We start from the raw sequence: 57,671 nt of genomic DNA, 5'->3' as shown, positions 1-57,671 counted from the left end.
CTCGAACGTGAACATGGCGACCCCGCGCTATTGCAGACCGCAGTCGAGGTGCGCGAGCGGGGGCGCGCCATGATCCGGTCCGCGATTGCACGCCATCTACCAGCAGATTTGTCAGAGCGTCAAGATCAAAGGCTCGAAGACTTCAGTCACCTTCTGATGGCATTTCTGGATGGGATCTTTATTGCACAACAGGTCGATGTCAGTCCCGATCGTTTCAGGCGCCTTTTCGAACTGATCGCCGAGGCAATGCGGTCGCTGTTTGCGGCGGACTTGTTCCCGGACAAGAGCCAGGACAACTAGTTCTTGTCTCGTGCTGCTCCGCAGGCCTGCAGCGCTCCGAGGCGGCGAGTCACACTTGGTGTGCGCCACGCAGTCGTCATCGATATGCGTCGGCGGCACCGGCATGAAACCTGATTTTCGCTGATGCCGACGCGCAACGCGCGCAGCCAAGGGAATTGAGGCATTGGTTGCGTCGGGAAATTTTCGTGGGTTTCGTTGCGCGTTGCCTGTTCGGTGGGATCACACGGCGCGATAATTCGGCGGTGAGTCATCGCACTGTGGAGTATCGCCGCGACCGGGTGGAACCAACCCCGGAGGCGCTGGCTGGCTGGGGTTACAACCGCAACAACGACCTAGCCGCTGGGGAATGTCTGTACTGCCATCATGAAATGACCTGGCAGGTCGAGACGTCGGCGGTATCCATGGGCAGCAGCGAGGATGCTCCGGACGGGGTATCGGTGGAAATGACGTGTGCCTGTGCGACCCAGCATCGCGCCACCCCTGAAGGCAAGGTCGGATGCGGCCGTTACTGGGCGGTGCGTGTATTGGCAGAAGGCAACGAGCCGCCAATCGTCCCGGAGACCGATCCGACACGGATGCATCTGGCCAACCAGGTCGCAAGCAACACCCCACTAGTGCAGGAAGGGAAAGTGCGTGCCGCAGCTGAGAAGTGGGTCGGCGCCGTGACTGCCCTTCTCGGCCTCTTCGGTCTCAGCGGAATCGCCTTTGGGAAAGACGTTTTCACGGGCCTGGGTCCCTGCGCTCGGGTAGTTCTCGCTGTCGCACTAGCGTTAGCGGTGTTGCTATCGGCCCTGTCGGTGCTGTTAATCTACAAGGCCGCGTACGGTTGGCCGCGCTCGGTGGATATTTCGACAGGCCTTAGTCTGTCGAAATGGAACCTTAAGCGCCGCATGGCTGCTGCGTCGGCGGCGGCCAACCTGCGGGCGGGTGTCTACTTGGTGTTGGTGTCGCTGCTGGCGCTCAGTGTCGGTGCCGGAGCGGTGTTCTCGTCAGGTTTCCACTCGCGCGCGGCGTTGGTTGAAGTGACCCGAGTCGATGACTCTCAGATCTGCGGTGAACTGCTGAGCAATACCGACAACGGCGCGTTGCGGATTCGTCGCGCCGACGGTTCACTCGAAGTGGTGAAACCCGACGCGTTGGCCAAGATCGCCGTAGTTGCGAAATGCGGTAAGCCATAGTGCTTCCCGAATGCCCTGTGGCCGAACACCGAGAACGCTCCGACGTGTTCTATTGCTGTTGTCCGACCGATCCTGCGGTACCGCAGCCGGGTGTGCACGCACTGGTGATTGGAGTCAGCGAGTATGAGGGGGACCGGTTCAAATTGTTGCGAGGCGCCGCGCCGGCGGCGACCCACTTCGCGCGCTTCCTCTTGCACGACTTTCATCATCCAGAAGAAGTCCCCCTTCAGACGGTGAGGCTGCACCTGGCCCCACCTGCCAACATGACCGAAGCTGACCAGGCGGAATACCTCCTGACCGACGGGCGACCCTATCAGCCGGCGAGCTACCAGGCCGTGGAGCGCGCCCTGGCGGCATGGGCCGCGGATTGCGACGCACACCCAGGCAACATTGCCGTCCTATTCGTCACGGGACATGGCCTGGCGACATCGTCACAGGCCCGCTGGGCTTTCCTGCCTGAAGCTGGCGCCGCTGGAAACATCTACTCCTTCGGAATCAACGTGACAGCCCTCAAACAGCGGATGGAACCAAGACGGGCCCGCACGCAGCTGTTCATCTGGGACATTTGCGCCGATTCGGATGGCAAACCCGATTACGATGGCACCGGCGGCATATCCATTCCCCCCGTGACACACGAGCCGGAACATCCAGGCTCGGTCGATCAGGTCGCCATCATGTCCCGCCTGGGTACTGAAACCTACGCGCTCAACGCCGAGAAGGGCACAGTGCTCACCTCCGCGCTCGTCGGATTCAGTGCCGAAGACTTCAGGACCCGGCTGATGTGCACCGCAGTGGCTGTAGACAAGCACAGCAATATCGCCGTTACCCCGAAGCAGGTGGAGAAACTCCTGCCGGCCGCAGTGGATTCCAAAGTGAGGGGCCACCCGAGCTACATGGAGCACATCGTTGATTCCCGTTCCGCCGATGTCGGGCTAAACCGACCCGATCCGCCACCCTTGTTCAAAGTGACGCTGTCGTGGAACGGGCAGCCCGCAAGCGAGGCACTCTCAATTAAAGTCACCAGGGGCCGAGATGAGACTTTCCCCACCTACAAACTCGTTTGGACGGCAGACCAACCGGAGGTACAGACGTTGGTCGAGCTGAGCGCCGGACATTACCAATTCTCGGCGAAGCCCTGCGCGGGGGATGGCAACAGTTACGGCGTCACCGTCGACAGCGATATGAGTATCGACGCCTGGAATGGCGGTGAACTGTGACAGTGGAATCGGTGCTCACCTTTGCGTGGAGAACGAAAGACCCAGTAGTCCAGTGTGTTCCAGCGCATGTCGGCGCCGAGAACGTCAGCGTCGTCGCCGCCCCTGGAGACAGGGTCCGACTGCCTGCGGGGCCTTGCATCCTCCGGATCGACGTGCCTGGTTATGTCCCTCACATCGTCGCCGTGACTGTTGCAGAAACCGGCGAACGACACATTCAACTCAGCCCCGACGCGCTCCAGCGCTGCAGCGAACCAGATCAGGATGACGAACCTCCCCGCGGGTTGTCGATTAACGCGGAACCGTGGATCCAACCCGTTTTCCCGCCCCCGCGATCGCATGGAATGGTGGTGAGGGGAGGCCGTGACGAGATCAAGCTCGCGGCCCGCGGCGGCAGCAGCGCCTCGTGGAGTGTGGAGCTTATCGGGCCTCGCACACCGCGCCGCCTGCTCGTTGTTCCTCCCATGCCCGCCGGCGACCACTATCGACTGTTGTGGTATCGACCTGGGGAACTGGTGCCGCGACCGCGAATTGAGCCCACCGACGGTGGCGGACAGCTACTGATGGGCTACCTGTTGAATGGCCAGTACGCGCTGGCGGCCGCAGCAGCCCGCACGCTGGAACGCGTGCGGGGTGACGCAGACCCGATGACGTGGGTGGCGCCTTCCTACACTCAACTGTTGATCGGATACGCCTACGCACTCGGCCGTGACTGTGCCCGGCTGACCTCGTGGTGCAGGCGTACCGCCGCTGCCACGGAGCTAGGTTCTGACGGTTTAGTGCTCGCGGCCGAAGCCGCATGGCAGCGCGAAGAACCCACTCTGACAAGGGAACTCCTCGCGTCTGCCGCAGACCTACCGCCGCCCACCATCACCTTGGGTGGCGAGTTAGCCCTTGACCGCGCCACCTCCCTATCCCTTGAACTGGGCCGACCGGCCGTCTCCGATCGCCACGAGGCTCGCGCCCAAACGAACGTCGCCCATTCTTCCCACGAAGCGATGATGCCGCCTAATCTCGCTCCGGCATACGACGCTCATGCAGTCGGGGGCCAGCCACTCCATGTTCAGCCGAAGCTCGATGACGCTGTCCAGGCACTCAGCAACCGCTGGACGACAGCGCTGATGCGTGCTGACGGCCGTTCCCTGAGCTTGTCGATCGCCACGAGTCAGTTGATGAGCCCAGATCTGGGGCAGGCCCCGAGGGTGGCTCGGTTGCGCTGGCTGCTGCGGTATTTCATATCGCGCATCCGGTACACAGCGGTACGGACCCGTCCTGTTCTATTTGCTTTCTCGAAGGAGATGATGATGTCTGCTTATTCTGAAGAAGTTGCGATGACAGGCGCCGGGAAAATGTCCGGCGAATCGCGGTCCAAAGACCGTTCCCCGCTTTGGGTTGCAGCGGCGGCATTTTGGGCGCTAGTACTCGTGCTGGGATTCGCCTGGGCTACTGACAGGGCCGGTTGGCAAGTCGGGCCCGTCGTGTGGCTTGCTGAGGGGGCGGTGTTGGCGCTTGTCCTCGTCGCGATCGGCGCCTTTGCCGGCGCGCTCGTTTACCGAGACAGGCTGGCTGCGGCAGAGGTTCGCGCTCTCGACGCAGAGTACGAAGCCCGGCGTTTCCACATGGAGGCGATGAAAGGCCGAGCGCTCGCGGCCGTCCTCGAAGCTGACGGACGAGTCCTCGACGAGTTGGGCGATTCGACAGCCGAAGTACGGGCTGCCTATCTGCGGCATATGACCGTCGCCCGTGAACTCTTCGACTAGGTCCTAGTTCTCAAGCTGCGGACGGTGCTCCTAGCCCCGTCATTTCATGGCCGGAGTGTTGTGGTCTGGCGGGTCTCGGACTGCGGGGGAGTGCGCAGTGCGCACCTTGGCTCGGGTCTGCACCACGCAGCGATGAGCAGCAAATCTGCAACCAGTGCGCGCTCGACCTCAAACTGCTGTGCGTCCACGTCCCTTGCCATCGTGGCTGCGAGGAAAACGCGCATGATGCCGGGTCGGGCCCTTTCTCCGATGATTCACGGCGCTGTCGGTGGTGGTAGTCGACAGGCCTGCAGCGACAACACCCGGCACACTTCGATCGCGGTGGAAGTCCTGGTGGCGGGCCTTACGAAAGGCGAGAGCTGTTAAAGGCTCACCCCTACACGTCGAGCCCTACCCGGTGCTGGCATTGGGCTCCACGCGCTTTCGGTCTGGATCGCGCTGGGCGGGTGCATGTTCGGGATGCCGACACCAGGCGCACTGACCGGGAGTGCAACCGCTATTGCAATGTTATTGAATGCTCGATAAAGTAATTTTTATGACAATGGACCTCGTCGTCGGAGGACTCGGCGCACCTTCCCCCAGGCTGGCCGAGTATCCGCTCTTCCTCCTCGGCGAGGGTCATGTCATCGTGAGTCCACCGTGGCGCACCCCTCCCACCCGGGCGTCACGGTGGACTCTGGCCTGCAACGGCTGCCAGCTCTGATGAACGGCGCTCGTGCGTTGATCGACACCCTCGTCAGTCATGGCGTGGATGTTGTGTTCGCCAATCCCGGCACATCGGAAATGCACTTTGTCGCAGCCCTGGACGCAGTACCCGAGATGCGGGCAGTACTGACCCTGTTCGAAGGCGTGGCGACAGGAGCTGCAGATGGTTATGCGCGTCTGTCGGGACGACCGGCCGCCGTACTTCTACATCTAGGACCGGGCCTGGGGAATGGGCTGGCCAATCTTCACAACGCCCGCCGGGCCGGGACCCCGATGGTCGTTGTGGTGGGTGATCATGCGACCTACCACAAGCGGTTCGACGCTCCCCTCGAATCCGACATCGAATCGGTCGCCAGGACCGTCTCCGGTTGGGTCAGACGCACCACCCACCCTGAGACTCTTGCCGACGACGCGGTAGAGGCCATCAGGGCTGCGGTTGGCCCGCCGGCCCAGATCGCCACGCTGGTTCTTCCCGCAGACGTGTCGTGGAGTGAAGGTGCATCGCTTTCCCGGCGCGACTTGGCGGTAGCGAGCCCTCTCGACGTCGAACCTGTTCAGAATGAGCAAATTTCATCTGTGGCCACGGCATTGCAGTCACCCGAGCGCACCGTCCTGCTAATCGGTGGCGACGCGACGGCGGGACCGGCACTGCTGGCTGCGGGGCGCATCGCTGAGGCAACCGATACCGTACTGCTTAGCGAAACCTTCCCCGCTCGACTCGAACGTGGAGCGGGAGTCGCGCGAGTGGAAAAACTGTCCTACCTTGTGGAGGCCGCCACCGCACAACTCGCGGACGCCAAGCACCTTATTCTGGCTGGCGCGCGCGAACCGGTGGCGTTCTTCGCCTATCCCGGACGCCCGAGTAGTTTCGTCCCTGCTGGCTGCCAAGTGCACACGCTCCCCACGACGAGTGTCGCTGAATCCTTGATAGCTCTTGAGGATCTCGTGTGCGGCTCGGACGCTGCAGCTCCACTGACCGCAGCGAATCGCCCGCAGGTCGCCGCAGGGCCTCTCACGGCTAGCGGGATCTCGCAGACGCTTGGTGCGCTGCTCCCACGGCAGGCGGTGATCGTTGACGAGGCGAACACCTCGGGCATCGAATTGCCCGCCGCCACAGCGGGTTCACCGCCGCATGACGTGCTGGCACTGACTGGCGGTGCAATCGGCTACGGGCTGCCGGCTGCGACGGGTGCGGCAATCGCCGCGCCGGGGCGTCCCATCTTGTGTTTGGAAGCCGACGGGTCGGCGATGTACACCATCAGTGCGCTATGGACACACGCGCGAGAAAACCTCAACATCACGACCGTCATATACAACAACCGCGCCTATGACATCTTGCGCATGGAACTGGCTCGCGTAGGTGCTCAATTACCCGACAAGGCTGCGAGTCCCAAGGCGCGTGCACTGCTTGACATTGACAACCCCGCGCTGAATTTCGCCAAGATCGCCACTGGAATGGGTGTGCCCGCAAGGCAAGTCACGACCGCCGAGGAGTTCAACGACGCCCTCGATTTTGCTCTTGCGCAACCGGGACCGCTCCTGATCGACGCAGTCATCCCCCCGATCATTCTTTGAATGTCCCCCGACTCGGCTGGAACCGACGTACTGATGTAGCAGTGCGAAAACAAGAACATTCAGCACACTCGGAAGAGGTCTGGCACACATGAGCAACAATTCATCTGGCACCCGCGAGAGCGTTGGGTTGTGCGACATCGTGGCCGCTGCACCGGCGTTGCTCCGTGACACGCCGAGCATCGTGAAGGGCGCGCTTGCTGGGCGTAAGGCGCAGCCTTCTGCGAAAACATCGATCGGCCAGGTCTTTCAAGAGCGCGCCGCTCGCCACGCCGACCGTGTGTTTCTCAAATTTGAAGGTACCGAGATCACCTATCGACAAGCAAACGAGTGGGCGAACAGATACGCCGAGGCATTGCTGGCCCGCGGCGTGGGACACGGCGACGTCGTGGGACTCATGCTGAGAAACTCACCGAACGCGATTCTGGTGATGCTCGGTGTCGTCAAATGCGGAGCCGTGGCGGGAATGCTCAATCATAACCAGCGCGGTGGCGTGCTCGCGCACAGTATGGGGTTGCTTCACGCGAAGGCCACCATCGCCGAATCTGACCTGATCGCTGCCATCGAAGGCAGTGGCGCTCCGGTCCAAGACCTCATCAGTATCGAAGACTTGGAGGCCCAAGCGGCCCAAGCTTCGACGAGCAATCCGGAGTCTGTTGTCGGGGTACGTGCCAAAGACAGCGCAATTTACGTCTTCACTTCCGGCACCACCGGGATGCCGAAAGCCAGCATCATGACGCACTATCGGTGGTTGCGGGCGCTGTCCAGCTTCGGGGGACTCGGACTGCGATTGACCCACCGAGACACGCTATACAGTTGTCTTCCGCTGTATCACAACAATGCGCTGACTGTGGCAATGTCCTCAGTTCTGGCAGGGGGCGCCACACTCGCACTGGGCAGGTCATTCTCAGCGTCGCGGTTCTGGGATGAGGTCATCACCACCGACGCAACGGCATTCGTCTACATCGGCGACATCTGCGGGTATCTGCTCAGCCAACCACCCAAGCCAACCGACCGGTCACATAGAGTCCGAGTGATCGCGGGCAACGGCCTTAGGCCGGCCATCTGGGACGAATTCACCCAACGATTCGGCATCTCACGGGTCTGTGAGTTTTACGCTGCCAGCGAAGGAAACACCGTGTTCCTCAATTTGTTCAATGTGGACAAGACTACTGGCGTCTGCCCCACTCCGGTCGCATTCGTGCGCTACGACACCGACACTGGCGAACCGGTGAGAGCGCCAGATGGCAGACTGCGCAAAGTGCGCCGCGGAGAACCCGGCCTCCTGTTGAGCGAAGTCAGCGTCACGCGACCCTTCGACGGCTATACCGACCCTGCAGCCAACGAAAAGAAGCTGGTGCGCAACGCCTTCCGTCAAGGTGATATTTGGTTCAACACTGGTGACGTTATGCGCCCCCAAGGTCTGGGACACGCTGCATTCACGGACCGACTTGGCGATACATTCCGCTGGAAAGGCGAGAACGTGGCCACTACCGAGGTGGAGGCCGCCGTGTCCGCTGACAAGTCGATCCAGGCATGCACCGCCTTCGGAGTGGAAGTTCCCGGCACCAGCGGGCGCGCAGGAATGGTGGCAGTGCAACTGTGTGACGGCTCGCAACTCGATGGAAGAGCATTGGCCCGCATCGTGTACGACAAGTTGCCCGGCTATGCACTTCCGTTGTTCGTTCGTGTAGTCGACTCGCTGGAGTACACCTCAACATTCAAGAGTCGCAAGGGCGAACTACGCTCGGATAGTTATCGCCAGTGTTCCGACGATCCGCTGTACGTGTTGGCGGGCAGTGAGGAAGGCTACGTTCCGTTCTACCCGGGCTATCCCGACGACGTTCGAATCGGGTCTAAACCCTCAGTTTGAGCCAGTCTTTTTGGACGAATGCCGATTCATGCGGTGGGTTCCCTGGCGCCTTCGGTGACATGCGCTGAGGTTGGCGTGGTGAGTGCTTGTGCTGTGGCGTTGCCCATAGGAACGCACAGGCTCGCCGGATATCAACCGTGGATCTCTTTGCAGCTCTCAAGCAACGAAGTAAGTCCTCAGCATGAACGCGCGTTTCGTTGGATTCATCGGCAGATCTGTGTGCCTCACCCTTGGACTAGAATGAAGGGTTGATGTGTGGGATCAGTTGGGCAGCAGAAGATTTGCAGGTCGCCACCCCGTCCTGGAACAAGTCCTGTCACGTTGCCGAGGTCTTCTGCCTTTTCGAGCCCGGGACGGGCAGCGTTCCACTGGCCGATTCCGTCGTCCCGTTCGGTGGTGTCGAAGCAAACAAGAAGCTCAAGCTGGTCGTCGCAATCGTCGCAACGCATCGCAAACGGATCCATGGCGTGCCAGTTGGGCCATCCACCGGCCTTGGTGCCCGGGGCGACTGACAGATCGAACTGATACGACAGGCCGGCGCCATTCCAACCGAGAGTATCGAACTCGCTGATGCGGTCCCGCAGCTGCGGCGGGAGATCTTGCCGATACTCACGCACCTCCTCAGGGTGCAGGACGCACGGTGTGGGAACTAGTTCCGTCTGGAAGACAAGCGGATTACGAGGCGAAGCCGCGCCCGACAAGTCGACTGAGTTCCGCCAGAACAACCTCACGGCGGGTGCGTACGCGTCATTCTGCCCCGGAAGGTCCTTGTGGACCACCGGGCACCAAAGCACTTGCAATAAGTCTGTCCCCGCAGGAAAACTGACTGCCGGCGCATCGGCAGAGAAGAGCTGCAACACAGGCACGAGTGGGTTGGGCGTCACATGCCGGCACTGGTCATCTGGCATCGACCCTCCATCCGACAGATCCCAAAAGTACCAAGGAATCTCACACGTCGGCCACGGCTCATCCTGCGGCCACAGAAATGGGCCGCCAATCGAACTCTGATTGGCGAGGGGAGTCGCGCGCCGCGGGTGAAGGCGGGAGGTTGTACGACCAAGGTCGACCAGTTCGGGGACAAGAGTGGTGACGTCGACTGGTCTCCGGGGAGTAATAGGTTGACCTGTCACATGGAGATGATGTCATGGCAGGATCTTCGGCGACTGCGAAACCGTCCGAGTATCTCACTGGCACAGCATGATAAGTCGCCCACGCTGACGCGCCCCGAACCCGAACATTCGACGAGACTGCCGCTTGCGTCCGCGATCGCGCAGTCGCGGAGAGGACGACCGCGCCGCGACTGCGACGTCCACGGTGTCGTCGCCAATGGCGGCAGTGGAGAACCAGGTTACGTGTCTGTGTGCGATCTATCTCCGCGTGGCGAGATCATCAAGACACGGATGTCGCCTAGAGCATCAACGGCGGCCCCGAGCACATGCACAACGTCGAGCAGATCCGGGCGCAAAGAGCTGGCGTTGATGGCGCGAAAAGTGGCATCGGCGCTGCCGTCCACGACCACGGCTACTCCTCGTAGGGATGAAGCGGCCGGACGGAACGTACCCGGTGGGGCAGTCGAAATCTCCGTTGGATGCCAGGTGTGCGTGGACACTGGCCCCGGGTGGTTAGGGACATACGAACTACGACCCAACCCCGATCATCGACAAACCGAGCCCGGACTATCCGCAGTCAATCATCTGGCGCGACGACAAGCCCACGATCCTCACGCCAGGCTATCGCGAAGCATCGGCGCGGCGAGCGGATCAAATTCTGTGCCGTCCCAACGTGGGCAGCTTCGCGGACGGGCAGGCGGATTGGCCGTCAACCAGAGCGCCGAGAAATCGCCATCATGGCTACCGAGTAGTGATGGCAGCTGAAAACCCAATGCATCAATGTTGCATCTGGTACAACTAACGTGTGGCAAAGGATGTGACCGATTGAGCAGAGATGCGCCGGGTTCGGCGCACCTGGTGCTCGCAGGCAACGTCGTTCCTTTGGATCCGACTGCGGCGGTGTTCGAGGCGATGTTGGAAGGCTGGCGTCGGCAGCAGTCGGCTCGGTGGATCCAGTCGTCGACCATTGCTCCTAGGTTGCGATTGATCCGGCGTTTCGAGGAGTACGCCGGCCTGTATCCATGGCAGTGGACTCCAGCTGACGGCGAGGCGTTTATTGACTACCTGCGGTCGACCACAGTGCGTGCCCTATCGACTGCTCGGGCATACGAAGTCGAGATCGAACTCTTCATCGACTACCTGCGGGATTCGCGCTACGGCTGGATAGCTATTTGCGAGAAGCGTTTCGGTGAAGTTCCCCAGGTGGTGTTTCACGAAGGCAACAGTGTCGCGCACAAACAGGAGTATGAAGGGAATCCGAAACGGCGGCCACTGAGCTATGACGAAGTCCAGGCCTTGTTCGACGCGGCAGATGCACGCCCCGCCGAGATTGCCTCGCGCGGAGTCAAAGGCAGTCTGGAAGCGGCGCGTGACGCCGCTGTCATAAAGACCGTCTATGCCTTTGGTCTTCGGCGGACGGAGACGTCCATGCTTGATCTAACTGACCTGCGCTCAAATCGAAAGGCTAAGGAGTACAGAAACTATGGCCTACTCACTGTGCGTTATGGCAAATCGCCGAAGGGGGGAGTGCCGAAGCGGCGATCAGTGCTGCTGGTCCCGCAGATGGACTGGGTGGTGGACACCCTCCATGACTGGGTGACTGAGTTGCGGCCCCAGTTCGCCCCGGCCAATCACCCGGCATTGTGGGTTACCGAACGTCGTGGACGGCTCTCACCGCGCTCGATCAATGAAGCCTTCGTTGAGGCGCGCGAGGCCGCTGGCCTCGACGTGCATCTGGATCCGCACTGCCTCCGACATTCCTATGTCACACACCTCATCGAGTTCGGTTACCCGGCAAGGTTTGTCCAAGAGCAAGTTGGCCACAGTTTCAGCGCGACAACGGAGATCTACACCGGGGTTTCCAATGAATTCCGCAATAAGATCCTTGGAGCCGCGCTGCGAGGCCGCCTCGGAGACGACTGGGATGTCGAACAATGAGAAAAAAAATGGGCTTCAGCTGGCGGCTTCGCGACCTGATGGCCGATCGCCAGATGTTTCACACCACAGATCTGTTGCCACACTTGGCGGAACGCGGAATCGCTCTCTCACGAGAGCAGGTATTCCGCTTGGTCACCCAGCCGCCGCAGCGGCTGAGCATGGATACCCTCGTCGCGCTGTGTGACATCCTCGACTGCACACCCAACGACTTGATCAAGCCCCAGGTTGTCAACAAACAGGTCCCGAAGGCGGTCGGCGAGAAGGGGATCAAGCAGTCTCCGATCAAGCCACGCCGCTCAGTGATCCAAAGGCCCAACCCATGACTCCTAGTAAAAAGGCCGAACGGGAGGCGATTACGGCAGAGTTGGTGGCCTTTCTCCGTCGCGAGGTCGATGCACAGCTTACCAACGAGGCCGCGACCGAGATTCTGAAGAATGCCAATGTGCTCACCCCGGCGCCGCTCCGCAAGCTCGCCGTCCATCTCTACGCACACCCAGATGCCCTGCGCAACCCGTCGAGCCACTGCCCTGTAGCCCTGCTCCGGCTGACCCGCGTGCTAGTCGAGGCCGGCTATGACTCGTCAGTCTCTATCCTCGGCTGCGCTATTTGTGGCCGCACCGCTGATCGGCTCGACCGGAACACAGACCAAGGCCGGGTGTGTGGCAGGTGCGTTAGCGAGTTCGACCGGCGGCCCTGTGCTCGGTGCGGGACCGTCGCGAATCTCGTTGTGCGTCGCCAAGAGGGATCGATTTGCCGACAGTGCTATCGCGACGACCCGGCCAGTCAACAAGCATGCGCGGAGTGCGGCCGCACGCACCTGGTCCATGGGCGAACGAAGGATGGACGCCCGCTGTGCCAGCGCTGTGCACCCAAGCCTCTCCACACCTGTTCATCCTGTGGAGCGCAAGCGCCGGCGGTGAAGCACACCCCCGATGGACCGATTTGCCGCAGCTGTTACACAACACCACCGGCGCTGTGCGGAGTCTGTGGAGAAGTTCGGCCAATCAAGGCTCGGGCCAACGGTACGCGTCCTGATACCTGCAAGTCCTGCTACCGCAACATCGGGGAATGCACCCAGTGTGGCCGCACAGCTAACGGCGGAAAGTTCCGCGGCGGACCCTTTCTTTGCGCCAGCTGCTGGCCCCGCACAGTTGCACAATGCGCGATCTGCGACAACGACAAGGAGGTCCATGCCAATTGGCCGCTCGGCCCAGTCTGCAACTCTTGCTACGACTACCGTACGAACCATCCCGAGCGATGCTCCGGTTGCGATGCTAGGCGGGTTCTCGTCGGACGCAGCGCTGAAGGCCTGGGATTATGTGGCCCATGCTCGGGTCTGGCCACCGATTATCTTTGCCGACGATGCGGACAGCCTGGCGACAATTACGCCAACGACGTGTGCCGGGGCTGCGTGGCCCGCGAACGCGTCAACGATCTGCTCACTGACACCACTACTGCAGAGATTCCGGCGCAGTTGCAGCCACTCGCCGATATGCTTGTGGCAGCGTCCCCTTGGGGGGTTATGCAATGGCTGTCCAAGAGCGTGTCCGCCGAGATCCTTCGCATCCTGGTCAGGCAGAAGCTGCCCATCACCCACGATGTTCTGGACCGCTTTCCGCAGCATCTCGGTCTTCGAGGGCTCCGCGAGATCTTGGTAACAGCCACTGTTTTGCCTGAGCGCAGAGAGACGGTTATGCAGCTGCAGCTATGGGCCGACGCCATGATCGGCGAGCTGCCACAACCCCGCCAAAACATCATCCGACCGTTTGCCGAATGGTCCGTCATTCGTGATGCCCGCAGCCGCGCGGAGCGCGGCCGATATACCCCGGGGGCGGCCGCGCTCGACCGCGCTCAGATCCGAGCCGCCATCCGATTCCTCAACTGGCTCGACTACGAGAACATCACCCTGTTGGAGGTGTCGCAGATACACCTAGATATGTGGCTTGACATCAGACCGTCGAGTCGATGGGCGCTAGGTGTAACTCCCAGACAGGTTGTGAACGGCGTGGTGAGCGGAAGTAGGTGAGGACCTCCGGTATCGGTGTGGTTACCAAATACGCACATCCGATTACCGAGAGGTCCTCATGGTCCACGCTAATGCTTCGTTGACTCCTCGTGGGCGGTTGCGGCTTGCGCAGGCGGTTGTTGATCAGGGCTGGAGTTTGCGGCGCGCGGCTGAGCGGTTCCAATGTTCGGTGGCCACAGCCAAGAAATGGGCCGACCGTTATCGCGACGGTGGCGAAGCAGCGATGGTAGACCGGCCCAGCCGGCCGCATCGCAGTCCGTTGCGGTTGCCGAAACGACGTGAGCGGCGCATCGTCAACCTGCGCTTCACCCGGCGCTGGGGCCCACATCGCATCGCCGCTTACCTGCACCTGCCACGCTCGACCGTTGAGGCGGTGCTGCGCCGCTACCGGATGCCATTGCTGCGGCACCTGGACCAAAACACCGGGTTACCGGTACGCCGGCCCAAACCCCGCCGCTATGAGCACCCGGCTCCCGGCGACTTGGTCCATGTCGACGTCAAGAAACTGGGCCGCATCCCCGACGGGGGCGGCCATCGCAAGCTGGGTCGCCAAGCCGGCCGGCGCAACCGCTGCGGCATGGGATACACGTTCTTGCACCACGCCGTTGATGACCACTCCCGGCTGGCCTACTCCGAGGACCTCACCGACGAACGCAAAGAAACCGCCGCGGGATTCTGGAAACGCGCCAACGCGTTCTTCGCCGACCACGGCATCACCGTCAAACGAGTGTTGACCGACAATGGATCCTGTTACCGGTCAAAGAATTTCGCTGAAGCGCTCGGCCCCGACATCACCCACAAGAGGACCCGGCCCTACCGGCCACAGACCAACGGCAAAGTCGAGCGATTCAACCGCACCCTGACCACCGAATGGGCCTATGCGCAGACCTACCGCTCTGAGGCCGAACGCGCCGGAACCTACCAGCACTGGCTGCATCACTACAATCACCACCGACCCCACACCGGCATCGGCGGAATGACACCAATCGAGCGCCTACGCGTTCACAACCTACCCGTGAAGAACAGCTAGGCGCATTTCTCCGATGGACTAGTAAGCGAAAACTCACTGTGCCCCTTGATATTACGAAACCAGGCAGTGGGCGTCCCTCGCAGCTACTCGACGAAGATGAGCACAGCAGTCAACTCCGGAGATGTCTAAACGACGATTCGTTACCGTTAGCAGTTCGGATCGTAGGAGCGTTGACCCGCCTCTATGGGGTTCAGTTAGTGCGGATCCTCGAATTGACGGTTGACAAGTTCGACCGTGGCGACACGGGCGCATACATAAAATTCAACGAGCATCCGGTTCTTCTGCCTCCGCGCCTTGCGCACCTCATAGACGAACAGATCGGATCTCGCTCAGTGTCGATCCATCAACTCCCGGATCGAGAGCCCCGTTACTTGTTCCCGGGCAGGCCTCCGAGCCGTCCAATGAACTGCGGCGCGTTTAGTCGGACGTTAAAGAAATACGGCTTGCCCAACATCGCCGCGCGCAACACGGCCCTATTTGAAGCCGCCTTCGAACTGCCCCCAACGATAATGTGTGACCTATTTGGCATCCATCCAACCACGGCGTACGGCTGGGCCCAGTACGCCCAGTCGAGCTGGGCCGATTACGTCGCCGCATCTACCCCCGTGGAGGGAGTGGAGCGGGTGACCTTCGAATAGCGCACTTTCCTAATACGTACATTCCGCCAGTTGTCGCCACGAACACGGCGGTCTTCGTCGAGGTGAAGACCCGTACCGGCGACGGCTTCGGTGGGCTGGCCGAGGCGGTGACGGCGCAGAAGGTGCGCCGCATCCGGCGGTTGGCGGCGCTGTGGCTGGCCGAACAGGAGGTTCGCTTCGCCGCGCTGCGCATCGACGTGGTCAGGGTGCGCCTCGGCCGTCGCCGAGAACCCGAGCTGACGCACCTCAAGGGGGTGGGCTGAAATGGGTTTGGGTAGAGCCTATTCGGTGGCCGTGCGCGGCGTGGACGGCGTCATCGTGGAGATCGAGGCGGACATCACCTCGGGGCTGCCCAGCGTCAACCTGGTGGGGCTGCCCGACACCGCCCTGCAGGAGTCGCGGGATCGGGTGCGCGCGGCCATCACCAATTGCGGCAATGAGTGGCCGATGTCGCGCCTGACGCTGGCGTTGTCCCCGGCCACGTTGCGCAAGGTCGGTTCGGTGTATGACCTGGCGCTGGCGGCGGCGGTGCTCTCGGCGCACACCAAGACGGCGTGGGCGCGGCTGGAGAAGTCCGTACTGCTGGGCGAGCTCGCCCTCGACGGCCGGGTCCGGCCGATTCACGGTGTGTTGCCGGCGGTGCTGGCCGCCAAGCAGGAGGGCTGGCCCACGGTGGTGGTGCCGGTGGACAACCTGGCCGAGGCCAGCCTGATCGACGGGATCGAGGTGTGCGGTGCGGGGACCCTGCGGCAGCTGCAGGCCTGGCTCGACGGCAAGGGGGATCTGCAGGCCCGGGTCGCCGCGACGGGGCGGGCACCGGAGCCGATGGCAGACCTGGCTGACGTGGTCGGACAGGCTCAGGCTCGGTATGCCGTCGAGGTGGCCGCCGCGGGTGCGCATCACCTGATGCTCACTGGCCCGCCAGGTATAGGGAAAACGATGTTGGCGCAACGGCTTCCGGGGCTGTTGCCGCCGTTGTCGCCGGCTGAGTCGCTTGAGGTGACGGCGGTCCATTCCGTGGCGGGATTGTTGGCGGGGGATACACCGTTGATCACCCGACCGCCGTTTGTGGCCCCGCACCACACCTCGAGCGTGGCCGCACTGGTCGGTGGCGGAAGCGGATTCGCGCGCCCCGGCGCGGTCAGCCGGGCACATCGGGGTGTGTTGTTTCTCGACGAATTTCCCGAAATGGGATCAAGTGCCCTCGAAGCGCTGCGAACTCCATTGGAGGACGGCGAGATCCGGTTGGCTCGCCGCGACGGTGTGGCGTGCTATCCGGCCCGGTTCCAATTGGTCCTGGCGGCCAATCCCTGCCCGTGCGCGCCGCCGAATTCGGCCGACTGCGTCTGTTCGGCCCAAGCCAAGCTCCGGTACCGGGGGAAGTTGTCGGGGCCGCTGGTGGATCGTGTCGACTTGCGGGTGGAGCTGTACCCGGTCAGCGCGGGGGCGTTCATGCCGCAGACGGGCGAGTCCAGCGCAGAGGTCCGCGAGCGGGTCGCCGCAGCGCGCCTCGCCGCCCAGGAACGGTGGAAACCGTATGGGATCGGCACCAACGCCGAGGTCAGCGGCCCGCTGCTGCGGCGCGAGTTCCGGTTGCCCAAAGCCGCGATGGAGCCGTTGCGGTCGGTACTCGACCGTGGCGTGATCAGCATGCGCGGTGCCGACCGGTGTTTGAGAGTCGCATGGACCTTGGCGGATCTGGGCGGACGGACCATCCCCGCCCATGAAGACGTTGCCGCCGCATTGAGCTTCCGGCAGGCCGGGGGAGTGTCATGACCGACGAAATGCGGCGCGCATGGGCGTATCTGTCGCGGGTGGCCGAACCGCCGTGCCCGCAGTTGACGGCCTTGGTCACGCAAGTCGGCCCGATCGAGGCGGCCGGCCGGGTCAAGGCTGGTCAGGTCGAGGCCGAGGTGTTGTGCCGAGTCGAGGCACGTCGGGAATTCGATTGTGCGGCAAATGACCTGGATGCCCTCGACAGAATGGGCGGGCGTTTGATCACACCTGATGACGACGAGTGGCCGCTGCTGCGCTTCGCGGCCTTTCGCGGGGATGAGGTGCAGAAGCGTCGGAATGGTCACCCTCCGTTGGTGCTGTGGGCGGTCGGGCCCGCACGCCTCGACGAGGCGGCCGAGCGGGCCGCGGCGATCGTCGGTACCCGTGCGGCCACCGCCTACGGCGAGCACGTCACCGCCGAGTTGGCCGCCGGTCTGGCCGAACGGGATGTCACGGTGGTGTCCGGCGGGGCCTATGGCGTCGATGGGGCAGCCCACCGCGCAGCGTTGGGGTGTGAGGGGGTGACGGTCGCGATCGTGGCCGGTGGCATCGACAACCCGTACCCGGCCGGGCACAGCGCGCTGTTCCACCGGATCCGCCAGGACTGCCTGTTGGTCAGCGAGTACCCGCCCGGGATGGCGCCGGGTCGGTTGCGGTTCCTCACCCGGAACCGGTTGGTGGCCGCCCTTTCCGGGGCGACGGTGGTGGTGGAGGCCGGGTTGCGCAGCGGCGCCGCCAACACCGCGTCGTGGGCCAAGGCGCTGGGCCGCTCGGTGTGTGCCGTCCCGGGTCCGGTGACCTCGGCTGCATCGGCGGGCTGCCATGCGCTGCTGCGCAATGATGCTGTCCTGGTGGACCGGGCCGAGCAGATCGTCGAACTCGTCGGTCGCATGGGCGAACTGGCACCCGAACCGCAACATCCGGCAACGCCTCTCGATGGACTCGCTCCGGCCGAGAAACAGGTCTATGACGCATTGCCGGCCCGCGGTGCCCACACCGTGGACGAGATCGCGATGCTCGCCGCGCTGCCTCCGCACCAGGTGCTGGGGCCGTTGACGATGTTGGAGCTGGCCGGGCTGGTCGAAAGCGTCGACGGATGCTGGCGGATCACGCGTCGGCGCCGACGGGGCGCCGTCAAAGGCTGATCTGGACGAGCAATGCTGTTGAGACGGAGAGCCGTCCAAACGCGTCACCAGTTCGTCGGACGGCCCGCGGCGAGCAGCATGCCAAATCAATCTTGAAGTGTTACAGCAGCGTTGACCAGTATTCCCAGAAACGCACCAAGACCAACAGCACAAGTGAGGTGAACCAAAGCGCCACCAGCGACCACCGCCACTGATAGATCGCCCGGGCAACCGCGTTGGTGTGCAGCGGCCGCAGCGCGATGGAGCTCGTCACCACCAGCAGCGGGATGGTCACCGACCACACCACCATGCAGTACGGGCACAGGGCGCCGATGCGGTAGAGACTCTGGAAGATCAGCCAGTGCACCATGACGGCACCGAGCAGGGCGCCGGCGGCAAACCCCGACCAGTACCACCGGGGCAGCCGAACACCGGCCACGGCCAGCACACCGGTGACCAGGGTGAGGGTGAAGGCGACCACCCCGATCAGCGAGTTGGGGAATCCGAAGGCCGATGCCTGCCAGGTCGTCATCACCGACCCGCAGGAGATCACCGGGTTGATGCTGCAGGTCGGCACATAACTTGGATCGATCAGCAGCTCGATCTTCTCGACCGTCAGCGCCAACGCGGCGGCCAGACCGAGGACACCGGCAATCAGGATCCAGACCGCCCCGGCCTTGCCGACGGCCACTCCCGGGGCCTTCTCGGTCCCCGACTCGTCTAGCTCGGACGCGGCGGTTTGATCGGCGCAGCTCATCGGTCAGTCCTACAGATCGGTAGGAGGACATCGAAAACGTGGTTGTACAGAGCCCCAACCTCATTCAGTTCGCCGGTCACGGAATGGCCGTGTTCACTTGTGCTGATCGGCCTTGAAGGCATACCAGCCCTTCTGAAGCCCGCGTATGCAACTCGGACCGAATCTACCTGTGACCGGCGGCTGCAACTATGGCCAAAAGTCCTCTATTCCTGCCGAAGGTCCTCGCGATCTGGGTCGAAAGGCCCTTTCGTGAGGCTGCCTATCTGCTGACACTTGCAATGGCACTCAGTCACGCGGAGCAAGTATTCGGGACGCACGCGGTGTGAAGGGGCGTGGACAGTGGACGACATCAAACGCGCGGTCGTCACTGGCACGGTTGTGACCACCCAGGTTGATGACAGCACAGTACCGGTTGCGCGATCGAGCCCGGACCGCAGTGCCCGTATCGATCCACGCTGTATTCCGAATACTTTTTCCCCCAACCGATTTGACGACAGATGTCGTAAGGGGATCTCGATGGTGATCATCCCGAACGGGCAGGCGAGCCCGGCGCAGTTCGGTCTGTGCAAGCAGTGTGGGACATCAACGCAGGAGCAAAAGGCCTCTGAAGCCGCTCAGCGGCGACGCTTCTCCGGCCCAATGGTTAAGGCCCTCGGTCTGGTGAGTGTGCTTGCTGCCGCGGTGGTGACGACGGTACTGGTGGTCGAGAGGCAACATGACGAGCAGCAGTCGGCCCCCGCTGCGACAACGGCTTCGGCGATCCGCGAGTGGTGGGCCGACAGTCGCACCGATTTCATCGCATTGCGGATCGCACTGGACGATTCGCAGGAAGCGTTGCAGCAGGCCGACGTTGGCGTGTTGAAGGCGTCGTGCCAGAAGATGCATGATGTGGCCGCCGTTGACCTCGCTGTCCGCATGCCGACGCCCGACGCGAGGCTGACCACCGAACTGAAGGCCGCGACCGACGATGCACATAACGCTGCGCACATCTGTCTGTCCACCATTGCCGGTGCCATGATCAGCTATCGGGCCGAGTTCGATACCGACCTCGATCAGGCCTACAAACACCTGACTGCCGCCCGCGAGATCGTCGACCGCGTCGTCAGTGATACCCGCTATGCCTAGCTGCTACAGGGGGAGAGGTGCTCGAATGAGGTCGCATCGTCGGTAACGCGCCGGGACGGCTACGGCTGGCCACTGCGGTTCGAGGCAGCGCGGGACGGAACGATCATCACCGGGCACGGTGCATGATGAATGAGGGTATGGCTGGTCGAACCCAGGACGGAACCCACAAATTCACTGCGGCCGCGACTGCCGACGACGATCAGCTGCGCATCGTGAGCCCGGTGCATCAATGCCCACGCCGGCCGGCCTGTGGTGACCGCGCAATGGGTGACAACCTCGGGATGGCGTTCGTTCCATCGTGTTATGCGCTCAACCAGCGATTGTTCCTGCTGCGCTTGATAAGCCAGCCACCAGTCCGGTTCGGACGGCGAATCCGTGAGGCTGCCGGGCAATTCGCCACAACTGAAAACGGCGGTCAGATCAGCAGCACGCAGCGCCGCTTCCTCGAACGCCCACTCAGTGGCATTGTCCGCTGCCTCAGAGCTATCGACACCTACGACAACAGTCTGTTGCTGGTCTTCTCGGGAAACGCGCTCTGCCCCACGCACAACGACCACCGGGACGTATCCATGCGCGCTCACGGATACCGCTACCGATCCGGCATGGACGGCGCCCTGCGCTTCAGCACGGCTCGATCCCACAACCGCCAGCAGTGCCTCTCGCGACAAGGCAATCAGCGCCGGAAGCGGTCTGCCCACGATCCACGATGTCTCGACTGCCACCTCCGGGCACAGCCCAGCCACCTTCTGCTGGGCTTCGGCCAGCAAGTCGACGGCCCTGGACTCCAGGTACTTCAACATTCTGTGCTGCGACCACGGGCCTAACTCGGTCTCTGCCTCGCTGGCGTCCACGACGTGCACCAGTCGCAACGCGACGCGTCGTCGTTGCGCCTCTCGTGCCGCCCATGCGGCTGCCTCGAGCGCGGACATCGATCCGTCGACGCCGACAAGTACATGGGCGGTGCTGCCAATCTCATTTGCCATTCTGAGCAATAGAATTCCCTCGATCTCGTCTCGGCTGTGTGACATCGCGGTCACCCCAAGGGCGGCATGTCGCTGCGTTCACCGGCGGTCGGTACACCCCAAATCCACTGCTGTTCAGAGAAACTGAACGATTGTGCACGGCGGGTACGTTTCACGGAGCAGGTCAGGGTGCGACTCCTTTCCGATCAGATCGCCATATCTAGATTGGGGCACCCGGGAGGGCCGGGTGAAGGGTCCTTGGTCCTCAAGATCGACGCCTCTCGACCGGCTCTCGCGAACCGCTCGCTGCCGGGCTACCGCGGCCGGCTTCCACCGGGGCCGCAGGCGCGAGCGTCAAGTCAATAGGGTCTTTCGGCCCTACCCGCCGACAGGGGGACCGCCGGTACCGTTTGTGGACATTAGGCGGCGATATGTAAACCGTCGGTGAGCAGGGAGGTCGAGAATATGGCTCGGACCAAGGTGGTCAGGCGCTGGCGCAAGAACATGGACGTCAGCGACGACATTCAGTACACCGACATGCTCGCGACACTGTCCGAGGGGTCGGTGCGCCGCAACTTCAATCCATACAAGGACATCGAGTGGGACACAGCGGCATTCGCGGTCAAAGCGGACGACCCACGCTGGATCTTGCCCGGATCCGACCCGATCGGCGCTCATCCCTGGTACCAGAACCAGCCGGCCGACCGGCAGATCGAAATCGGGATGTGGCGTCAGGCCAATGTCGCCAAGGTCGGGGAGCAGTTCGAGAACATCCTGATCCGTGGCCTGATGGAGTACTCGTTCTGGGTTCCCAATGGCTCACCGGAGTACCGGTACTGCCTGCACGAGTCGATCGAAGAATGCAATCACAATCTGATGTTCCAGGAGATGGTGAACCGGATCGGCATGGACGTGCCCGGGATGCCGCGACTGCTCAAGTGGCTGCAGCCGCTCATCCCGTTGACCGCAGGCCCGCTGCCCATCCCGTTCTTCTTCGGCATCCTTGCCGGCGAGGAGCCCATCGACCACACCCAGAAGAACGTCCTGCGTGAAGGCAAGGCCCTGCACCCGATCATGGAACGGGTCATGGCGATCCACGTCGCCGAGGAAGCCCGACACATGTCCTTCGCGCACCAGTACCTGCACAAGCGGGTGCCAAATCTGCCCTGGCACCAGCGCCTGCTGCTGTCGCTGTTCGTGCCCCTGACCATGCGCATCCTGTGCTCGGCGATCATCGTGCCGCCGCGCGCGTTCTGGAAGGAATTCGACATCCCGCGCTCGGTGCGCAAGGACCTGTTTTTCCGTGCACCCGAGTCCCGCAAGATATTGCGCGACATGTTCGGCGATGTCCGCATGCTGTGTCACGACACGGGCCTGATGAACCCGGCAGCCAAGCTGATGTGGAAGGTCTGCAAGATCGACGGGCCGCCGAGCCGTTACCGCAGCGAACCGCAACGCCAACACCTGATCCCGGTCGCCTGAGATGTCCGACAAAGAACATTTCGACGTGTTGATCGTCGGTGCTGGGATCTCGGGCATCGGCGCCGCTTACTACCTGCAACGGGAGCATCCGGGACGTAGCTACGCGATCCTGGAGGCTCGCGATGCGCTCGGTGGTACGTGGGATTTGTTCCGCTATCCCGGGATCCGGTCGGATTCGGATCTGCATACCTTCGGTTATGAGTTCAAGCCCTGGCGTGATGAGTACGCGATCGCGACTGCGGACAAGATTCTGGCCTATCTGCGTGAGACGGTCTCGGAGAACGGCATCGACGGCCATATCCGGCTCCACCACAAGGTGCTGGGTGCGGCGTGGGATTCGGCGACGGCGCGATGGACGGTGGATGTCGAGCGGAGCGACAGTGAGGGGGCGGATCCAGAATTGGTTCAGGTCTCGGCGAGCTGGCTGTTCTGTGGCGGTGGGTATTACCGCTATGACCAGGGCTACACCCCGCAGTTCGAGGGCGCGGACCGGTTCGGCGGGCAGATCGTGCATCCGCAGCACTGGCCGCAGGATCTGGATTATGCGGGCAAGAAGGTGGTGGTCATCGGTAGTGGGGCAACCGCGGTCACCTTGGTGCCGGCGATGGCGGGTACGGCTGCCCATGTGACCATGTTGCAGCGGTCGCCGACGTATGTGATGCCGGTGCCGGCCAAGGATGCGTTCGCCAATATCGCCAAGCGGTTATTGGGGCCGGAGCGTGGATATGCGTTGACACGGCGCAAGAACATTCTCAAACAGCGTGGTGTTTATACGTTTTGTCAGAAGTATCCGCGGGCAGCGCGGGCGGTGATCCGGTGGTTCAACGCCCGCGAGCTGCCGGCTGGCTATCCGGTGGATGAGCATTTCAGTCCACGGTATGACCCGTGGGATCAGCGGTTGTGTGCGGTGCCCGATGGTGATCTGTTCGGTGTGCTCGGCGATGGCAGCGCGTCGGTGGTGACCGACCGGATCTCGACGTTTACCGAGAAGGGAATCCTGCTGGAGTCCGGTCGTGAGCTGGAGGCCGACATCATCGTCACCGCAACCGGATTGAACATCCAGTTGCTCGGCGGCATGACGCTGAGCGTGGATGGGCAGTCGGTGGACCTGCCGCAGACCGTCGCGTACAAGGGCATGATGCTGTCAGGGGTACCCAACTTCGTGTTCGCGTTCGGCTACACCAACTCGTCGTGGACGCTCAAGATCGACCTGCTGTGTGAACACTTCTGCCGGATGCTGACCCACATGGACCAGCACGGCTACGACACGGTGCGGCCGATCGCCGACCCGGATGTGGGAACGTTGCCGTTGCTGGACTTCTCGGCCGGCTACGTGCAGCGCGCACTGGCCGACATGCCTCGCCGGGGCGTCGACAAGCCGTGGGTGATGTCGATGAACTACACCTACGACGCTGAGCTGCTGCGCAACGGCCCGGTGGTCGACCCGAATCTGAAATTCGAGACGGCTGCGGCGATGACAGGTTCGGAGACAGCCCAGCCTCTACCGCATTCGGCAGGTTGACCTCACTCGAGCGCCGTCGGCGAGCGGTCCGACGCTGGCAGTCCCGTCGACAATGAGCCTGAAATGGCTCGATGAAAGGGTTTTCGGACTTGGCACGGTGGACAGCAGCCATGCAGGAGAGTGCGCGGCAGAGACGCATCGGCCAGGCGTGCGCGGCTGCGGCGGCCGCCGTGCTGCTGGCGACGTGCGGCAGTGAAGGGGACAACAGACAGGCGACCGCGGCAGCCGCGCAACGGGTCACAGACGCACCGACTGGCACGTCTGCAGCAGCAGAGCGGAACTGTGCTCAGGTCGAGGTCAACCGGTGGATCGATGTCCCCACAGTCGCCGGGGAACCGGCGATGCGGCTCCCGCAGCCACCGAACTGGGAATCAGAATCCGACTTCATCAAGCCGCCGATGAAGCTGGTGCTGCGCAACAACACCCTCGCCGACAGCCTAGGGGTTCCGGCGATCACTGTTGCCACCGGTGAGGTCATCGGGCCCGACAAATCTGCCAGTGACGCGTTGGACGACAGCATCGAAGGGTTCGAAAACGTTGGTGCTCAGAACATCACGCAGCGGGCAATCGCGGTGTGCGGATACTCCGCCCGCAGAGTCACCTACACAGCCGAAAGCGTGAGTGCCTCCGTGGTCGCTGTTGCTGTTCCCGTCAAAGGCGCTATGTCCGTCGTGATCGTCGCTGCACAGAGCGTGACACCGCTGAACCCCACATTCCGAGCGGATTCGGAACTCATCTTGTCTGGGATGCAGATCGCGTCCTGACCAGGACCGAGAAAGCGGGTGAGCGTTCTTGGGCGTCACACGGCGGTCCGCAGCCAACATGGTCGCCCGGGAAACTCTGGCTTGGCCGCAGGCAAAGGCCCTCAGGAGTTGGGGACTTCAGTCCCTAGCGACAGCGAGCGGTGTGGTGGTCGAATTGATCTGGCTGACCGGCAGCCCCGAAAGGAGCATTCGTGAGTTGCCTTCCCGCACCTTCGTCGCGCGCCCTCACGGATGCGGAAATACTTGTCAGTCCGATGAATACCTGCCGTCCGCCGACGCCTGAGTCGGCCTTCCCGGACTGGCGTTCACGTAGTAGCTGCCGCGACGTCGACCCGACCGTATTCTACGGTCCGGATCGCGAGAGGGCCGCGGCTCGGAGACAACGTGTGGCCAGGGCCAAGGCGATCTGCCAATCGTGTCCCGTCAGACGCGCCTGCCTCAGGCAATCGCTCAGATTCTCTGAACCGCACGGAGTCTGGGGAGGGCTGACAGCTGATGAACGTAGCGATGTGCTGTCGGAGACGTCTCCCAGAAGCAATGACGGGGCGAGCCCTGCGACGTAGCGGGACTGGGCCAGTTCAAGTCGCCTGCTGATTTCCTGCTCTTGACGTCCGCTGCTCCCGTCACGGATTCTGGGACCTGATGCCGAAGTCGTGGCCCCACAGGCTGACTGCGGTGGATTCGCGGGCGATCCAGCCGTCGTCGTCGACGTACAGTCCTTCGCAGCCGAATTCGAGGTCGAAGCCGCCGGGAGTCTTCATGTAGAAGGACAGCATCTCGTCGTTGACGTGCCGACCCAGCGTCGCTGAAATCGGGACCTTGCGGCGAAGCGCGCGGTCCAGGCACAGGCCCAGGTCGTCGCTGTTTTCCACCTCGATCATCAGATGCACAATCCCGCTGGCGGTCTGAGCCGGCAGCACAGCCAGGCTGTGGTGGCGGGGGTTGACCCCCAGGAACCGCAGCCAGGCTGCTGGGCCGTCGACGGGCCGGCCCACCACCTGCGGTGGTAGCCGCATCGAGTCGCGTAGCTGGAAGCCGAGCACATCGCGGTAGAAGTGCAGTGACTCGGCGTCCTCGCGGGCGGTCAACACTACGTGTCCCAGGCCCTGCTCGGCGGTGACAAACCGGTGGCCGTAGGGGCTCACCACCCGGCGATGCTCGAGGGCCGCACCGTGGAAGATCTCCAGGGTATTGCCCGATGGATCCTGTAGCTGGATCAGCTGATCGACCCGACGGTCGGCGAGCTCTGACCCGCCCGCCTCACGGTAGCGCACGCCCGCACGGTCCAGACTGGCGCGGACATCCTGCAGCGCTTCGGCATTCGAGGTCTCCCACCCGGATGCCAGCAGCCTGTCGCGTTCACCCGGAACGATGACCAGCCTGGCCGGGAACTCGTCCATGCGGAGATACAGTGCGCCCTCGGTGAATCCGTTGCCCTCCACCATTCCGAGCACTTTCAGCCCATACTCACGCCAGGCCGTCATGTCGGTGGCCTCGATGCGCAGATACCCGAGCGAGGTGATACCTGTCGCCGGGGTTTTCCGTGCGGCGGTCATGTGTCAGACCATCGTGTCGGCCGGGGGCAGGCCGAACTCGTTGTTGCCGAAGATCAGGTAGGCACGCTCGGGATCGTTGGCGGCGTGCACGCGGCCGGCGTGCGCGTCACGCCAGAACCGCTGCACCGGAGCGTCATTGGACAGCGCGGTGGCCCCCGAGGCCTCGAAGAGGCGGTCGATCGAGGCGATCGCGCGGCCGGTGGCTCGTACCTGATCGCGACGGGCGCGGGCCCGCAGCTCGAACGGGATCTCCTCGCCGGCGACCAGTAGCGCGTACTCTTCGGCGACGTTGCCGGACAGCTGACGCCAGGCGGCGTCGATGTCGCTGGCGGCCTCGGCGATCCGGATCTTGGCGAACGGATCGTCCTTGGCCTTCTCGCCGGCGAAGGCCGCACGGACACGCTTGCCCTGGTGCTCGACGTGCGCGTCGTAGGCGCCGTAGGCCATGCCCACGATCGGGGTCGAGATGGTGGTGGGATGGATTGTGCCCCACGGCATCTTGTACACGGGAGCGGTGTTGGTCTCGTAGCCGCCGGCGGTGCCGTCGTTCATCGCCTTGTAGGACAGGAAGCGGTGCTTGGGCACGAAAGCGTCCTTGACCACAAGGGTGTTGCTGCCGGTGCCGCGCAGGCCGACCACGTTCCAGACGTCGTCGATCTTGTAGTCGCTGATCGGGATCAGGAAGCTGCCGAAGTCGACCGGCCGGCCGTCCTTGATGACCGGGCCACCGACGAAGGCCCAGGTGGCGTGCGCGCTCCCGGACGACCATTGCCACGAGCCGGAAACCAGATACCCCCCGTCGACGGCTTGTGCCGTACCCATCGGGGCGTAGGACGATGACACCCGTGCGGCCGGGTCGTCGCCCCAGACATCTTCCTGAGCCTGCTGATCGAACAGCGCCAGGTGCCAGTTGTGCACGGCCAGTACGCCGGCCACCCAGCCGGTGGAACCACAAGCGCTGGCCAGCCGCCGGACCGCCTCGCAGTAGACCGTCGGGTCGCACTGCAGGCCACCCCACTGTTCGGGCTGCAGCAGCTTGAAGAAACCAACGTCTTCCAGCGCCTTCACGTTCGCATCGGGCAGCTTGCGCAGATCCTCGGTCTCCTGAGCGCGCTCACGCAGCAGCGGCAACAACTCGTCGACGCCTGACAGAACTGTTCGGGTGTCCCGAACGGCCTGGGTAATACCTTGCTGGACAGAAGTCACTGAACTGCCTTCCCAACGCTGGGCTGATTGAGGCCAAGGCCTGTTGAGACCGTGGTCGGGGTGTCTCGTTGTCGGAGGTTCTCCGCGACTTCGTTGCGCCAGTACTCGTTGGCGGCAGCGGTATCGACTTCGTACTCGAAGCGATCGGTCATGTCCGCGGTGACCTCCGCGACGTCGACGTAGAACTGCTCGTACCACCGTCGCAGCTGATAGACCGGCCCGTCCTCCTCGACCAGAAGTGGATTGTCGATGCGGGTCTTGTTCTTCCAGATCTCCACGTCTTGCAGGAAGCCGCTGCTGACACCGTCGGTGAACGCCCGCAACAGCATCTCGGTCGCCTCGGCACTCAGACCTTGCGGTCGGCGCACCATGATGCCCCATTGCAGCACAAAGGAATCCGCTGTGACGGGATAGTGGCAGTTGACCAGGATCGCTTCCACTTGGTAGCCGCCGTAGCTGTTGTGCAGCCGGTTGATCATGAACGACGGTCCGAAGTAGGACGCCTCGGAGTCCAGGACCTGCTCACCCGCGTAGTGGGAGCCACCCAGGTTGACGTCGGGCCGCCCGATCGTCCGAAGGTACTGGGACGCTACCTGACCTTCGAACACATTCTTGAAATAGGTCGGAAACCCGAAATGGATGTAGTAGAAGTGCGCCATATCGACGATGTTGTCGACGATCTCACGGCAGTTCGAGCCGATGAGTTCGGTGCGCCAGGACCATTCCGTCCAGCCTTCGTCCCGAAACTCCGGAATGTCTGGAATGTCCAGATTCGGTGACGGGGTACCCCCCTCCGGGTCATGCCAGACGAAAAGGAGACCCGCACGGACACTCGAATTCCACACACGTGTACGAGCAAGTCGGGGAGCGCGCTTTGCATATGGCACCTGTGTGCAGCGGCCATTGCCTGCCCACCTCCAGTCGTGGAAGGGACACGCAACGGCATCGCCTTTGACGTCACCTTGGGAAAGATCGCCGCCGAGATGCCTGCAGTACGCATCGAGCACGTGTACCTCGCCCTGACTGTCGGCGAAGACGACCAGCTTTGTCCCGAATGCGCTGATCGAATGCGGCTTGCCGTCCTGAAATTCCGACAGCATGCCGAGGCAGTGCCAGCCCCGGGCAAACCGCGTCGGCGTCGCTCCGACGTCGATCTCCCGCACCGCGACACCAGCCGAATCGTTGGTCAAATCCGTCACCTCCAGCCACACAACGGCTAACTAGAACACGTTCCTGAAACTGCTAGATCGCTACGCTAAGTGCAGGTTGCGGCGGTACAATAGGGACGAAGGTCCCTAGTTTTGTGACCTCTCGCGGTGGCCTCGACCGGAGCCGCCCCTGTCGGTCTGTTCCACTGGTGTGCAGCCAGTTCCGTCCCGCAGCTGCCGAACTATCCTGTCCTGCAGAGTCATTCGTGCAGCAGGCATCATTCTGGATTCCAAGGCAGGTCATGACGCGAAAGATGCTGAGCCGCATCGGAGGCGAAGGACTTCACGGGGACAACTCGCTGGATCTCAGGCAAGTCTCTCGGCATTGCGAGCGGCGCGACTGAGCCTGCGCTCCTTGGCGGCGTCGAACTTTGCGCAGGATTCTTCGAGTTTCTCGATCAGGACACCCAGATCGTCCCGTGCGCGTGCTCCGTCGCCCGTGAAATCCTCGCGTTCGAAGATGCGCCATTTCCTCAGCTGCGGCATCACGACCTCCTCCAGGTGGACGCGGGGATCGTAGATGCCGCCGACGGCGATGGTGACCGCCTTGCGGCGAAACGCTGGAATGGTGTAGCCGGGCATCGTGAAGTTGTTGAGAATCCGGTACACCGATGCGATGGCCTGATTCGGCGCAAGTTCGAAGCCCGCCGCCGAGATGTCCCGGTAGAAGAGCATGTGCAGGTTCTCGTCGGCCGAAACTCGTTGCAGGAGTTGGTCGGCAATCGGATCGTTGCAGGCCTTGCCGGTGTTGCGGTGTGACACTCGGGTGGCCAGTTCCTGGAAGCTCACGTACAGGACGGAATCGAAGAGGCTGTTGGCGAACAGGTCGCCCTGCTGATTCTGGCCGGGGGAGAAGCCGCGGGTGACCTGCTCGACGCGCAGTTCTTCGAGTTCGATGGGATCGCTGGCACGGGTAACCACGAGGTAGTCGCGCAGGGCTACGCTGTGCCGGTTCTCTTCGGCGGTCCAGCGGTTGACCCACTGGCCCCACGCACCGTCCATGCTCATATTCATCGCGATCTCGCGGTGATAGGACGGCAGGTTGTCCTCGGTGAGCAGGTTGACCACCATGGCAACCCGGGCAATCTCGGACAACTGAGACTGCTCGGGGTGCCAGTCCTGGCCGCCCAGGGCGTAGTAGTTCTTGCCGTCCGACCACGGGATGTAGTCGTGGGGATTCCATTCCTTCATCATCGACACGTGCCTGTTGAGCAGGCGCTCTGCCACCGGTTCCAACTCATGCAGCAACCGCAGATCGTTCGAGTCCTTCGGCAAAATCACTCCTGACCACGTACCTGTTACTTGCGGTTTCATTTAATGCGTCGCGTTGAAACGCGGGTAGGGACTTTTGTCATCGCTCGTTCTCGTGGGAGAAGCCGGCCAATCGCCGGTCAGCCGCATCCAGGGCTTCACCGGCCCGGTTGCGCTACCCCCGATCCCGGAGGGGGTAACGGTGAAATCGAGCCAGGCGGTGCGGGTCAGCTCCACCATCACTGACGGCACCGGTGGCAACATCGCAACCGTCCGGTACGTGTACCGGGCACTGCTCGACGACTCGCACACGGTCACCGTGGCCTACACCGGCCAGATCCGCCCAGGTCCGCTCCGTGACATCGACCCCGCTCCGGCCAACCACCTGTTCAGCCAGGCGCTGGTAGCGCTGCCAACCGCCTGACCGTCATCGAACGGCATTGCGGCAGTTCCAAATCCAACGACTCGAGCCGGCGCGACAATCGCCCGACGAGCTCACGCCTCGGGGTCGGCCTCAGCGGCATAGACGCCGAGCAGGTCACGGGCGGAGACGATGCCCACCAAGACACCTGAGCGCTCCACCAGGATGTGCCGGATGTGGCGGTCGGTCATCCGAACGGCCACTTGTTCGACGGTGTCGGAAGCCTCGCACCAGACCAGATTCGTGCTCGCCACGTCGACCGCGGGCACCGACGCCGGATCCTGATGGGCGGCGACGACACGTACGACGTCACGTTCACTCACCAGTGCTGCCGGCCGGTCCTCGTCGCCGACCACCACCGCGCCGATCCCGGCCTCGGCGATGGCCTCCGCCACCATGGCGACCGTCGCCTCGGAGGGCACCCGAACCACTGCGTCACCGACGAGATCCGCGACGGAGATCAAACCCGCTGATAGAACGTTGACCATGGCACGATCGTGGCACCTCGTACCGGCCGCCGGTAGGGACTAAAGTCGTCTCGTCTTCAGCGACATCAGCTGTTCAATCGCCGCATGGATCCCAATGCCTGCCGATGCGGTAGGGGCCCGTCTTGCAGCCCGTCTCCGTATAGTCGATGAGGTCGGCTAATAAACGAGCGGCAGATGATCTTTGGAGGCGGTATGGCAGGACGACCCATGCACACATTCCAGGTTGTGCATCGCGAGCAGCTGACTCCCCACATGGTCAGGTTGGTACTGGGTGGATCGGGTGACGGGACGGGCTTCGACACGTTCTCGCCCAACGACTTCAGCGATGCCTACGTCAAAGTCGTCATCGTCCCTGCTGTCGTCGATGTGTCGGCGCTGCCGAAACCCTTGACGCTGGACAGCTTTGAGGAGTTGCCCACCGAACTGCGCCCGACGGTCCGGACCTACACCGTGCGCAAGTTCGACAAGGAACGTGGCGAGATCACGATCGACTTCGTCGTGCACGGCGAGCAGGGCGTCGCGGCGCCCTGGGCTGCGGCAGCGGTGCCGGGCCAGCCCGCCTACCTGATGGGGCCCAGTGGGGCCTATACCCCGGACCCGGCCGCCGACTGGCACCTGCTGGCCGGTGACGAAGCCGCTCTGCCGGCCATCGGTGCGGCCCTGGAGGCCTTGCCCGCGGATGCGACCGGCAAGGTCTTCATCGAGGTCGCCGGCGATGAGGACGAGATCGAGCTCGCCGCTCCGGCCGGGGTCGAGGTCAACTGGATTCATCGCGGTGGGCGCGCCGACCTGGTCGGCGAGGACAAGGCCGGAGACAACGCACCGCTGATCGCGGCAGTCAAGGATGCGGCCTGGCTACCGGGTCAGGTCCAGGTGTTCATCCACGGCGAGGCTCAGGCCGTCATGCACAACCTGCGTCCCTACATCCGCAAGGAGCGCGGCGTCCCGGCGAAATGGGCCGGGTCGATCTCGGGGTACTGGCGCCGCGGGCGTACCGAGGAGACTTTCCGGCAGTGGAAGGCCGAGCTGGCGAAAGCGGAGGCCGACACCGCGGGCTGAGGCCAGGTGGCAAGGTAGCCGTCATGGCCTATGGCGACTATCAACTCGAGATCTACCTGCAGGGGCTGTCCGGCGTGCTGCCGGCCATGCCGATGGACTACGCGGCGCTGGAGGCCAAGGCCCAGGCGGCCATGCCGGCCTCGATCTGGTCCTACGTGGCCGGCGGGGCCGGTGACGAGCGCACCCAGCAGGTCAACCGCACCGCGTTCGACCGGTGGGGTCTGATGCCGCGCATGCTCAACGCCCACCGGGAACGCGATCTGTCCGTCGACCTGTTCGGGCTCACGCTGCCCACGCCGTTGTTCATGGCTCCCATCGGCGTGCTGGGGATCTGTGGGCAGGACGGTCACGGGGACCTGGCCGGGGCCCGTGCCGCCGCGCGCACCGGGGTGCCGATGGTGCTGTCCACGCTCACCGAGGACCCGCTCGAAGACGTCGCCGCCGAATTCGGCGACACCCCAGGCTTTTTCCAGCTGTACACGCCGACCGACAAAGATCTGGCCGCCAGCCTGGTGCAGCGCGCCGAGAAAGCCGGATTCAAAGGCATTGTCGTCACGCTCGACACGTGGGTGCCCGGCTGGCGGCCGCGGGACCTGGCCACCTCGAACTTCCCGCAGCTGCGCGGCAAGTGCCTGGCCAACTACACCAGCGATCCGGTGTTCCGCGCCGGTCTGCAGCAACCGCCCGAAGAGAACCCGCAAGCCACCGTCCTGCGATGGGTCAGCCTGTTCGGCAACCCGCTCACCTGGGACGACCTGCCGTGGCTGCGGTCACTGACCAATCTGCCGCTGATCCTCAAGGGCATCTGCCACCCCGATGACGTCCGGCGAGCCAAGGACGGTGGCGTCGACGGCATCTACTGCTCCAATCATGGTGGGCGCCAAGCCAATGGCGGTATCCCCGCGATCGACTGCCTGCCCGGGGTGGTCGAGGCCGCCGACGGGCTGCCGGTGTTGTTCGACTCGGGCATCCGCAACGGTGCCGACATCGTCAAGGCGCTCGCACTGGGCGCCACCGCGGTCGGAGTGGGGCGCCCCTATGCGTACGGGCTGTCGCTGGGCGGCGCCGACGGCATCGTGCACGTGCTGCGGTCGCTGCTCGCCGAGGCCGACCTCATCATGGGTGTCGACGGATACCCGACGCTCGCCGATCTCACGCCCGAGGCGCTGCGGCGGGTCGACTGATCTCCGTAACGCATCTTCTTTGCCCCGTTGGGGTGGCGCTCGGGCTCGACCGCCACCCCAACGGGACGGTCCGCGGATAGAGATGCAGACAAAGACGCAGTTCATCGTGTCTGGCCAATGATTATTCATCGGTGTAGCATTTTCCTTCATGAGTGTAGAAACCGTCCGCGAGCGGGCCGCCCACCTGGGCCCCGAGCGGCGGCGTCCGCAGGTGCTGGATGCGGCCCTGGCGATTGCGGTGAACGAGGGGATCGCCGCAGTCACGATCGGCGCGGTGGCTCAGCGACTCAAGGTCACCCGCCCGGTGGTGTACTCATGCTTTCCCGACCGGGTCGAATTGCTGAGGGCCTTGCTCGAGCGGGAGCTGGCCCTGCTGGTCCAGGGGGCGATCGATGCGCTGCCGTATGGCCGCGCGGACGCCGACGAGACCGTCTTCGTCGAGGGCTTCCAGGCGCTGCTTGAGACGGTCGCCGGCCGGCCTGATTCCTGGCGGCTCGTGATGAGTGCCGACCCGGATCCGGCCGTGGCCAAACACTTCCGCAACGGTCGCGTGGTGATGGTCGGCAAGGTATCCCGGCGGCTCGCGCCCACCCTCGAACGTTGGGGGACCACCGACGCCGACAAGAAGCTGCCGGTGCTGGTCGAGCAGTTCGTGTCCACCTGTGAAGGCGCGGTGCGGACGCTGTTGCATGACGACGGAAGAGACTGGACCCCAACCACATTGGGTGAATTCATCGGATCGGCCACCTACCGGGCGTTTCGTACCGCCTGATCCAGAACAGAGGAGTTGTCGCATGTCTGATCTCCAGCCGATGGCTGACTACGGGTTCTTCGGGCCGGATTCGGTGACCTGGAAGGTGTGGGGCCATGCGACCACGCCGATCATCGGACTGCAGCGCGCCGTTGTGGTCGAGGAACTCGACCCCGCGCTGATCGCCGCGGTCGACACCACCGGCGCCAATTACGACCGGCCCCGGACCCGTTACGACCGGACCGTGCGTTACTTCGCCATGGTCGCTTTCGCCGACACCGAATCGGTGCTCAAGACCGCCGATGTCCTGGTGAAAGTCCACTCGAAAGCCATTGGTACCGAACCCCTGAGTGGCAACAAGTACGACGCCAACGACCCCCAGTCGCAGCTGTGGATCCTGCTCACCGGCTGGCACTCGGTGCTCAAGGCCTATGAGTTGTACGGCGGCGGCAAGCTGACGGCCGAGGAGGAGGCCCGCTACTGGCAGGACTGCGCCCGCGCCGCAGAGTTCCAGACCTGCGATCCGGCCGACGTCCCCCGGACCCGCGAAGGCATCAACGAGTACTTCGAGCAGATGCGGCCACACCTCGCCGTCAGCGAGGCCGCCCGCGCGATGATGGACCACCTGCTCAACGCCAAGGTGGTGCTGCCGCCCGCACCGCGGATCGCGAAGCCGGCCGTCGAGATTCTCAACTGGTTCCTCCGTGCGGGCACCATCGCCACCATGCCGCGGTGGATGCGCCGGCTCAGCGGATTCGATCAGCCGCGCGCGGTCGACCTGGCTGTGCGGCCGGTGCTCAAGCTCGGGTTCGGCATCGTCGACCGGATTCCGCGGCTGAAGCTGTTGGTGGCCAAGATCATTTCGCCGTCCGTGGTGCCGATCGCAGGCCCCTACATCATGGGTATACCGCCCCGGTCGAGCGAGGTGCTCAGCCCCGAAGAAGGACGCAAGCGCTACGGCTACGTCAAGCCCGCCGAGGCACACATGGAGTTGCGGACCCGCCAGCACGAGCGGGTGTTCGGACGGGGACAACTGCCCAGCGATGAAGGCCTCATCGAATCTCAGTCCTACCTAGGGAGTTTGGCGTGACCGCACGATCTGATGTCCTGTTCGACCCGAACCGGACCGCCTTCGACCAGTTCGACAGCAGAACCAGGGAGATCTTCCGGGCCACCATCGACTTCTTCGAGTCCCACGGCAAGCGGTGGCTCAAGCAGCAGGACCGGGATCGGGTCTGGTACAGCGATTTTCTCGACCTGGTCAAGCGGGAGGGCATCTTCGCGACGTTTCTGACCCCGGCGTCGGAGGCCGCCGGCGATCCCGACAAGCGCTGGGACACCGCGCGCAATGCCATGTACAGCCAGATCCTCGGGTTCTACGGCATGCAGTACTGGTACGTCTGGCAGGTCACCATCCTCGGCCTCGGTCCGATCTGGCAGTCGGAGAACACGGTGGCGCGCAAGAAGGCTGCCGTCCTGCTGGATTCGGGGGAGATCTTCGCCTTCGGGCTGTCCGAGCAGGACCACGGCGCCGACGTCTACTCGACCGACATGGTGCTGACACCGAACGCGGACGGGGCGTACGCGGCGAACGGCGGCAAGTACTACATCGGCAACGGCAACCTGGCCGGCATGGTGTCGGTGTTCGGCCGCCGCTCCGACAAACCCATCATCGACAGTTCCGATCTCGACCGGCGCCGGCCCGCGCAGGACTTCGAGGGGTACCTGTTCTTCGCCGCCGACAGCCAGCATTCGAACTACCACCTGCGCAAGAACGTCGTCGACGGCCAGATGTACGTCGCGGCGTTCGACCTGGAGAACTATCCGGTCAGTGCCGACGACATCCTGCATGAGGGCAAGGCGGCTTTCAACGCCGCGATCAACACCGTCAACATCGGCAAGTTCAACCTCGGGTTCGGGGCGATCGGGGCCTGTGAGCACGCCATGTACGAGGCCGTCACCCACGCCGAGAACCGCGTGCTGTTCGGCCAGCGGGTCACTGAGTTCCCGCAGATCCGCCGCATGCTCGCCGACGGCTACGCCCGCTTGATCGGGATGAAGCTCTACAGCGAGCGCGCCATCGACTACATGCGCAGCGCAAGCCCGGACGACCGGCGCTACCTGTTGTTCAATGCAATCGAGAAGATGAACGTCACCCGCGAGGGCGAGAAGATCGTGACGTTGCTGGCCGACACCATCGCGGCCCGGGCGTTCGAATCCGACATGTACTTCACCATGGCCCTGCTGGGGCTCACCGGCTTGCCCCGACTGGAGGGCACGGTGCACGTCAACATGGCGCTGTCGCTGAAGTTCATGCAGAACTACATGTTCGGGGCAGCGGATGCAGCGCTGGCGGCGCTGAACGTGCTACCGGTCGGCCGGGCTCCGGCGCCGCTGGTGAGCGCGCTCGCCGGTGGTTTGCGTGCGGCCGGCGGCGCTATCGCTGGTTCGCCTGTGGCGCAACGTATTCCGCAACTCAAGTCGCTGCTGGCCGAGGTGCCGCAGATTCCGACGCGCAGGGATGCCACCAACGACGACTTCTTGTTCCGCCAGGGGCCGAGCAGTGGGTTGGCGAAGATCAGGTTCGGGGACTGGCAGTCGGTGCTGCACCGCTTTTCGTCGACGCCGAATGTCGCGGTCTTCCTCGATCAGGCCCAGGCGTTGCAGACCCTGCTGGCGGTGGCGACACCCAACGCCGACCAGCAACGCAACGTCGACTTCCTGTTCGCGATCGGTGAGATGTTCACCCTGATCCCTTACGCCCAGCTGATCCTGGAGCAGGCGGAGATCGAAGCGATCGACACCGATCTGATCGACCAGCTGTTCGAGGTGCTCGTCACCGACATGTCCACGCACGCGACCAAGCTGCATTGCCATCCGGATGCCACTGCGGTGCAACAGCAGCGCGCCCTCGACATCGTCAAGCAGCCAGTGGCGGACGGCGCCCGCCGCGATCGCGTGGTGGCAGGTGTGCGCGGACTGGCCGGCCGCTACGAGATGAACCCGTGATGGTCACGCGACGGTAGCGGCTCGGCGCGTCGGGTGCAGCGTGGGCGTAGTTCTGCCACGGTGGCACGGTGCCCGTAGTTCAGGATGTGCTCGCCGAGTTCGACGAATACCTGGCGTTGCAGTGCGGCAGGTCTGAGCACACCCGCCGGCGTATCGCGGTGACCTGTTGGCGTTGTTCGACTTCACCGGCGGTGATCTGGACACCGTGACCCTGCCGAGGCTGCGGTCCTGGCTGGCGAGTCAGGCCGCGGCCGGAGTTGCGCGGACCACGCTGGCGCGGCGCACCTCCACGGTCAAGACCTTCTGTACCTGGGCGAGTCGGCGGGGATTGCTGTCGGACGACGCCGCGGCCCGGTTGCAGGTCCCCAAAGCGCACCGCACCCTACCCGCGGTGCTTCGTCGCGATCAGGCCGTCGACGCCATGGAGGCGATGAATTCCGCGGCGCGCGAGGGTGATCCGCTGGCTCTACGAGACCGGCTGATCGTGGAGATGCTCTATGCCACCGGGATCCGGGTGAGCGAGTTGTGCGGGCTGGACATCGACGACATCGACACCTCACGCCGGGTACTGCAGGTGCTGGGCAAGGGCAACAAACAGCGCACGGTCCCGTTCGGGCAGCCCGCACACATCGCGTTGACGGCCTGGCTCACCGAGGGCCGCCCCGCCCTGGCCACTGCCGATTCCGGTCCGGCACTGTTGCTCGGCGCCCGCGGGAAACGGCTCGATCCGCGTCAGGCGCGCACCGTCGTGCACCAGACAGTCTCTGCCGTCGACGGTGCCCCCGACATCGGCCCGCACGGGCTGCGGCACAGCGCTGCCACCCACCTGCTCGAAGGCGGCGCCGACCTGCGCGTCGTACAGGAGTTGCTGGGCCACACCTCGTTGGCCACCACGCAGCTCTACACCCACGTCACCGTCGAACGGCTGCGAGCAGTGCACGACCAGGCCCACCCGCGGGCCTGATATCCCCGAACGCGAAGACTCAGGAGACAGCGCAATCCGATCCATCGTGGACCTGCCGTCCGGACCCGTCTCGTATCTCACCTGGACGCCGCACCACCCCAGATCGACCGTGGTGTTGCTGCACGGCGGCGGCGTGGACAACGCGTCGTTGTCATGGGGTGACATCGGCCCCCGACTGGCCGACGCGGGTTACCGCGTCATCGCCCCAGACCACCCCGGCTACGGCCAGAGTCCGCCGGCGCGACAGCGGGTGACCCAGGATCGGCTGGTCGCCTATGTCTCGGAGTTCGTCGACGGGATGGAGCTGGACCGCTATGTGATCGGCGGGTTGTCGCTCGGTGGCGGCATGACGATCGGCCACGTGCTGGACCGCCCGGACCGGGTGGCCGGCGCGATGCTGCTGGGCAGCTACGGCATCATGCCCCGGCTGTCGGACGGAGCGCTGTCAGGCGCCCGTCAACTGGTGACCTGGGCGATGCTGCGCACGGGTCTGCTCGGCGCGGTGACGCGTTGGGTCGGCACCAACCGGGCCGCGATGACACGCAGCATGCACGCGCTGATCAGGGATCCGCGGCAGCTGACCGACGCGTTGATGGACGAGATCATGGCTGCGGCAGCACAACCCGGCGGATTCGATGCGTTCGAACAATGGCAACACGACCAGGTCCTATGGAACCGGCTGCGCACCGACTACACGCCCCGACTGGTCGAGGTGAGGTGTCCGGCGCTGATCATCCACGGCGACCGTGACCCCGGCGTTCCCGTCGCGCGGGCTCGCGCCGCAGCCGAGCGGATCCCGGATGCGCGTCTGAAAATCGATGCCGGTGCCGGGCACTGGGTTCAGCGTGATCAACCGGACGTCGTGCTCGAGGCGATCAGCGGATTCCTGCGCGACATCAGCGCAGCAGCTTGAGCACACTGTCAGGGGCCCAGTGGCTTGAGTCGGATCGGGGTCTCGGCCAGCAGCCCGAGCGGGTCGACGTAGTCGGCCCGGGCCGCCGCACCCCACATCGCACCCCAGTGCAGGCACGCTGCCGCCCCACAACCGGGATGGCCGGCCAGCAGGGTGCCGAGCAGCTGGCCTTCACCCACGGTCTGACCGGGCCGCACGGCTGCCTGTACCGGTTCGTAGCTGGTGCGCAGCCCACCCGGGTGGGCCAGCGAGACCACCGGACGCCCCGCGAGCACGCCGGCGAAGACGACGGTGCCCGGGCCCGCCGCGTAGACGGGGTGCCGGGGTATGGCCGCCAGGTCGACGCCCCGGTGGCCGCGGTTCCAATTGGGGGAGGGGGCGTCGAAACCCCTGGTCACCACCGGTCGCGGTGATACCGGCCACTGCAGTCGTGAGCCCTCGGCGTGGCCGGAGGTCGGCCACGCCAACGCCATACCCAGCATCAACAACGGCGCGGCAAACCTCACCACCTCAGTTCAACGCCACCGCGGGCTGCGCGGAAGCCCCGAAACCCGGAGCTGTGGATGAATGCACCCCGCTTTGCCGCGTGGTAAAAGCACGCCTGTTCAGCGTGTAAACTTCTACCCGCAGCTCGCTAGCGGGCTGACTTCGCGTGTCTGCGCATATCGATCGCCTCAACGGGGTCGTACACGGATGCCGACGGTCCTGACCTGGGATTTCCCAGATCGGGTTCGGCAGCCGGCAGGCACCAGGGCCTGGCATCACCCGACGCCGGGCGACAACCGACATACAAAGGAACCACCTAATCATGGCTGTTGTAACCATGAAGCAGCTGCTTGACAGCGGCGCTCACTTCGGGCATCAGACCCGTCGCTGGAACCCCAAGATGAAGCGGTTCATCTTCACCGACCGCAATGGCATCTACATCATCGATCTGCAGCAGACGCTGACCTACATCGACAAGGCCTACGAGTTCGTCAAGGAGACGGTGGCCCACGGCGGCACCGTCCTGTTCGTCGGCACCAAGAAGCAGGCGCAGGAGTCCATCGCCGAAGAGGCCACCCGCGTCGGCATGCCCTACGTGAACCAGCGCTGGCTGGGCGGCATGCTCACCAACTTCTCCACCGTGCACAAGCGCCTGCAGCGCCTCAAGGAGCTCGAGGCCATGGAGCAGACCGGTGGCTTCGAGGGTCGCACCAAGAAGGAAATCCTCATGCTCACGCGTGAGAAGAACAAGCTTGAGCGCAGCCTCGGTGGTATCCGGGACATGCAGAAGGTGCCCTCGGCCATCTGGGTCGTCGACACCAACAAGGAGCACCTGGCGGTCAACGAGGCCATCAAGCTGGGTATCCCGGTCATCGCGATCCTGGACACCAACTGCGACCCCGATCAGGTCAACTACCCGATCCCGGGTAATGACGACGCCATCCGTTCGGCTGCCCTGCTGACCAAGGTCGTCGCCTCCGCGGTGGCCGAGGGCCTGCAGGCTCGCGCCGGCCAGGGTGCCGGTGAGAAGCAGGACACCGAGGGCGCTGAGCCGCTCGCCGAGTGGGAGCAGGAGCTGCTCGCCGGTGCGACCGCAGGAACCGCCGAGGGCGAGGCCGCTGCTGCACCCGAAACATCCACTGACGCTTCTTGATTCTTCAGTCCAAGGAGGACTGCTTAAATGGCTAACTACACCGCTGCCGACGTCAAGCGCCTGCGGGAGCTGACCGGCGCCGGCATGCTCGACTCGAAGAACGCGCTGGTCGAGGCCGGCGGCGACTTCGACAAGGCTGTCGAGCTGCTTCGTATCAAGGGCGCCAAGGACGTCGGCAAGCGCGCTGAGCGCGCCACTGCCGAGGGTCTGGTCGCGGCCAAGGACGGCGCACTGATCGAGCTGAACTCCGAGACCGACTTCGTCGCCAAGAACGCCGAGTTCCAGGAGCTCGCCGACCAGGTCGTGGCGGCCGCTGCCGCTGCGAAGGCCGGCGACGTGGACGCCCTCAAGGCCGCCAAGGTCGGGGACACCACGGTGGAGCAGTCCATCGCGGACCTCAGCGCCAAGATCGGTGAGAAGCTCGAGCTGCGTCGGGCCGCCTACTTCGACGGCACGGTCGAGACCTACCTGCACAAGCGTGCCGCGGACCTGCCGCCGGCCGTCGGTGTGCTGGTCGAGTACCAGGCCGGCGACGCGGAGAAGGGCAAGGAGGCCGCCCACGCGGTCGCCCTGCAGATCGCCGCGCTCAAGGCCAAGTACCTCACCCGCGAGGACGTGCCCGAGGACATCGTCGCCAACGAGCGTCGTATCGCCGAGCAGACCGCGAAGGAAGAGGGCAAGCCCGAGCAGGCGCTGCCCAAGATCGTCGAAGGTCGCGTCACGGGCTACTACAAGGACGTCGTGCTGCTGGACCAGCCGTCGGTGTCTGACAACAAGAAGACCGTCAAGGCGCTGCTGGACGAGGCCGGCGTCACCGTGACCCGCTTCGTGCGGTTCGAGGTCGGTCAGGCCTAAGCACCAGAAGACTCGGGCGGTACACCCACACCCGGTTTGACGGCTCAGCCGTCGCCGCCCGCCGCAAAACCCCGCGCTCATTCCGGCGATCCCGGAAAGTGCGGGGTTTTGTTCATTCGTGACATGGTCGGTGCCGGGTAGTTGCTTACGCAGGGGCAAGGGGCTTTGCCGATGTGGGAGTGTGGCAGGTACCAATGGTGTGGGAGGTGACATGCGCGTAGGTGTGGTGTTTCCGCAGACGGAACTCGGCGGAGATCCGGGAGCCGTGCGCGCCTACGGCCAGCGTGTCGAAGAGCTGGGCTTCACCCACATCCTGGCCTACGACCACGTCGTGGGCGCGGATCCGGCCGTCCACCGGGACTGGGCGGGGCCCTACGACCTGTACACCACGTTCCACGAGCCCATGGTCATGTTCGGTTATCTGGCCGCGGTGACGTCGCTGGAGCTGGTGACCGGGGTGATCATCCTGCCGCAGCGTCAGGCTGTGTTGGTGGCCAAACAGGCGGCCGAGGTCGACCTGCTCACCGGCGGGCGGCTGCGCCTGGGCGTCGGACTGGGCTGGAATGCGGTCGAGTACGAGGCGCTCGGCGAAGACTTCGGGAACCGCGGCAAGCGGTCGGAGGAGCAGGTCGAGCTGATGCGGCGGCTGTGGACCGAATCGTCGGTGACGTTCGACGGCCGCTACCACCGGGTGACCGGTGCCGGCCTGGCACCGCTGCCGGTGCAGCGCCCGATCCCGGTGTGGTTCGGAGCGGCCTCCGCGCGGGCGCTGGAGCGCGCCGGCCGGCTGGGCGACGGCTGGTTCCCGATGGTGGGGCCCGGTCCGGAGCTCGAGGACGCCCGTGCGCGGGTTGAGCGCGCGGCCGTGGCCGCCGAGCGCGATCCGTCCACCATCGGTATGGAGGGCCGCGTGGGCTGGGTGGGCGATCCGGACAAGGCCGCGGCCGACATCGCCGCGTGGGCCGAGGCCGGGGCCACCCACGTCACGGTCAACACCATGGGTGCCGGGCTGCGCACAGTCGACGAGCATCTGGCCGCACTGCAGAGCGTGGCCCGGACACAGTGAGCGGACGCGCCGGCGTCTAGACCAGGGTGGGAACGGCGCCGCACAGCGCGGCGGCGGTGTTCGCCAGCAGTGCCTCGGCGCGCTCGGGTGAAACGATGCCGTCGACATGGCCCAGGTTGAGCGCCAGTTCGTCGCGACCGACCGTCACGTACAACATCAGATACCCGCTGATCGACATCCCGGACACCACCTGAATGCCGGACAGCGTCCACCCGCCGAGATGCTCGGGGAAATCCGTGGTGTCGATCAGGCTCACACACAGGTTGCCCGGGCCACGTTCGTCGAGCACGGCCGCCACCCGGTCTGCGAACCGTGCCGCGCCCGCCGACATCACTCCCAGCGAACCCAGGTTGGCCAGGTGATGACGCTTCTCCACCGCGGTCCGCATCCGGACATCGAAGCCGGCGGCGGCCTGCCACAGCGATCGGTCCGGGGCCCAGTCCACCGGGGCCGCCACCATCGCCTGATAGCTGCCGGTGGCATCGGCGTCGGGTTGCACGGTCAGGTGTCCACGGAAGGGCACCGACACGCTGACCGCGAACCGTGCCGGCGAGCCTCCGGTTTCGATGCCCGCCGCGCCGGCCAGGGCGGCCGCGACAGCGGCTTGCGGGGACACGCCGTGTTCGGCGCACGCGGCGAGCAGATCCCGCGCCGCGGTGCCGGTGATGGCGCGGTGCGCGAATCGGGTCCGCCGCCCGCCGGCCGGAACGCGCCGCTGAGCGGGCAGCCGTTCGAGCGGCGGTGCGCCGCGCTCCGGTATCCCGTCGGCCACCAGCCGGCCCAGCGCCCGAAGTTTGCCGCGCACCCCGCGGAAACCGTTGGGCATCAACTCTTCCGGGGCGGGCGGCGCGGGAATCTCGGGATGCCAATCCGCTGTGTCGCCCGCCTCCTCGGCTGCCGAGGTCCCGGCAGCGGCCAGCACCTGCCGGCACAACGCCGTGATCGAGATTCCATCACACACGGTGTAGGTCGAGGTGAGGATCAGGTCGGTGACACCGGGTTCGACGGTCACCAAGGTGGCCCGCAACAGCGGTCCGTCGTCGCCGAACGGTTCGGCCAGTTCGCGGTCCATCTCCGTGACCCAGGATCCGTTGTCGGCCAACCGCAGTGGGATCGGGCGCCGCGGCGCGGGCACAAAGGACGGAGCACCCCGCACCTCGCGCACCGTCGTCTGCACGATCGGATGACGGCGCGCGACCGCGTCGAGCGCGTCCTGCAGAACGGCGGCGTCCACGGGTCCCTCGAGGCGAACGCGGGCACAGATGTGCAGCGGCGAAACCCGGTCGGCCGTCCAGTGCCAGCGTTCCAGCGTCGACAGCCGGCGTGGCAACGCGGCCCCCGGACCCAGATCGCCGAATCCCGGCCACGTCATCGGTTTCGAGATCATGTCCAGAACCCGCCGGTTGCCGGCATGCCGGATGAACTGGGCGCGGGCGGCGACGACGGCGGGATTCCCGCTCTGCTCGATCCGCCCCAGCGACTGCGAACCGGTGACCAGTTCGGTGGTGCGGGGCAGACGCCGGCGCTCGTAGTCCCGAAGACCGGCACGAGGATCGTCGGCCACGGACAACGCATGTGCCAGCACGATGGCGTCCTCGATCGCGGAGTTGGCGCCCTGGCCCAGGCTCGGCAGCATCGGATGAGCCGCGTCGCCTAGCAACGTCACCCGGCCGGTACCCCAGCGGGTCAGCGGCGGACGGTCCAGCGCGGGCACCGTGATGATGTCGGATTCGGCTGTGGCCGAGATGATGTCGGTGATCTGCGGTGTCCAACCGGCAAACCGCTGAAGTAGATCGTCCTTGCCGTGGGGCCAGCCGGCGGCCAGTTCGGGATCCATCGACTCGGTCGCCCACCAGTAGATGGTGCCCTGTCCGCAGTCGTGCAGTCCGAAGCGGCGGCCGCTGCCCCAATAGTGCACCGACTCACCTTCGCGCAGCCAGGACGGATAGAACGGGGCCAGCGCGAGCCAGCACACGAATCCGCCCGGACGGGGCTGCTGTGCGCCGTGCAGTTGCGTGCGGATGGTCGAGTTGATGCCGTCGGCACCCACAAGGACGTCGGCTTCCAGTCGCCGGCCGTCGGCCAACTGCAGTGCGACGCCGGCTTCGCCGTCGTCGAAACACTCTGCTGCCGCGCTGGTCTCGACGCGCAGACCGGTGCCCGCAGCAGTGAGCAGGACATCGTGGAGATCCTTGCGGGCCAACACCACCGAGGGTGCGCCGAGCGCCGAATCCAGCGGGGTCACGTCGACGCGCCGCAATACCCTGCCCGCGGTGTCGCGGAAGCTGAAGGTGCTGACCCGCCCGCCGATCCGCAACAGGTCTTCTTCGATCCCCAGATCGAGCGTGCGCAATGCGAGCATCGCATTGCTCTGCACCGCCAATCCGAAACCGGCAGCGCGCAGGTGCGGGGCGCGTTCGCAGAGTGTGACGTCGGTTCCGGCGCGGCGTAGCGCCGCAGCCGCGGTCAGCCCGCCGACCCCGGCTCCCACGACGATCGCCGATGTGGTGTTGGGACGCAAGGTCATTGGCTGGCTCCGAGGTAGTCATGTTGAGCGGAAAGGTGATCGGCCAACCTGGTGGCCAGGGTTGCCACGTGTGGCTCGGTGACCATGGTGAGGTGATCGCCGGCGACGTCGATCACAGCGAGCTCGCCGGCCACCCACCTGCCCCAGCCGTTGTCCGCGTGGCGGTAGCAGGACCCGGCCGCGTCATGGGCCTTGGCCAGAACCTCGGGCAGCGCCTCGCCGGCTCGCAGCAGTGTCATCGGGCCGCGCCATACCGTGGGCCGGTACTGCGCGCCGGCTTGCCAGCAGGACTGGAAGACGGTGAGCAATCGGCGCACCAGCTCTCGCGAACCGGTCCGCGGCAGCACGCCGTGGCTTGTCGCGATGTCGAGGATGTAGTCAAGTGCTGCGTCGTCGGACTCGACGTCCGGAACCGGCTCGGTGGGCGTGCCGGTTCCGAGTGCGCCCCACAACAGTTCCCAGAGGAAGTAGGAGTAGAGCTGTTTCGGCGTGAGTTCAGTGGCGGTTTCGGTGTCCAGCGCCATGGTGTCCAGCAGCACGAGGGAGCCGATTTCAGCCCCGCCTTCGGTCAGTTGGTGGGCCATCTCGAACGCGATCAGGCCGCCCAGCGACCAGCCGCCGATGTGGTACGGGCCGTTGGGCTGGATGCGCCGGATGGCCTGAACGTAGTCGGCGGCCAACCGCTGTAGGTTGTCGACGGCTGCGGTGCCCGGCTCCAGACCCGCAGCCTGCAACCCGTACAGCGGTTGGTCTTCGGGCAGGTGTGCGGCCAGCTCGGCGTAGCACAGCACCGAGCCGCCGATCGGGTGGACCAGGAACAAGGGCGGGCGATCGCCGGTCGGCTTGAGTGCGACGATCGGATCGAAGTCGACGACGTGCCGATCGCGCACGCGGGCGGCGAGTTCGGCGACGGTGGGCCTGGCCCCGAACACCGACATCGGCACGGTGGTCCCGAACCGCCGTTCGATGCCGACGATGAGCCGGACCGCCGATATGGAATCGCCTCCGAGGGAGAAGAACTCGTCGAATGCGCCGATCCGGTCCACCCCGAGTGCGTCGGCCATCAGCTCGGCGATCACTCGTTCGTGCTGGTCTCGAGGTTCGACATGGTCACCGGCGGGGGTGGCGAGAACCATGGTGGCCAGCACGGTGTCGGCGCGTTTGCCGCTGGGGGTGTGCGGCAGTTCGTCGAGCCATTCGAACCGCGACGGGACCATGTATTCGGGTACCGCATCACGAAGGTCTGCCGCGATTCCGGCCGCCAGGTCATCGTCGACCGGACCGACCAGGAATGCCACCAGTTGTGTTCTCGCGCTGGATTCCCCGCCGGGACGGGCCACCACGGCAACCTCGGCGATGCCGTGGCGGGCCGCCACCTGACCCAGAGCCAGCTCCACATCCAGCGGCTCGATGCGGTGCCCGCGCACCTTGACCTGCGTGCCGCGACGACCGTCGACGACCAGACGGCCACCGGGCAGCAGGCGCCCCAGGTCGCCCGTCCGGTACATCCGAAGTCCACCGAGCGATTGGACCTCGGTGAACACCTCGTCGGTGAGGTCGGGACGGCCGTGATAGCCGTCGGCGAGTGCGGCGCCTGCCACCCAGATCTCGCCGGGCACACCGTCGGGAACGGGGCGGCCCTGGGCGTCGAGCACGGCGATCGCGACATTGTCGATCGGCGTCCCCACGGGCGGAAGCGCCGGGAACCGATGCGGGTTGCCCGTCATGCGGTGACAGGTCACCACATGGGTTTCGGTGGGACCGTACTGATTTTCGAGAATGACGCCGGCGGAACTGCCGGCCAGTGCAGAGCACAGCGCGCGGATCTCGTCGGTCACGCGCAGTTGCTCACCGGAGGACACGATGATGCGCAGTGCCCGGGGCGCCGTACCGCGCGCCATCGCGGCCTCGGCCAGCGGCTGCAGTGCCACGTACGGCAGGATGATCCGTTCCGTCGCGGTGTCGTCGAGAGTGCGAACCAAGGTGGGCAGGTCGCGCCGGTCGGCATCGGAGATCAGCAGCAGCCGGCCACCACCGCAGAGGGTCGAATAGATCTCCTGAAAAGACACATCGAAGGACAGCGGGGCGAACTGCAGCGTCGCCGGCGCACGGCTGGTGCCGGCGGACCGGCCGCTCGGGGCCGACAGCTGCCAGTCGATCAGGTTGGCGAGCGCCCGGTGTCCCATCACGACGCCCTTGGGCACACCGGTTGATCCCGAGGTGAACAGCACGTAGGCAGGTTGGTCGGGGTGCACGGTCGGCAGCGCGGTGGTTGTGCCGCTGAGCAATTCAGCGATCAGTGCGTCGGTGAGTACCGTCGTGGGCGCTGCCACCGTCAGCATCGCTTCCCGTCGCGCGGCCGGGTAGGCGGGATCGATCGGTACACACGCCCCGCCGGCGCGCGCGATCCCCAGCACCGCGGCGATCAGCCCGGGCCCGCGCTGCGCACACAGCGCGACCCGGTCGCCCGAACGCACACCGCGAAGCACCAACCCAGCGGCCAAGCGTGCCGACATGGTGTCGAGCTCGCCGTATGTGACAGTGTGCGAACCGAATTCGAGTGCGATGTCGTCGCGGAACCGAGATGCGCTCGCGGCGAACCGGTCGACCACCGTGCCGGTGGTACCGCCGGTTGCTGTTGCATCCGGGATCTGGGCATCGGCGGCGATCCCGACGGCTCCGTCGGGATCGGTGCAGATGAGCTGCAGCGTCTGCGCGAAACTTCGGCCGAGCACTTCGAGCTGCTCGAACGTGTACATGGCCGGATCGCCGTCGATTCGCACCGTGACCGTGCCGTCGCGCGGATCGCGAAGCACGTTGACCAGCAACGCGAAGTTGGTGGCCTCGTCGGCGTCGACGCTCAACAGCTCGACGTCGAGGGCTGCGAGCAGTTCGCCGGCCTGGTGGAAGTTCACGTAGTTGAACGCGACGTCCAGCGCCAGGTCGGCGTGCCGCTGGATGTCGGCGAGCGGATAGTGCGCGTGCGCGGCATTCGCGCGATCCTGATCGAACACCTCGCGAACCAGAGCCCGCCAACTGGCCGCGGCGGTGTCGACCCGGACAGGCACGGTATTGAGGAATAGCCCCGCGGTGCGTTCGGCGTTGGCGCGTTGTGGCCGACCGTGTGTCACCACACCTGATGTCACGTCATGCTGCGCGGCGAACCGGGCGACGGTGAACAGATGCGCGGCCAGGTACACGGCTTTGGCCGGCACATGTTCATCGCGTGCGGCGGCGATCACCTGTGCGCACAGCGATTCTCCGATGTCCACGGTGTGCCGCAGTCGGGTCGCGGCCGCCGAGATGATCCCGTCTGCCTCCCCGGCTTCGACATGATGGCGGTCACCGGGGATCCTGATCGCCGGGGCGCCCGTGAGCTGCCGGGTCCAGTACTCCCGGTGTTCCGGGTTGTCACGTGCGATCTGTTCTGCACGAACGTATTCCGCGAAGGGCGGGAGCGGCACGGTGGCCACCGGTTCGACGGCTGCGCCACCGGCATGCCGGTAGTCCTGCAGGAGCTCGGCGAGGATCGCCGACACGCTCCAGCCGTCGAGGATCGCATGGTGGAACGAGAAGACCACGTCGATCCGGTCGGGCAGCAGGAACACACCGAAGTGGTAGAGCCCGGGCCGGCCCAGCTCGTAGTGCCAGGCCCGCCGGTCGGCGAGGTGTGTCTCGATCGCGGCGTGCGCGTACGGGGTCTCGAGGTCGCGCAGGTCGACGATGTCGCAATCGGGGACCGCACGTCGATGTACGAGCTGCAGCGGCTCGGTGAAACCGGCCAGGTGAAACGACGTCCGTAGTGCGGAATGTCGTGCCACCAACCGCTCCAGCGCGGTCCGCCAGGCGGTTTCCTGCCACGGCATCCGCAGCTGGTAGCGGAACACGTCATGGTAGGCCTGCGAATCGTGTTGCTCGGTGCTGTGGAACAACATCCCGAGCTGCATCCTGGTCAGCGGGTAGGCGTCTTCGGCATCGCCGACCAGGGCGCGGTCGACCGCCGACACGAGCTCGAACGGCGTGATCGGAGGTGTCGCATCCGCACCGGCGACCACCTGGCGGGCGAGCTCGGAGACCGTCGGATGATGCGCGATGTCGCGGGCATCCAGGAGTAGGCCCCTGGCCTCGGCCAGTGCGCGCACCCGCAGCGACAGGATCGAATCCCCGCCGAGGTCGAAGAAATTGTCGTGAATCGACACCACCGGGATGTCGAGGACCTGCTGCCATACCTCGGCCAACGTGGCCTCGATATCGGTCCGCGGTTCGACATGGTCGACCGACGGTTGCTGCCGTGCGGTGGCCAGCAGTGCCGTGCGGTCGGCCTTCCCGCTGGAGGTCAGTGGGATGGTCTCGACACGACAGAATTGTGCCGGGAGAAGGTAATCCGGCACCCGCTGCGCGAGCCGGGCCCGCAACATGCTCCGGTCGAACTCGTCGGTGGAAATGTAGAAGGCGATCAGATACGTGCCCCGGCTCTCGGATTCATCGGCGACGACGATCGCTTCGAGGATTCCGGGAATGCCGGTGAGGGCATTCTCGACCTCACCGGGCTCCACGCGGTTGCCGCGGATCTTGACCTGGCGGTCGACCCGGCCCAGATACTCGATCTGACCGTCTGAGCACCACCGCGCCAGATCGCCTGTGCGGTACATCCGTTCCCCGGGGTGGAACGGGTCGGCGACGAACCGCTCTTCCTGCAGTTGCGGCCGGTTGAGGTAACCGCGGGCCAGTCCGGCGCCGGCGATGCACAGTTCACCGGGTAGACCGACCGGCTGCGGTTCGTCCGACCTGCCCAGCACGTAGAGCCGCGTGTTGTCGATTGGCCGCCCGATGGGAACGCGGGAAACCGGCTGCTCCGGATCTGTCGGGCAGTCGTAGAACGACACGTCGACGCACGCCTCGGTCGGGCCGTAGAGGTTCACCAATGCCGGAGCCTGCGTACCCAGGTGGGCGAACAGCCGGTTGAACCGGTTCACCTGATGTGGTCGCAACGCCTCTCCGCTGCAGAACACGAGCCGAAGCGAGCCGGCCTGTTCGACCGCGTCCGGTGACTGTTCGAGAAGGTCCAGGAACGGTGTCAGCATCGATGGCACGAAATGCAGCACGGTGACCCGGGATTCGCCGATCGCCCGGAGGATTTCGCGGGGATCCTTCTGCCCGTCCGGGGGCAGCAGCGCCACGGTGGCACCCTGCATGGCCCACCAGAACAGTTCCCACACCGAGACGTCGAACGTGACCGGAGTCTTCTGCAGGATCACGTCACCGGGACCGATCGGATAGCCGCGCTGCATCCAGTCCAGCCGGTTGATCACCGAGTGGTGCTCAACGGCGACTCCTTTGGGAGTCCCGGTGGAGCCCGACGTGTAGATGACGTATGCCAGGTCTCGTCCGGACGGCGCCGGCGAGAGCGTCGCCGGCGTGGCCGCCGAAGGCGCAGCACTCACCCGGATCACCGGAAGGGCACTGATTTCCGGCCGCGCGGAAGCGTCGGTGAGCACCGCGGTGACGTCGGCATCGGCCAGCACACGGGCCACCCGGTCGGCCGGGTGGTGCGGGTCGACGGGAACATAGGCGGCACCGGCGTGCATGGCCGCCATGACCGCGACGAGCATCTCGGGGCCCCGCTCCAGCAGTACCGCGACGCGATCGCCGCGGCGCACCCCGCAGGCCTGCAGCTCGGCTGCGGTTGCCGAGATGCGTTGGTCCAGATGGGAATAGGTCATCGGGGGTGCGCCGGCGGCCAGCACTGCGGTGGCTTCCGGCGTGGCGCGGGCCTGGGCCAGGATCCGATCGATCACGGTCGAGCCGGCGTCGTAGGGGACCACGGGGCCGCAGGCCTGCTCGGCCAGCGCGGCGAGCTCGGCGGCCGACAGCATCGGCAGCGTGGCCGGATCCGCCTCGAGTGATTCCAGGCCCGCTTCGAGTAGCGCCTTGAGGTGACGCTCGACCGATTCGATCGGATAGTCCACGTCGAACACGTCGGTCGCGTAGTCGAAGATGAGCTCCAGCGGCCCGTCGTTGTCGAGTTCATGGACGTGCACGGCCAATGTGAGGGTGTCGAAACCCTGCGGCAGCCCTTCGACGCTCTCGACGATGTCGGACAACGTCCGCACCTCGGGCAGCCGAACGTAGGTGACGGTGACGTCGAACAGGGGACCGCTGTCGCGGCCTGTGCGGCGCAACTCGTTCATCAGGTCACCGAAGGGAAACCGCTGTCGTGCCTTGATCTCACGCACCCGGTGGCGGACATCGCCGACCAGTTCGGCCAGCCCCGTGCCGGCCCGCCGGTCGATCCGCAACGGCAGGGTATTGGCGAAATGGCCGCCCACGGTCATCATCTCGGCCGGAGTGTTGCGGTTGGACAGCGGAATTCCGACCATTACGTCATCGGTGCGCAGCACGCGGCTCACATACGTGCCGACCATCGTCGCCAGGTACGGGAAGAACGGGACGTCGAGCTCGCGGAGCCGGTCGACGAACGACCTCGGCAGGTGAGCGCGGTGCCGCTTGAGCGGGGCCGGGCCGGTCGCCGCATGCGACCTGTCGAACAGGGCCGGGGTGGCCTCGCGGATCTGTTCGGCGAGGTAGTCGCGGTCCGCGGTCCACTGCTCGGACTGTTGGTACTCGTCGGCTCGGGCGGCCGCTTCGCAGAACGACGTGGCCGGTAACGGCACGGGCCTGCCGGTGGCCATCACGGCGCTGTAGTCGGCCAGCACGTGCGCGGCCAGATTGAACACCCCCGTGGCGTCGATCGCCACGTGATGGGAGAACACCAGGACCCGGTAGACCTGTTCGGCCTCGCGTAACAGGGTGACCCGCAGCGGCACGCGCTCGGTGGGATCGATCGCCGTGTTGACCGCTTCCTGCACGATCCGGTCCGCGGCCGCTGCCGAATCCTGATGTCCGGTGAGGTCGACATGCTCGATCGGTGGCATGTCGTCGACGAACTCCTGATACGGCACACCGTCGGTGACCCCGAACCGCAGACGTATGCCATCGTGGCGCTGCCACACGCGGGCATAGCAATCGGTCAGGACGTCGACGTCGACATCGCCGACCAGCCGGGCCTGAAGCCCGACGACGTAGCTCGGAACGCCCGGAAACAACTGTGTGACCAGCCAGATATCCCGCTGGTAGGCAGTCAGGTTGAGGCGGCCGCGCATGGCGGCATCGTCGGTTGCGCCCATGATTTCGGCAGTACTCCAAACGTGTTCTCGACAAGGGCGACGACCCGATCGGCCCAGGACAGTGGCTAACCGGGACAGAGGATATTGACAATCTGTCAGAAATTGGTGGCTACCTTTTTGGCGCGGTTCGGCGGTATGACGGCGACGGCAGAGTCCGCGTCGCCGCCGGTACCAGTTGGTACCGTCGGTGCATGACCCGAATCTCCGCCTTTGGTGACGACGCCCTCGGCGAGCACGACGCCGTCGGCCTCGTCGCGGAACTGCGAACCGGTCGGGTATCCGCCGCCGACCTGATCGAGGCCGCTGTCGCGCGGGTGGAAGCGGTCAATCCCACCCTCAACGGGCTGGCGTTCGAGGCCTTCGACCGGGCCCATGCCCGCGGTGCCGCGCCCAGCCCCTACGGCGGGTTTTTCGACGGTGTCCCGACCTTCGTCAAGGACAACACCGCCGTCGAGGGCATGCCGACCATGAGCGGCACGGATGCCTGGGAACCTCGGCCCGAACCGGCCAACGGCGACTTCGCCCGCGCGTATCTCGCCACCGGTCTGGTGCCATTGGGCAAGACCCGGCTCTCGGAGTTCGGTTTCAGCGCGTCGTGCGAGCATCCTCGGCTGGGCCCGGTGCGCAACCCGTGGAACCCCGTCTACACGGCCGGTGCGTCGTCGTCGGGTTCGGGTGCCTTCGTCGCGGCGGGCGTCGTACCCATCGCGCACGCCAACGACGGGGGCGGCTCGATCCGCATCCCCGCCGCCTGCAACGGGCTGGTGGGCCTCAAGCCGACCCGGGGCCGGCTGCCGCAGGACAAGAACATGCGGATGATGCCACTGAGAATCGTGTCCGACGGTGTGCTCACCCGCTCGGTGCGTGACACCGCCGCGCTCTACCGCGAGATGGAGAAGGTCTACCGCAGTCCCAAACTCCCACCGATCGGCGACGTCAGCCGTCCGGGAAAGCAGCGGCTGCGCATCGCGGTGTGCACGCAATCCGTTGTGCACGACGCCGGCCCGGAGATGACGGAGCTGACACACAAGACCGCCGCGCTGCTCGAGGAACTCGGCCACCAGATCACCGTGATCGGCAACCCGGTCCAAGCGCGGTTCAAGGATGACTTCCTGCTGTACTGGGCGTTCCTGGCGTACGCATTGGTACGCGGCGGGAAGCGGTCGTTCGGCCCGAGCTTCGATCGGGACAAGCTGGACAATCTCACGCTGGGTCTCGAACGGCACGCATCGCGCAATCTGCATCGGCTCCCAACCGCGATTGCGCGGTTGGCCCGGTCGCGACGGGTCACCGAGCGGCTGTCCAGCAGCTATGACGCGGTGCTCATGCCCACCCTGGCCGAGCCCACCCTGGAGATCGGCCGTTTGGACCCGACCGCCGACTACGAGCAGATCATCGACCGGCTGCTGGGCTGGGTGGCGTTCACGCCGCTGCAGAACGCGACGGGGGATCCGGCGATCTCACTGCCGCTGGCCCAGACGGATGGCGGCCTCCCGGTGGGCATGATGCTGTCGGCGACCCGCGGCCGCGAAGCTCTGTTGCTGGAACTTGCCTACGAGCTCGAGGAGGCCAGGCCCTGGGCGCGCATTCAGGATCAGGCCCCGGCCGCCCCACGCAAACGCGCGCGAAAAGCAGTGAAATAAGCTGTTTTTGACTTCGTCGGCGAGGGCTGGCGACGAAATCCGTTGTGTCGGCGACATCATGACGTAACGCCAACCATCGGGTGTTAACCCGCGCGACACCGCGATCTGCTCCGGGTGAAACACGCGGCTCGCAGCATTCCCCACTGTGGAGACCGTAGCTTCGATACCACCGTCTCAAGCATCCACAGCCCGTCGATCGCCGGAGATCGCGACTACTGCGGTGCGGACCGGGGGCACCCTCGGGTGCCTGATTCGATTCGCACTGGCCAACATTCGTCGCCGGCCCGAACGGTTCGTGTTGTCGGTGCTCGGGATCGCGCTGGCGATCGCCTGCGTCACAGTGGTGCGCACCATCTCGGCGAGTTTTGCGATCACCGGGGCTGATTCGGTCACCGATGTACTGGGTGATGCCCAGCTGTGGGTGGTGCCGGCCGCCGGGGTGCACTACGACAACGAGGCCCGCGCCCTGGTTGCCGACGGGCCGCCGCCGGCGTTCGACCTGCCCGACGGCTGGCACGGCCGGATGACCATCTCCGGGGTGACGGTGATCGGCGGCGCTGCGGTTTCGCTACGCGGTGGTGACGAAATACCTTCTGGTCAGGCAGTTTTGGGATCCGGTCTGGCCGGCCGGCTGGGGGTCGCGTCCGGAGACGTGATCGACGTGGGGGCTCTGCCGCTCACCGCGAAGGTGTTCGGGCCGGGGGAGTCGATGACCGTGGCACCCGCGTTGGCGCGGTTGCTGGTCGGCGACAACGGCTGGTGGACGATCAACGCGCCGCCGGGCGAAGAACGCCGCCACGACCTGGCGCAGACCTTCGGAGCCGCCGTCGGGCTGCCGTTCACGGCCGATCCGTCTGTTCAGCCGGACCCCGGTGGCCATGGCCTGATCTACGACACGGTCGGCGGGTCGGGTCCCCTGAGCTTCGAGCAGAAGTTCTCGGCGCTGTTCTCGGGGCAGGTCACCGGCTCGACCCTGGGCCTGATCTCCACCATCGGGCTCGCCCTGGGATTCGTCATCGCGGTCTCGTCCTTCCTTGCCGCGGTCGCCGAACGCAAACGCGAATTCGGGATCATGAGCAGCATCGGACTGGCCGACGAGGTGCTGTACTTCTTCCTGGTCGAGTCGGGGATCGTGTTCGTGACGGCCTACGTGGTCGGTGTGGTCGTTGCGGGAGTCGCTGTGGCACTGGTGATTCCGGAGATCGCCACCCTGGCCGCCTGGGCGCAGGCGGCCGGAATGGTGGCTGCGTTCCTGCCCGCGATGGCCATCGTCGGCGCCCTGGTGCCCGTGCACCGGCTCCTCCAACAACGTCCGGTCGACCTCCTGGGGGCAAGGTGAACAGCAAGGGCCTGGCCTACGGTTGGCTGTCCGCCCGGCGGCGGATTCGCGAGATGGTGCTGCCCGTGGTGACCACTGCCACCGGAGCCTTCCTGGTGGTGCTGGTGTTCGGCATGTCGTCGGGGATCCGCGCGCAGTCGGCGGCATTGGGGCACGCCGAGGAGATCAACCGGGCGGTGATCCTGATCGCGGTCACCGTGCTGCTCGTCGGGGTGGTCGAAGTCGCGGTGGCCACCACCCGGACCGTGGCGCACCGTACCCGTGAACTCGGGGTGCTCGGAGCCAACGGCATACCTCGCGCCCCCGTGATCGCCGCTCTCCTCGTCGAACCGGTGGTGGCCGCTGTCCTGGGCTCGCTGCTCGGTGCGGTCTGCGCAGGTGTCACCGGCATCGTGGTCTCGCTGGTGGGCCTGGCGCCCACCGGAGTGTCCTACTCCGGGTTGGCCGTCGGCGCGGCGATCGCCATCGGGGTCAGCGTCGCGGCCGCGGTCGCAACGAGTTTCGTGCCCACCTTCAACGCCGCATCACGCCCACCCATTCGATCACTGACCTCGGGAGGTTAGCCCGAACATGACCGCACTTCACGACACCGCCGCTGCCGCACCGGAAGACGCCGGCCCCGTCCAGAGGCCCGTCATCGAGGTCAGCAACGTATGGAAACTGCACAAGCTCGGCGACGAGGTGGTCAAGGCCCTCGTCGCTGCCGAACTCCAGGTGATGCCGGGGGAGTTCGTCTGTCTGATGGGGCCGAGTGGCAGCGGAAAGTCCACGCTGCTCAACATCATCGGTGGACTGGACCGTCCGACCAAGGGCACCGTCACGATCAGCGGACAGGACACCGCACAGTTGACAGAGAGCCAGTTCGCGGCGCTTCGGCACGACACCATCGGCTTCATCTTCCAGAGCTACAACCTGATCCCGTTCCTCTCCGCGGTCGAGAACGTCGAGCTGCCACTGATGTTCGAGCCGTACGACCGGAAGTCGTTGCGCAAGCGCGCGACCGAACTGCTCGAGCTGGTGGGCCTCGGGCACCGGGTGCACCACCAGCCCACGAAAATGTCGGGTGGTGAACAGCAGCGCACCGCGATCGCACGGTCGTTGATCAGCAACCCGACCTTGGTATTGGCCGACGAGCCGACGGCCAACCTCGACCACCGCACGGGGGAGACGGTGGTGCGCATGCTGCGTGACCTGTGCTCGACATTGGGCGTCACGGTCGTCGCAAGCACCCACGATCCCACGGTGGCCGACGAAGCGAGCCGTGTAGTCCGGATGCGAGACGGACAAATCGTCAACTGAATCAACGTTATTGGGAGACGACTCGATGACTCAAGAACTGGAGACCGCGGCGCCGTCAGAGCGTGACAAGCTGATGACGACCGAGCTGGTCCCCGAACAGATCCTGCCCAAGGTGATGAGCACCTTCGGCCTGACCGCGGCCTATGTCTTCATCATCTGTTGGATCACCGGCTCTTCGGTGATGGCGACAGGTGGATGGACGGCCATCCCGATGTGGGTGCTGGGCATCCTCACCTTCCTGGTCCCTGCCGGCATGGCCGTGGTGGAACTGGGCAACCTGTGGCCCGGGCAGGGCGGTGTCTACATCTGGGCCACCCGGACGATGGGGGAGACCTGGGGATTCATCGGCGGGTACCTGTCGTGGGTGCCGGTGATCCTCAATGCCGCGTCATCGCCCGCGGTGGTCCTCTCATTCCTGTTGCTGGCCTTCCACACCGAACTCGGCGTGATGACGAGCGTCATCCTGCAACTGGTGATCCTGTGGACGGTTGTCGGCTTGGCACTGGCGAGACTCTCCGCCAACCAACGGATAATGAACGTCGTCTTCGTGGTGTTCGGCATCCTCGCGCTGACGATCTTCTTCTCGGGCGTGCTCTTCGCGGTGAAGCATGGTTCGGCAACGCCGTTCAGCTGGTCCGAGGCGACGATTCCCAACTTCGCGGTATCGGGCTTCCTGTACGGCACTGTGTTGCTCTATCTGCTCGGTGTGGAGACGCCGTACAACATGGGCGCGGAGTTCCTGTCGGTACGCAAGAGCGGCCCGCGAATGATCCTGTGGGGTTCGACGGCGCTGGTCGCCATCTACCTGCTGACGACGCTGGGCACGATGATGGCGTTGCCCACCGCGGAGATCGACGCCGTGACGGGTGTCATCGGCATGCTGGACGTGGCGGGGTTCCCGGGGCTGATGGAGATCTGCGCAGTCGTGCTCGCCTTGATCATCGTCGTCGCGTTGATGACGTATCAGGTGGCCTACTCACGATTGATCTTCGTCTCCGGGCTGGAGCGGCACCTGCCGCGTATCTTCACCCACCTCAACCCGCGCACCCGTAATCCGGTGTCCGCCATCCTGATCCAGGGGGTGATCTCGTCGCTGATCCTGGTCGGCCTGTACTCGCAGAGCAGCCTGGTCAACACGACGATCTTCCTCCAGGGCGGCCTGTCGACCGTCTGGCTGCTCTCCGGCTTCTTCTTCCTGATCCCGGTCGTCATCGCCCGCAAGAAGTACGCGGATCGCTATCAGAACGAGAC

The 57,671-nt window shown here is 65.0% G+C and carries 44 protein-coding genes and 2 pseudogenes (2 of these 46 only partly in view); 34 read left to right on the top strand and 12 right to left on the bottom strand.

Translation table 11 applies throughout. From position 1 onward, the window contains the following. The 6 genes from ACNQVK_RS24750 to fadD6 all read left to right on the top strand — a co-directional run. Window positions 1-300, top strand: partial view of a TetR/AcrR family transcriptional regulator gene (locus ACNQVK_RS24750; protein WP_418031626.1) — the 3' portion only. The gene continues 342 nt to the left of window position 1, outside the view; the window shows 300 of its 642 coding nt (coding positions 343-642); the start codon falls outside the window, past its left edge; its stop codon occupies window positions 298-300. Between the two features lie 185 nt (window positions 301-485). Beyond that, complete coding sequence (locus tag ACNQVK_RS24745; protein ID WP_418031625.1) at window positions 486-1,478, top strand: hypothetical protein; 993 nt, start codon at window positions 486-488, stop codon at window positions 1,476-1,478. Between the two features lie 92 nt (window positions 1,479-1,570). After that, entirely contained in the window at window positions 1,571-2,695 is a 1,125-nt protein-coding gene (locus ACNQVK_RS24740; protein ID WP_418031624.1) for a hypothetical protein, read from the top strand. 182 nt (window positions 2,696-2,877) lie between these two features. Further along, window positions 2,878-4,452, top strand: a complete 1,575-nt coding sequence (locus ACNQVK_RS24735; protein ID WP_418031623.1) for a hypothetical protein — start codon at window positions 2,878-2,880, stop codon at window positions 4,450-4,452. 702 nt (window positions 4,453-5,154) lie between these two features. Beyond that, window positions 5,155-6,732: an acetolactate synthase large subunit gene (locus tag ACNQVK_RS24730; RefSeq protein ID WP_418034308.1), complete on the top strand. Its 1,578-nt coding sequence runs from the start codon at window positions 5,155-5,157 to the stop codon at window positions 6,730-6,732. 88 nt (window positions 6,733-6,820) lie between these two features. Further along, window positions 6,821-8,602 carry a long-chain-acyl-CoA synthetase FadD6 gene (gene fadD6, locus ACNQVK_RS24725; RefSeq protein ID WP_418031622.1) on the top strand — a complete coding sequence of 594 codons (1,782 nt, stop codon included), beginning with the start codon at window positions 6,821-6,823 and terminating at the stop codon, window positions 8,600-8,602. A 224-nt stretch (window positions 8,603-8,826) separates the two neighbouring features. On the opposite strand, the gene ACNQVK_RS24720 is transcribed toward fadD6, so the two are convergent. Next, complete coding sequence (locus ACNQVK_RS24720; protein ID WP_418031621.1) at window positions 8,827-9,219, bottom strand: hypothetical protein; 393 nt, start codon at window positions 9,217-9,219, stop codon at window positions 8,827-8,829. Between the two features lie 1,350 nt (window positions 9,220-10,569). Between ACNQVK_RS24720 and ACNQVK_RS24715 the strand changes: the two genes are divergently transcribed. From ACNQVK_RS24715 to dprA, 7 genes and pseudogenes are all read left to right on the top strand, one after another. After that, entirely contained in the window at window positions 10,570-11,649 is a 1,080-nt protein-coding gene (locus tag ACNQVK_RS24715; RefSeq protein WP_418034306.1) for a tyrosine-type recombinase/integrase, read from the top strand. Continuing rightward, on the top strand, window positions 11,646-11,972 hold the full coding sequence (locus ACNQVK_RS24710; protein ID WP_418031620.1) for a helix-turn-helix domain-containing protein: 327 nt from the start codon (window positions 11,646-11,648) through the stop codon (window positions 11,970-11,972). Before ACNQVK_RS24715 ends, ACNQVK_RS24710 begins: the two co-directional genes overlap by 4 nt. 1,088 nt (window positions 11,973-13,060) lie before the next feature. After that, a complete protein-coding gene (locus ACNQVK_RS24705; RefSeq protein ID WP_418031619.1) occupies window positions 13,061-13,675 on the top strand; it encodes a hypothetical protein in 615 nt (204 codons plus the stop codon). A gap of 58 nt (window positions 13,676-13,733) precedes the next feature. Further along, entirely contained in the window at window positions 13,734-14,705 is a 972-nt protein-coding gene (locus ACNQVK_RS24700; RefSeq protein ID WP_047328137.1) for an IS481 family transposase, read from the top strand. A 673-nt stretch (window positions 14,706-15,378) separates the two neighbouring features. Beyond that, window positions 15,379-15,606 (top strand): annotated as a pseudogene (locus ACNQVK_RS24695) (YraN family protein); the annotation flags it as partial. Window position 15,607: 1 nt separating this feature from the next. Then, on the top strand, window positions 15,608-17,119 hold the full coding sequence (locus ACNQVK_RS24690) for a YifB family Mg chelatase-like AAA ATPase (protein WP_409553092.1): 1,512 nt from the start codon (window positions 15,608-15,610) through the stop codon (window positions 17,117-17,119). After that, window positions 17,116-18,264, top strand: a complete 1,149-nt coding sequence (gene dprA, locus ACNQVK_RS24685) for a DNA-processing protein DprA (protein ID WP_418031618.1) — start codon at window positions 17,116-17,118, stop codon at window positions 18,262-18,264. Before ACNQVK_RS24690 ends, dprA begins: the two co-directional genes overlap by 4 nt. Window positions 18,265-18,364: 100 nt before the next feature. Here dprA and ACNQVK_RS24680 read toward each other — a convergent pair whose 3' ends face one another. Continuing rightward, window positions 18,365-19,000, bottom strand: coding sequence for a vitamin K epoxide reductase family protein (locus ACNQVK_RS24680; protein WP_418031617.1), 636 nt, complete (start codon window positions 18,998-19,000; stop codon window positions 18,365-18,367). A 339-nt stretch (window positions 19,001-19,339) separates the two neighbouring features. On the opposite strand from ACNQVK_RS24680, the gene ACNQVK_RS24675 reads away from it, so the two are divergent. Next, window positions 19,340-20,125: a hypothetical protein gene (locus ACNQVK_RS24675; RefSeq protein WP_418031616.1), complete on the top strand. Its 786-nt coding sequence runs from the start codon at window positions 19,340-19,342 to the stop codon at window positions 20,123-20,125. A 59-nt stretch (window positions 20,126-20,184) separates the two neighbouring features. On the opposite strand, the gene ACNQVK_RS24670 is transcribed toward ACNQVK_RS24675, so the two are convergent. Continuing rightward, window positions 20,185-21,108, bottom strand: a complete 924-nt coding sequence (locus tag ACNQVK_RS24670; RefSeq protein WP_418031615.1) for a universal stress protein — start codon at window positions 21,106-21,108, stop codon at window positions 20,185-20,187. Window positions 21,109-21,552: 444 nt separating this feature from the next. Between ACNQVK_RS24670 and ACNQVK_RS24665 the strand changes: the two genes are divergently transcribed. The 4 genes from ACNQVK_RS24665 to ACNQVK_RS24650 all read left to right on the top strand — a co-directional run bounded on the left by ACNQVK_RS24665 (window position 21,553) and on the right by ACNQVK_RS24650 (window position 25,418). After that, window positions 21,553-22,569 (top strand): AurF N-oxygenase family protein, encoded by a 1,017-nt coding sequence (locus tag ACNQVK_RS24665; RefSeq protein ID WP_418031614.1) that lies wholly within the window; start codon window positions 21,553-21,555, stop codon window positions 22,567-22,569. Window position 22,570: 1 nt separating this feature from the next. Then, the gene (locus ACNQVK_RS24660) at window positions 22,571-24,091 is read left to right on the top strand and encodes a flavin-containing monooxygenase (RefSeq protein ID WP_418031613.1); all 1,521 of its coding nucleotides are present in this window, start codon (window positions 22,571-22,573) and stop codon (window positions 24,089-24,091) included. A 398-nt stretch (window positions 24,092-24,489) separates the two neighbouring features. Then, entirely contained in the window at window positions 24,490-24,855 is a 366-nt protein-coding gene (locus tag ACNQVK_RS24655) for a hypothetical protein (RefSeq protein ID WP_418031612.1), read from the top strand. A 254-nt stretch (window positions 24,856-25,109) separates the two neighbouring features. Next, window positions 25,110-25,418, top strand: coding sequence for a WhiB family transcriptional regulator (locus tag ACNQVK_RS24650; protein ID WP_418034304.1), 309 nt, complete (start codon window positions 25,110-25,112; stop codon window positions 25,416-25,418). 60 nt (window positions 25,419-25,478) lie between these two features. Here the strand turns inward: ACNQVK_RS24650 and hsaC are convergent, their stop codons facing one another. The 4 genes from hsaC to ACNQVK_RS24630 form a co-directional block, all read right to left on the bottom strand. After that, entirely contained in the window at window positions 25,479-26,411 is a 933-nt protein-coding gene (gene hsaC / locus ACNQVK_RS24645) for an iron-dependent extradiol dioxygenase HsaC (RefSeq protein ID WP_418031611.1), read from the bottom strand. Window positions 26,412-26,414: 3 nt separating this feature from the next. Then, complete coding sequence (gene hsaA / locus ACNQVK_RS24640) at window positions 26,415-27,617, bottom strand: 3-hydroxy-9,10-secoandrosta-1,3,5(10)-triene-9,17-dione monooxygenase oxygenase subunit (RefSeq protein WP_418031610.1); 1,203 nt, start codon at window positions 27,615-27,617, stop codon at window positions 26,415-26,417. Further along, entirely contained in the window at window positions 27,614-28,807 is a 1,194-nt protein-coding gene (locus tag ACNQVK_RS24635; RefSeq protein ID WP_418031609.1) for a Rieske 2Fe-2S domain-containing protein, read from the bottom strand. Before ACNQVK_RS24635 ends, hsaA begins: the two co-directional genes overlap by 4 nt. Before the next feature lie 324 nt (window positions 28,808-29,131). Next, the gene (locus ACNQVK_RS24630) at window positions 29,132-30,139 is read right to left on the bottom strand and encodes an acyl-ACP desaturase (protein ID WP_409552926.1); all 1,008 of its coding nucleotides are present in this window, start codon (window positions 30,137-30,139) and stop codon (window positions 29,132-29,134) included. Between the two features lie 139 nt (window positions 30,140-30,278). Between ACNQVK_RS24630 and ACNQVK_RS24625 the strand changes: the two genes are divergently transcribed. Beyond that, window positions 30,279-30,500, top strand: coding sequence for a hypothetical protein (locus ACNQVK_RS24625; protein ID WP_418031608.1), 222 nt, complete (start codon window positions 30,279-30,281; stop codon window positions 30,498-30,500). Between the two features lie 71 nt (window positions 30,501-30,571). Here ACNQVK_RS24625 and ACNQVK_RS24620 read toward each other — a convergent pair whose 3' ends face one another. Beyond that, window positions 30,572-30,985, bottom strand: coding sequence for a CBS domain-containing protein (locus ACNQVK_RS24620; protein WP_418031607.1), 414 nt, complete (start codon window positions 30,983-30,985; stop codon window positions 30,572-30,574). A gap of 192 nt (window positions 30,986-31,177) precedes the next feature. Here ACNQVK_RS24620 and ACNQVK_RS24615 point away from each other — a divergent pair, with 192 nt between their 5' ends. The 5 genes from ACNQVK_RS24615 (at window position 31,178) to ACNQVK_RS24595 (ending at window position 36,988) form a co-directional block, all read left to right on the top strand. Continuing rightward, the gene (locus ACNQVK_RS24615) at window positions 31,178-32,044 is read left to right on the top strand and encodes a siderophore-interacting protein (RefSeq protein WP_418031606.1); all 867 of its coding nucleotides are present in this window, start codon (window positions 31,178-31,180) and stop codon (window positions 32,042-32,044) included. Between the two features lie 23 nt (window positions 32,045-32,067). Next, on the top strand, window positions 32,068-33,228 hold the full coding sequence (locus tag ACNQVK_RS24610) for an alpha-hydroxy-acid oxidizing protein (RefSeq protein ID WP_418031605.1): 1,161 nt from the start codon (window positions 32,068-32,070) through the stop codon (window positions 33,226-33,228). Between the two features lie 148 nt (window positions 33,229-33,376). Then, window positions 33,377-34,000 (top strand): TetR/AcrR family transcriptional regulator, encoded by a 624-nt coding sequence (locus ACNQVK_RS24605; RefSeq protein WP_418031604.1) that lies wholly within the window; start codon window positions 33,377-33,379, stop codon window positions 33,998-34,000. 22 nt (window positions 34,001-34,022) lie between these two features. Next, the gene (locus tag ACNQVK_RS24600; RefSeq protein ID WP_418031603.1) at window positions 34,023-35,069 is read left to right on the top strand and encodes an oxygenase MpaB family protein; all 1,047 of its coding nucleotides are present in this window, start codon (window positions 34,023-34,025) and stop codon (window positions 35,067-35,069) included. Beyond that, a complete protein-coding gene (locus ACNQVK_RS24595) occupies window positions 35,066-36,988 on the top strand; it encodes an acyl-CoA dehydrogenase (RefSeq protein WP_418031602.1) in 1,923 nt (640 codons plus the stop codon). Before ACNQVK_RS24600 ends, ACNQVK_RS24595 begins: the two co-directional genes overlap by 4 nt. On the opposite strand, the gene ACNQVK_RS24590 is transcribed toward ACNQVK_RS24595, so the two are convergent. Further along, a complete protein-coding gene (locus ACNQVK_RS24590) occupies window positions 36,970-37,128 on the bottom strand; it encodes a hypothetical protein (RefSeq protein ID WP_418034596.1) in 159 nt (52 codons plus the stop codon). The two genes, ACNQVK_RS24595 and ACNQVK_RS24590, sit on opposite strands and share 19 nt — an antisense overlap. On the opposite strand from ACNQVK_RS24590, the pseudogene ACNQVK_RS24585 reads away from it, so the two are divergent. Further along, window positions 37,057-37,952: pseudogene (locus tag ACNQVK_RS24585) on the top strand (tyrosine recombinase XerC). The gene ACNQVK_RS24590 and the pseudogene ACNQVK_RS24585 sit on opposite strands and share 72 nt — an antisense overlap. A 46-nt stretch (window positions 37,953-37,998) precedes the next feature. Next, on the top strand, window positions 37,999-38,865 hold the full coding sequence (locus ACNQVK_RS24580; RefSeq protein WP_418031601.1) for an alpha/beta fold hydrolase: 867 nt from the start codon (window positions 37,999-38,001) through the stop codon (window positions 38,863-38,865). Between the two features lie 8 nt (window positions 38,866-38,873). Here ACNQVK_RS24580 and ACNQVK_RS24575 read toward each other — a convergent pair whose 3' ends face one another. Next, a complete protein-coding gene (locus tag ACNQVK_RS24575) occupies window positions 38,874-39,347 on the bottom strand; it encodes a M23 family metallopeptidase (RefSeq protein ID WP_418034302.1) in 474 nt (157 codons plus the stop codon). A 326-nt stretch (window positions 39,348-39,673) separates the two neighbouring features. Here ACNQVK_RS24575 and rpsB point away from each other — a divergent pair, with 326 nt between their 5' ends. From rpsB to ACNQVK_RS24560, 3 genes are all read left to right on the top strand, one after another. Further along, complete coding sequence (rpsB, locus tag ACNQVK_RS24570) at window positions 39,674-40,504, top strand: 30S ribosomal protein S2 (RefSeq protein ID WP_090425122.1); 831 nt, start codon at window positions 39,674-39,676, stop codon at window positions 40,502-40,504. Window positions 40,505-40,531: 27 nt separating this feature from the next. Next, window positions 40,532-41,359 (top strand): translation elongation factor Ts, encoded by an 828-nt coding sequence (gene tsf, locus ACNQVK_RS24565; protein WP_044517544.1) that lies wholly within the window; start codon window positions 40,532-40,534, stop codon window positions 41,357-41,359. A 211-nt stretch (window positions 41,360-41,570) separates the two neighbouring features. Then, complete coding sequence (locus ACNQVK_RS24560; RefSeq protein WP_418031600.1) at window positions 41,571-42,425, top strand: LLM class F420-dependent oxidoreductase; 855 nt, start codon at window positions 41,571-41,573, stop codon at window positions 42,423-42,425. Window positions 42,426-42,441: 16 nt separating this feature from the next. On the opposite strand, the gene ACNQVK_RS24555 is transcribed toward ACNQVK_RS24560, so the two are convergent. Beyond that, the gene (locus ACNQVK_RS24555) at window positions 42,442-44,952 is read right to left on the bottom strand and encodes an FAD-dependent monooxygenase (RefSeq protein WP_418031599.1); all 2,511 of its coding nucleotides are present in this window, start codon (window positions 44,950-44,952) and stop codon (window positions 42,442-42,444) included. Continuing rightward, window positions 44,949-52,139 (bottom strand): amino acid adenylation domain-containing protein, encoded by a 7,191-nt coding sequence (locus ACNQVK_RS24550; RefSeq protein ID WP_418031598.1) that lies wholly within the window; start codon window positions 52,137-52,139, stop codon window positions 44,949-44,951. Before ACNQVK_RS24550 ends, ACNQVK_RS24555 begins: the two co-directional genes overlap by 4 nt. Before the next feature lie 191 nt (window positions 52,140-52,330). Between ACNQVK_RS24550 and ACNQVK_RS24545 the strand changes: the two genes are divergently transcribed. The 5 genes from ACNQVK_RS24545 to ACNQVK_RS24525 form a co-directional block, all read left to right on the top strand. Continuing rightward, window positions 52,331-53,782 carry an amidase gene (locus tag ACNQVK_RS24545; protein WP_418031597.1) on the top strand — a complete coding sequence of 484 codons (1,452 nt, stop codon included), beginning with the start codon at window positions 52,331-52,333 and terminating at the stop codon, window positions 53,780-53,782. A gap of 145 nt (window positions 53,783-53,927) precedes the next feature. Beyond that, window positions 53,928-55,121, top strand: coding sequence for an FtsX-like permease family protein (locus ACNQVK_RS24540; RefSeq protein WP_418031596.1), 1,194 nt, complete (start codon window positions 53,928-53,930; stop codon window positions 55,119-55,121). Continuing rightward, entirely contained in the window at window positions 55,118-55,684 is a 567-nt protein-coding gene (locus tag ACNQVK_RS24535) for an ABC transporter permease (RefSeq protein ID WP_418031595.1), read from the top strand. The genes ACNQVK_RS24540 and ACNQVK_RS24535 overlap by 4 nt, the downstream gene beginning before the upstream one ends. 7 nt (window positions 55,685-55,691) lie before the next feature. Beyond that, a complete protein-coding gene (locus ACNQVK_RS24530; protein WP_418031594.1) occupies window positions 55,692-56,420 on the top strand; it encodes an ABC transporter ATP-binding protein in 729 nt (242 codons plus the stop codon). A 25-nt stretch (window positions 56,421-56,445) separates the two neighbouring features. Continuing rightward, window positions 56,446-57,671, top strand: the 5' portion of a protein-coding gene (locus tag ACNQVK_RS24525; protein WP_418031593.1) for an APC family permease. 310 nt of this gene lie beyond the right edge of the window; the window shows 1,226 of its 1,536 coding nt (coding positions 1-1,226); the start codon lies at window positions 56,446-56,448; its stop codon lies beyond the right edge, outside the window.

It is taken from the genome of Mycobacterium sp. 134 (genome assembly GCF_048282715.1).
GTDB lineage: Bacteria > Actinomycetota > Actinomycetes > Mycobacteriales > Mycobacteriaceae > Mycobacterium > Mycobacterium septicum.
This window is presented reverse-complemented; position numbering and strand designations above follow the sequence as displayed.

Bases quoted from the DNA above. Each gene is read 5' to 3' on its own strand.
- ACNQVK_RS24730 (WP_418034308.1), top strand. From the start codon at position 5,155: ATGAACGGCGCTCGTGCGTTGATCGACACCCTCGTCAGTCATGGCGTG.
- fadD6 (WP_418031622.1), top strand. From the start codon at position 6,821: ATGAGCAACAATTCATCTGGCACCCGCGAGAGCGTTGGGTTGTGCGAC.
- ACNQVK_RS24710 (WP_418031620.1), top strand. From the start codon at position 11,646: ATGAGAAAAAAAATGGGCTTCAGCTGGCGGCTTCGCGACCTGATGGCC.
- ACNQVK_RS24700 (WP_047328137.1), top strand. From the start codon at position 13,734: ATGGTCCACGCTAATGCTTCGTTGACTCCTCGTGGGCGGTTGCGGCTT.
- ACNQVK_RS24690 (WP_409553092.1), top strand. From the start codon at position 15,608: ATGGGTTTGGGTAGAGCCTATTCGGTGGCCGTGCGCGGCGTGGACGGC.
- dprA (WP_418031618.1), top strand. From the start codon at position 17,116: ATGACCGACGAAATGCGGCGCGCATGGGCGTATCTGTCGCGGGTGGCC.
- ACNQVK_RS24680 (WP_418031617.1), bottom strand. From the start codon at position 19,000: ATGAGCTGCGCCGATCAAACCGCCGCGTCCGAGCTAGACGAGTCGGGG.
- ACNQVK_RS24670 (WP_418031615.1), bottom strand. From the start codon at position 21,108: ATGGCAAATGAGATTGGCAGCACCGCCCATGTACTTGTCGGCGTCGAC.
- ACNQVK_RS24665 (WP_418031614.1), top strand. From the start codon at position 21,553: ATGGCTCGGACCAAGGTGGTCAGGCGCTGGCGCAAGAACATGGACGTC.
- ACNQVK_RS24660 (WP_418031613.1), top strand. From the start codon at position 22,571: ATGTCCGACAAAGAACATTTCGACGTGTTGATCGTCGGTGCTGGGATC.
- ACNQVK_RS24655 (WP_418031612.1), top strand. From the start codon at position 24,490: ATGAAGCTGGTGCTGCGCAACAACACCCTCGCCGACAGCCTAGGGGTT.
- ACNQVK_RS24650 (WP_418034304.1), top strand. From the start codon at position 25,110: ATGAATACCTGCCGTCCGCCGACGCCTGAGTCGGCCTTCCCGGACTGG.
- hsaC (WP_418031611.1), bottom strand. From the start codon at position 26,411: ATGACCGCCGCACGGAAAACCCCGGCGACAGGTATCACCTCGCTCGGG.
- ACNQVK_RS24630 (WP_409552926.1), bottom strand. From the start codon at position 30,139: ATGAAACCGCAAGTAACAGGTACGTGGTCAGGAGTGATTTTGCCGAAG.
- ACNQVK_RS24620 (WP_418031607.1), bottom strand. From the start codon at position 30,985: ATGGTCAACGTTCTATCAGCGGGTTTGATCTCCGTCGCGGATCTCGTC.
- ACNQVK_RS24615 (WP_418031606.1), top strand. From the start codon at position 31,178: ATGGCAGGACGACCCATGCACACATTCCAGGTTGTGCATCGCGAGCAG.
- ACNQVK_RS24610 (WP_418031605.1), top strand. From the start codon at position 32,068: ATGGCCTATGGCGACTATCAACTCGAGATCTACCTGCAGGGGCTGTCC.
- ACNQVK_RS24605 (WP_418031604.1), top strand. From the start codon at position 33,377: ATGAGTGTAGAAACCGTCCGCGAGCGGGCCGCCCACCTGGGCCCCGAG.
- ACNQVK_RS24600 (WP_418031603.1), top strand. From the start codon at position 34,023: ATGTCTGATCTCCAGCCGATGGCTGACTACGGGTTCTTCGGGCCGGAT.
- ACNQVK_RS24575 (WP_418034302.1), bottom strand. From the start codon at position 39,347: ATGCTGGGTATGGCGTTGGCGTGGCCGACCTCCGGCCACGCCGAGGGC.
- rpsB (WP_090425122.1), top strand. From the start codon at position 39,674: ATGGCTGTTGTAACCATGAAGCAGCTGCTTGACAGCGGCGCTCACTTC.
- tsf (WP_044517544.1), top strand. From the start codon at position 40,532: ATGGCTAACTACACCGCTGCCGACGTCAAGCGCCTGCGGGAGCTGACC.
- ACNQVK_RS24560 (WP_418031600.1), top strand. From the start codon at position 41,571: ATGCGCGTAGGTGTGGTGTTTCCGCAGACGGAACTCGGCGGAGATCCG.
- ACNQVK_RS24555 (WP_418031599.1), bottom strand. From the start codon at position 44,952: ATGACCTTGCGTCCCAACACCACATCGGCGATCGTCGTGGGAGCCGGG.
- ACNQVK_RS24550 (WP_418031598.1), bottom strand. From the start codon at position 52,139: ATGGGCGCAACCGACGATGCCGCCATGCGCGGCCGCCTCAACCTGACT.
- ACNQVK_RS24545 (WP_418031597.1), top strand. From the start codon at position 52,331: ATGACCCGAATCTCCGCCTTTGGTGACGACGCCCTCGGCGAGCACGAC.
- ACNQVK_RS24530 (WP_418031594.1), top strand. From the start codon at position 55,692: ATGACCGCACTTCACGACACCGCCGCTGCCGCACCGGAAGACGCCGGC.